Here is a 55,065-nt window from a genome sequence, read left to right as displayed (position 1 = left end):
CTGCCAGTGGGCCACACCTCTGATGAGGTTGAAGACCGCGAGGTTGAGCACGAATCCCGAGAGCCCCACCAGGCCGAACTTCGCGATCTCGCGGTACAGGTTCCCCAGCCGCGAGGGCAGCGCGTGCCGTCCGCTCATGGTGAAGTCAGCTCCGTCGGTTGCGCATCCGCAGTCGCAGCGGCACGAGCGCCGACTCGATCTGCGTGGCGAGGTTCATCTTGGACACGCCCTCGATGCGCTCCTCGAAACGGATCGGGATCTCGACGGCGCTGTGACCGGCACGGACGGCCTTGAACTTCAGCTCCACCTGGAAGCTGTAACCGGCGCTGTCCAGGGTGGCCAGGTCGACGTCCTGGAGGGTCTGCGCGGACCACAGGTTGAAGCCGGCGGTGATGTCCCGGATCTTGGTGCCGAGCACGGTCCGGGCGTACCGGTTGGCGAAGCGGGACAGCAGCACCCGGTGCTTGCCCCACTCCTCGTCCAGCGCACCGCCCTCGACGTACCGGCTGCCGATCACCAGGCCGACCCCGGAGGCCACGGCCGTGCCGAGCATCCGCGGCACCGCCTCCACCGGGTGGCTGCCGTCGGCGTCCATCTGGACCACGTACGCGGCGCCCTCGGCGAGCGCGGCGCTCATGCCCGCGACGTACGCGCGCCCCAGCCCGTCCTTCTCGGTGCGGTGCAGCACGCTCATCCGCCACCGGCCGTCCCAGTTGTACTTCTCGGCCAGCTCCTCGGCGATCCGCCCGGTGCCGTCCGGGCTGGAGTCGTCCACGATCTTCAGGTGCAGCCCCTCGATCGGCAGCCCCAGCACCGCCTCGGCCATCCGCGGCAGGTTCGCCGCCTCGTTGTAGGTGGGCATCACCACGGTGACGCGGGCACCCCCCAGGTCGTACGTCATGTCGTTTCCCCTCCGTGGAAATCCCCTGGTTTGTTGCGCTTGCCCCCACCCGGGTGCCGTTGCCGGCAGCCGGACGTCCGGAGGGGGTCCGGCGGACCCCCTCCCGACCAGTCCTCGAGCGGCTCAGGCGTGCACCTTGCGCCGGGACGCGTCGTCCTTGCCCCCGGTGTCGCCCGCGGCCTTCTTCACGGGCTCCAGCAGCACCAGCTGGAGGCTGGTCAGCTTCCGGGTCCTGACCACGCGGAACCCGCTCTCGACCGCGGCCGCTGTCTGCTTCGGCATCCCGCTGAGCGGCTGTCCGTCGTACGTGGTCGACACCAGCCACAGCCGCTTGGCCTTCGCCAGACACGGCGCCGGCACCGGGCACTCGGCCGCCCCGAAGGAGCCCAGCTCCTGCGGGGTCCAGTACATGAGCACGTCACGCGGCCGACCGGGGTCGTCGCGCAACTCGTATGCCATGGCCCGGCGTTCCGCCATCACCCCGCTGAAGGCGATCCCGTCGCCCTTGCGCTGCTCGGCCCTGATGATGCGGGCGGCGCCCCGGAAGTCCGGCTCCCCCTGCGCGTTCTGTCGGGTCTCCCGGATGCCCGGCAGCGCCTGCCACAGGAGCCCGGCGACGGCCCCCGCGGCCAGCACCCAGCCGAACCCCCGCCGCACCGCCGCCCCCGTCCCGGCCTTCGCGCCCGCGACCGGACCGGCCAGCCGGGTCACGGCGACCGCCGCGAGGAGCACCCAGGCCGGCAGGGTGAACAGCAGGTAGCGCGGCAGGAAGAGGTGGAGCTTCGAGGCCGTCACATAAGTCGCCAACGGCGGGAGCACGACCCACACGGCCAACGGAAGCGCCCTCCTCCCGGCGAAGAACAGGCCCACCAGCCCGAGCGCCACCACCGGCACCGCCACCGCCCAGGATCCGAACAGGTTCTTCGGAAACTCCAGCAGGTCCTTCCGGACGGGGTTGTTCCAGGCGATCTGCCCGCTCTGCCCCGAGCCCTGGAGGGCCGCCGGGAAGACGAAGCACAGGCCGAGGGTGCCTGCCGCCGCGTACGCCCAGCCCGCGATCTTGTCCCCCGAGCGCCGTGCGATCAGGATCATCGTCAGGTGCGCCCCGAGCACCGCCATGGAGGCCAGGTGGCTCCAGCCGATCAGCGGCACGGACAGTGTGTAGCCCACCCACACCTTGAAGGACGGCTGGTCCAGGGCCCGGGCCAGCAGAAGCGTCGACAGCAGCACGGCGGCCACGGCGAAGGCGTAGGGGCGGATCTCCTGCCCGTAGCGCGTCACCGTGGGCACGACCGCGAACGCCAGTCCCGCCAGCACGCCCGTCTGCGTGGTGAACAGTCGCCGTCCGAGCAGTGCGAGCAGCCCGGCCGAGCATGCCATCGCGACGGCCTCCGGCAGGCGCATGGCGGTCGGCGAGTCGCCGGCGACGGCGATCCACGCGTGCATCAGCACGTAGTACGGCGTGAAGACCACGTCGATCGTGCGGATCAGATGGCTCAGCTCCTGGAAGGAGAGCGTGGCCGCCCACCATGTGGCGTGCTCGTCGCGCCACAGTTGCCGCACCCCGATTCCGCGGAGGATCACGGCCAGCGCGGCGGCGGTGGGGACGAGGAACACCAGGGCGGCCGTGAGGCGGCCGCCGCCGGGGCCGTCGGTCCGTTCGGTCTCCCGACGGGCCTTACGGCCGCCGGGGACGGGTTCCTCGTGCCCGGCGGGGGCGTAGTCGGTCGTCGTATCGCTGCTCATCGCTTGACCCAGACCCGGTAGGCGCTCTCGCCGCTGCTCGTCGTGTACGGGAACACGGCGGTCAGGCGGTAGTGCGTATTGCCCTTCAGCCCCGCCTGAACCGCCCGGTACGTATCGGGGGTCACGTTGCCGTGCATCACGATCACGTCGAACCAGCCGTCGCGCACCGCCTGCCGGTAGGCGTCGGGGCCGGTGTACTGCTTGCCGGTCTTGTCCCGGTAGTCCATGAAGTAGGTGTTCTGCCACTGCTTCCAGCCGGTGACGTCCCGCAGGTAGTACGCGGGCACCTCCTGCTCCTCGGCCAGATAGCGGCCCTTGTGGTCGACCATCGTGCGCAGGTACGCGGTCATCTGCGAGGAGTCCGGGAAGCTGTACGACTGCTGGGCCTGCACCATGCCGAACACCAGCGTGAGGACGTACAGCATGATCCCGAGCTGCGGGTGCCGGAAATGCGGGCCTATCAGGCGGGCCATGCCCAGTCCCGCCATGGGGGCGGCGAAGAGCAGGCCGAAGCCGACGTGCTTGAAGAGGGACACCTGGGTGTGCAGGTGGATCTGGTAGGCCGGGGCCAGCAGCGCCGTCCCGGTGAGCAGCGCCCCGAGTGCGGCGCGGCGCCAGCGTCCCGGGGTGACTCCCTCGATCCAGGGCATCTCGCCCATGCGGCCGCGCAGCGCGTAGGCGATCGAGCCGCCCAGCGCCGCGAGAAAGACCAGGCCGCCCCACTCCGCGCTGTGCTGCAGCAGCGTGAATGCGGAGTCCGAGCCGTGCGCGCGATTGGTGGTGGTGGAGGTGATGCCGCCGAGCGGCCCGGACAGGGCGTATCCGGCGCCGAGGAGGGCCGCGATGCCGACGCCCAGCACCACACCGCGGCCGGCCGCCTTCACACTGCGGTGCCGGTGGGCGGTGACGATCGCCAGCGCCACCAACGTGGGCAGGTACAGGCCGGAGGCGTACTTCACGGCGAAGGCCAGCGCCGCCGGGGGCGCGGCCAGCAGGACGGCCACGGCGGGCATCCGGTCGGTGCGCACAACGGCGTACATCGCCAGCGCAAGCAGGAAGATCGCGGCGGCGTCGTAGGTGGCGAAGTTGCCGAGCACCGTCGTGGACTGCACCACGGAGAACAACGCGGCGGCACCGAGCGCCGCCCGGAGGTTGAACAGCCGCCGCGTCAGGGCGTACAGCAGCGCGGTGGCGCCCAGCATGAAGCCGAGGCTCACCATCCGGACGCCGGTCAGCCCGAACGTGGAGTCCACGGCCGCCGCCAGCACGGGGTACAGCTTGGGGTGGCCCGAGAAGTAGCTCGCGAAGTCCGCCGGCAGCTTGGTGCCGTGCAACAGGTTGTCGAGTTCGTAGTGGCCGGACGCGATGTACAGGGCCTCGTCCTGGAACGCGGTCCCCTTCAGCCTGAGCGACAGCCCGGCCTGCACCAGGAGCAGGAAGAGCAGAGCCACGCGGCCGAGCAACTTGCTGCGCCGGGTGTCCACGTCCCAGGCTGACTCCTGGACGTCGGGCAGGGTGTAGCCCGGCGCCCGCTCGGCCTCGCCGACGATCACCGCCGGCTGCACGGCCGGCTCGGGTTCGGGCTCCGCGTAGGGGTCGTAGGCGTCGTAGTACGGCGGATAGGCGTCGGCGGTCTGCGCGGTCCCCGGGTGCGCCGCCTGCTGCTGGGACCACTCGTACGTATGGGGCGCACCGGACTGCTGTGCGAACTCCCGCTGATAGGGGGCGTATCCGTCAGCCTCGTGCCCATGGGCCTCCGGCCCGTAGGTCTGTCCGCCGTATTCCTGTCCCTGGTAGGCGCCGAGGTGCCCGTACGCCTGCTCCTCCGCCCACGGGCCAGGCGGCTGTCTGCTGCTCATGACTTCGTCACGTCGAATCCGAAACGGTTACTGGCCGCCTGCCGACGGAACGTTCGCTCCGACAGAGGTCCGCTGCTGATGCGCCAGTCCGTTTCCTTGTTGAAGTTGAACCAGACGAAGCCGATCACGTCGTCGTGCGCGGCCGTGCCCTGGAAGAGATCGGTGATGTCGGCGGGTTTGCGGTCCCCCGCCTCGGCGGCCGTCTCCGCGATGATCACCGGTTTCTTGGTGAAGGCCCGGACCTGGTCGAAGGTCGGCCCGTAGAGCGTGCGGAAGGTGGACGGTCCGGTCTTGGCGTAGTAGCCGATGACGCCGACCCAGTCGACGTAGTTCTCACCCGGCCAGTACGGCTTCAGCTTCACCTTGGGCATCGGGTTGACCACGTTCGGGCTCCACACCCAGATGACCTGGGTGGCACCCACCTCGTCGAAGACGTCGTGGACGTGCCGGAAGGCCGAGGTGAACTCCGCCGCGGTGGCCTTCTTCGTTCCCCACGGGTACCAGAAGCCGTTCATCTCGTGCGCGAAGCTGATCGCCACCGGCAGGTTGAGGTCCTTGACGGCGCTCGCGTACTCACGGATGTATGCGTCGTCCTTGCCGGACGCGATCGCCTTCAGCGACGACTTGAAGGGTTCCCAGGCGATGAAGGCCAGCGCCCCGTAGTCCCAGGAGCTACGCACCAGGCGCGCTTCGTACTGATCGCCCCATGCGGAGTAGAACTCGATCAGATTGGGCTGCTTGCCGGCCGCCTTCGCGAAGTCCGTGATGTTCTTCATGCTGGCAGGGGCCCCTTCGGCGGCCACGCCGAGGTACTTCTTCGCCGGCGCGAGCAGCGGCCGTACGTCGTACGGCGGCTCGGGCTTCACGGTCCCCGACCCGGACGGCTCGCTGCCGGCCGGGTCCTTGCCCTGGGCTTGCTCGTACTGCTGCCGACCCGTGTCGGAGAAGGTGCTGCAGCCCGCAAGGAGCGCGCAGGCGATGAGCAGGGCGGCCAGCGCGCGGATCTGTCGGCTCACGCGGTGCGCTCCCGGGGCTGGACGAGCACGCGTGCGACGACGACGGCGTAGAAGAGGCCGGCGGACAGCATCAGCGCGAAGTCCGGCGGATATTCGGTGAGCATGCGCCAGCCGGCCACGATCACCCACAGCACGGCGGTGCCGCCGGTCCATCCGATCATGCCGACCCAGTACCTGCGCATGCCGTTCTTCTTGGCGCCCTGCGAGCCCGTCGGCTTCCAGCCCATCGGGCGGCCGCGCAGCACGTCCCACACGGCGAAGACGTGCGACCAGCCGTACATCAGGCGCACCGCCCAGGCCTCGAGGCGGTACGGCGCCCGGTGCCACAAGGGCAGCAGCAGCGTCACATAGGCCACGCTGGGCAGCACCCACAGGGCGGCCTCCGCGCGCAGCAGGTCGGGACGCAGGATCATCAGCGAGAGCGGGATGATCGGCGTGATGAAGGTCGCAAGAGCCGTCTGGATGTAGTACAGGAAGCCGGAGATGTAACACAGGCGTGTCGTGAACTTCAGGTCCAGCTCCCAGAACCGCTTGCCGGTGATCAGCTCCAGCGAGCCCATGCACCAGCGGTACTGCTGGTTGTGGAAGGCACCCGCCGTGTCCGGGCAGACGCCCACCGACAGCGCGACCGGCACGTAGCGCAGCTTCCAGCCCAGCGCCCGCAGGTCGAAACCGGTGTACATGTCCTCGGAGTGCTCGATCAGCGTGATACCGCCGATCTGGGCCAGGGCGGCGCGCCGGTACACCGCGCACGAGCCGACGCAGATCGATCCGTCCTTGTCCTCACGCGAGGTCTGCACCGAGCGGTAGAACTGCTCCTGGACGGCGCCGGCCCCCCGCTCGATCCAGTTCTGCCGGTCGGTGATCCGGAAGAACTGCGGCGACTGCACGATGCCGATCTTGTCGTCGGCGTCCATGTACGGCAGCAGCTCGTCGAGCAGGTCGGCGCGCGGAGCGAAGTCCGCGTCGAGGATGAGGATGTGGTCGCCGCCCGTGATCCCGAAGGCGTGGTGCAGGTTGCCGGCCTTCTTGAACCAGCCGCGGTTGGGCCGCACCACGTAGTGGAAGCCGAAGTCGTGCGCCATCGCGCCCACCTCGGCGTCGTCACCGTCGTCGAGGACGTAGACGCTGACGACGCCCTTGTAGGTGCCGGCCAGCCGGTTCACATTGACCCAGGTGTTGTGCAGCACCTCCAACGGCTCGCCGCACACCGGCAGGAAGACGTCGACGCTGGGGTACACGGTGGGCCGCCAGTCGCGCACCAACTGCTTGTGCGCCTTGATGTCGAAGTCCTTGCTGAGCCCGTCGAGGTACAGCGAGATCAGGTAGTCGGCGACGACGAAGGCGAGCAGCGGCATCGTCAGCCAGAACCACGGGCTCGATGCCGTGAACAGGGCCTGGCTCACCGCGAGGCACGCGAAGCTGATCAGCGAACCGATCGTCAGCATCCACAGATGCCTGCGGGTGTACGAATACTTCTCTGTTTCGTCCGGCGGCTGCGGCAGGAGCCCGTGGCTCTCGGCCACCCTCCTGCGCCTGCGACGCTGAGACGTGCGCGCGTCAGCGCGCACTGCACTACTCATGAAAGAAACCCCCAGGGCCGCACCGGCCCGGTACCCCACCCATACTCGGCGTCCCCATTCGAATCATTGGCCGAGTGGCGCAAGAGTAACCGAGTAGTAAGACATATGTAAGGGGCAGCAAAGTTACTTCCGCCCAGTGAGTGCCGACATGGGCGATATGCCTGTTGAAACTCTGCGTTACTAGCAGGTTTCGCAGCCGGTCCGGAGGGGCAACGTCCGCCTGTTTCGCGCTTCCCTGTTCCGCGCCGCCAGCAACTCGTCGGCCGGGTAGCCGACCTCCTCCAGCGTCAGCCCGTGCGGTCGTACGACATGCACCGCCGAGTCGCGTACACCGGCGGCCAGCACCTTGGCGGGCCAGTCGGGCGGCCGGTGGCCGTCGCCGACGAAGAGCAGGGCGCCGATGAGCGAGCGCACCATGTTGTGGCAGAACGCGTCGGCCCGGACGGTGGCGGCGATGATGCCGTCCGCGCCCCGCTCCAGGCTCAGCTCCTGCAGCGTACGGATGGTCGTCGCGCCCTCCCGCCGCTTGCAGTACGCGGCGAAGTCGTGCTCCCCGAGCAGCCCGCGGGCCGCCTCGTTCATGGCGTCGACGTCCAGGGGCCAGTCGTGCCACAGGACGTGGTGGCGCAGCAGCGGATCGACGCCGCCGGGATTGTCGGTGACCCGGTAGGCGTAACGCCGCCAGATCGCGGAGAAGCGGGCGTTGAAGCCACTCGGGGCCTCGCGCAGGGCCCACACCCTGACGTCCTTGGGCAGCCGGCCGGCGAGCCGCTTGAGCAGCTTCCCGCGGTGCTCGCCCCACACCTGGAGCGGCAGATCGACATGGGCGACCTGCCCCCGGGCGTGCACCCCGGCGTCGGTCCGTCCGGCGACGGTCAGCTCGTACGTCTCCGGGGAGCGGGTGACGGTGCGCAGGGCGTCCTCGATCTCCCCCTGCACGGTCCGCCTGCCGCCGGCCTGCTTGGCCCATCCGTGGAACTCGGTGCCGTCATAGGACAGGTCGAGGCGGACGCGGACGTAACCGGGCTGTACTTCGTCGCTCACGTGGGAATCCTCTCAGGTACGCGAAAGCGGGTCCGCCCGGCAAGGGCGGACCCGCTCAGCGCGCGCTGGAACCTCAGGCGTCCTTGGACTCCTCGGCAGCGGCCTCCTCGGCCGGCGCCTCGGTGGCCTCGTCGGCCTCGGTCTCCTCGGCCTTGGCCTCGGACTCCTTGACGGCACGCTTGGTCGCCGCCTCGGCCTCGCCGACCGCCTTCTGCTGCACCGTCAGCGCCTCGACCAGCTCGATGACGGCCATGGGCGCGTTGTCGCCACGGCGGTTACCGATCTTGGTGATGCGGGTGTAACCACCCGGACGGTTCTCGTAGCGCGGGCCGATCTCGGTGAAGAGCGTGTGGACGATGCTCTTGTCCGTGATGACCTGGAGCACCTGACGGCGGTTGTGAAGGTCGCCCTTCTTCGCCTTGGTGATCAGACGCTCGGCGTACGGGCGCAGGCGGCGGGCCTTCGCCTCGGTGGTGGTGATACGACCGTGCTCGAACAGCGACTTCGCGAGGTTCGCGAGGATGTGCTTCTCGTGCGCGGCACTGCCGCCCAGACGGGCACCCTTGGTGGGCTTCGGCATCGTGTTTCTCCTAGGTGTCTGCCCCGGCCGTGTCAGGTACCGGGGTCAGTATCCGAGCAGGCGGTCGCCTGTCGGAGACCCGCGCCCCAGAGGGGCGCGGGGAACTGCGCGACCAGCCACAACGGTCCCGCAGTCAAAATCCGGCGTCCTCGCGGAACGCCTAGTACTGCTCGGTCTCGACGAAACCGGCGTCCGCGTCGTCGTCCGCACCAAAGGCGTCCGCGGCCGCGGTCGGGTCGAATCCGGGCGGGCTGTCCTTGAGCGCCAGGCCCATGCCGGCCAGCTTCGCCTTGACCTCGTCGATCGACTTCGCACCGAAGTTACGAATGTCGAGGAGGTCCGCCTCGGAGCGCGCGACAAGCTCACCCACGGAGTGGATGCCCTCACGCTTGAGGCAGTTGTACGACCGAACGGTGAGCTCCAGCTCCTCGATCGGCAGCGCCAGGTCGGCCGCAAGGGCGGCGTCCGTCGGGGACGGACCCATGTCGATGCCCTCGGCGTCGATGTTCAGCTCGCGGGCGAGCCCGAACAGCTCGACCAGCGTCTTACCGGCGGAGGCCATGGCGTCACGCGGACGCATCGCCTGCTTGGTCTCGACGTCGACGATCAGCTTGTCGAAGTCGGTGCGCTGCTCGACACGCGTGGCCTCGACCTTGTACGTGACCTTCAGCACCGGCGAGTAGATGGAGTCGACCGGGATACGGCCGATCTCCTGGCCCACCTGCTTGTTCTGCACGGCGGAGACGTAACCGCGGCCGCGCTCGACCGTCAGCTCCATCTCCAGCTTGCCCTTGCCGTTGAGCGTGGCGAGGACCAGGTCGGGGTTGTGCACCTCGACACCGGCCGGGGGCGCGATGTCTGCGGCGGTGACCAGACCCGGGCCCTGCTTGCGCAGGTACATCACGACCGGCTCGTCGTGCTCCGAGGAGACGACCAGCTGCTTGATGTTGAGGATCAGGTCGGTGACGTCCTCCTTGACGCCCGGCACGGTGGTGAACTCGTGCAGGACGCCGTCGATGCGGATGCTGGTGACAGCAGCGCCGGGGATCGACGACAGCAGCGTACGGCGGAGGGAGTTGCCGAGGGTGTAGCCGAAGCCCGGCTCCAGCGGCTCGATCACGAACCGGGAGCGGAACTCGTCGACGACCTCTTCGGTCAACGAGGGACGCTGAGCGATCAGCATGTGTGGATCAGATCCTTCAGTCGGGGGCGCCCGCTATATGACGCCCGACCACACCGCACCCGGAGGGGTGCGGGTACTGCAAGGGTACGGGCGGTACGACCCGAACCGGGACCGTACCGCCCGAATCCTTGAAGCCGGACCCTGCCTCAGACGCGGCGGCGCTTCGGCGGGCGGCAGCCGTTGTGCGGGGTCGGGGTGACGTCCTGGATGGAGCCGACCTCGAGGCCCGTGGCCTGCAGGGAGCGGATCGCGGTCTCACGACCGGAGCCCGGGCCCTTGACGAACACGTCGACCTTGCGCATGCCGTGCTCCTGGGCGCGGCGGGCGGCCGACTCGGCGGCCATCTGCGCGGCGAACGGCGTGGACTTCCGGGAGCCCTTGAAGCCGACGTGGCCGGCGGAGGCCCAGGAGATCACGTTGCCGGACGGGTCGGTGATCGAAACGATGGTGTTGTTGAACGTGCTCTTGATGTGCGCGTGGCCGTGAGCGACGTTCTTCTTTTCCTTGCGGCGCACCTTCTTGGCAGCGCCCTGACGTCCCTTGGGGGGCATCCTTTAACTCCTACGGGAGGTGGTCGGTCCTACAGCGAAGACCGTGGACAGGTGTCCGCTGCGGACTACTTCTTGCCCGGCTTCTTCTTGCCGGCGATGGCGCGACGCGGGCCCTTGCGGGTACGGGCGTTGGTGCTGGTGCGCTGACCGCGGACGGGCAGACCACGGCGGTGACGCAGACCCTGGTAGGTGCCGATCTCGACCTTGCGGCGGATGTCGGCCTGGATCTCGCGACGGAGGTCACCCTCGGTCTTGATGTTGTTGTCGACGTACTCGCGGATCGCGACCAGCTGCTCTTCGGTCAGGTCGCGAACACGGGTGTTCGGGTCGACGCCGGTCGCAGCCAGCGTCTCCTTCGAGAGCGTCCGGCCGATGCCGAACACGTAGGTGAGGGCGATCTCCACGCGCTTTTCGCGCGGGATGTCGACACCGGAAACGCGTGCCATTCAATGGCTCCTGGTGATCTTCGGAGGTCTTCCACAGGACCGGTTCCCAGCCGCCGTATCAGGTACGAACTGGGTCCCCGGCCTCCGAACCGGGGGTGTCAAACCGCCTCAAGCGGCTTGGGCCCTGCGTATGAACAAATTCAGCTCGCGTCGCGCGAAACTCTGCGATAGCGGTGCAGAGGGTGCGGTCGGTCGTGCGTCAGCCCTGGCGCTGCTTGTGGCGCGGGTTCTCGCAGATGACCATGACCCGGCCGTGACGGCGGATCACCCTGCACTTGTCGCAGATCTTCTTGACGCTCGGCTTGACCTTCATGGGATGTGAGGTTCTCCGGGTCAGTTGCCGGCGGCCCCGCTCACGCGGGACGTGGGCAAGATCTACTTGTAGCGGTAGACGATCCGGCCACGCGTCAGGTCGTACGGAGACAGCTCCACCACGACCCGGTCGTCAGGGAGGATGCGGATGTAGTGCATACGCATCTTGCCGCTGATGTGTGCCAGGACCTGGTGGCCGTTCTGGAGCTCGACCTTGAACATGGCGTTCGGAAGAGACTCGACGACAGTGCCCTCGATCTCGATGGCACCTTGCTTCTTGGCCACGCTTCGCCCTTCGAATCGACTACCTTGATCGACTCCTGGTGCGCCTTACGCGTGCATGCGGACATGCGGGTGCACAAGAGCCGACGAGTCAGTCTACGTCAGCGCACCCGGAAAGACGAATCGCGAAAGTCTGCCCCATCGGGGTGATCGCTATGCACGGGGGGACCGTTCCTTGACCGGCGTCAGGCGAGCGGATCCGGCGCCGCCGTGACCCCGTGCTCGGCGAGCTTCGCCCTGCCCCCGTCGGGAGCCGTCAGCACCAGGGGGCCCTCCTCCGTGAGGGCGACCGAGTGCTCCCAGTGGGACGACCACGTGCCGTCCGTCGTGATGACCGTCCAGTCGTCCGACAGGACCTCGGTCTTCGGGGTGCCGAGCGACACCATCGGCTCGATCGCCAGGCAGAAACCGGGGACCAGCTTCGGGCCCTTGCCACGGCGCCGGTCGACATAGTTCAGCAGGTGCGGGTCCATGTGCATCTCGGTGCCGATGCCGTGACCGCCGTAGTCCTCGATGATCCCGTACCGTCCGCCGCCCGGCTTCGGCTGCCGGCGGATGTACGTCTCGATGGCCCGGGAGACGTCGACGAGGCGGTTGCCCTGCTTCACCGCAGCGATGCCGGCCCACATGGACTCCTCGGTCACCCGGGACAGCTCGATGAGCTCCGGGGCGTGGCCGGACCCCACGAACGCGGTGAACGCGGCGTCGCCGTGCCAGCCGTCCACGATCGCGCCGGCATCGATGGAGATGATGTCGCCGTCCTTGAGGACCACCTCGTCGGAGGGGATGCCGTGGACGACGACGTCGTTCACCGAGGTGCAGATGGTCGCCGGGAAGCCGCCGTACCCCAGGAAGTTCGACTTCGCCCCGTGCTCGGCCAGCACCTTGCGGGCGACCTCGTCCAGGTCCTTCGTCGTGGCGCCCGGCACGGCCGCCTCGCGCGTGGCCGCGTGCACGGCGGCGACGACCAGCCCCGCCTCACGCATCTTGGCGATCTGCTCGCGGGTCTTGATCTGCACCATGGGGGCTGCGGCCTTTCTGGACCGGGGAGAGACGGACACCAACAAAGATACGGGGCCGCACGTCCAGCCCGTCCGGCGGTTCAGGACGGGCTGGACGTGCGGCACCCGCGTCCGGGGGCGCGCCCCGGAAGCAGCGGCACCCCACACGACGGCCGCGGCCCCCGTCAGGGGACCGCGGCCGTGAAGCGCCGGGCGGGAGCGACTACCTGTCGCCCACCTTCTGCTGGAGCGCCTCCATCGCGCGTGCCGTGACCTCTTCCACCTTGCCGAGGGCCGAGATCGTGACCACCAGGCCCTGAGCCTTGTAGTAGTCGATGATCGGCTCGGTCTGTGTGTGGTAGACCTCGAGCCGCTTGCGGACCGTCTCCTCGGAGTCGTCGTCCCGCTGGTACAGCTCCCCGCCGCAGACGTCGCACACGCCTTCCTGCTTCGGCGTCTTGTACGACACGTGGAACACGTGCGACGAGTCGTTGCGGCACACGCGGCGGCCCGCGATGCGCTTGACGACCTCGTCCTCCGGGACCTCCAGGTCGAGCACCCCGTCCAGCTTCATGCCCTCGGCATCGAGCATGTCGTCGAGCGCCTCGGCCTGCGAGACGTTGCGCGGGAAGCCGTCCAGGAGGAAGCCGCCCTGGGCGTCCTGCTGCTCCATGCGGTCCTTGGCCATCGCGATGGTGACCTCGTCGGGCACCAGGTTGCCCGCGTCCATGTAGGACTTCGCGAGTTTCCCGAGCTCCGTCTGCCGGCTGATGTTGGCGCGGAACAGGTCGCCCGTGGAGATGTGCGGGATCGACAGGTTCTTGGCGAGGAACGCGGCCTGCGTCCCCTTGCCGGCACCGGGCGGCCCGACGAGCACGATTCGCATCAGCGGAGGAACCCTTCGTAATTGCGCTGCTGGAGCTGGCTCTCGATCTGCTTCACCGTCTCGAGGCCGACACCCACAATGATCAGGATGCTGGTGCCACCGAACGGGAAGTTCTGGCTCGCCCCGAAGCCCACCAACGCCATTGTCGGCACGAGAGCGATCAGACCCAGGTACAGCGAACCCGGCCAGGTGATCCGGTTGAGTACGTACGACAGGTACTCAGCGGTGGGCCGACCGGCCCGGATGCCCGGGATGAAGCCACCATACTTCTTCATGTTGTCCGCGACTTCCTCGGGGTTGAACGAGATCGCCACGTAGAAGAACGCGAAGAACACGATCAGCAGGAAGTAAAGGGTGATGTAGATCGGGTGGTCACCCTTGGTCAGGTTCTGCTGGATCCAGGACTTCCACCCGGAGTTGCCCCCGGCGAACTGCGCGATCAGCGCCGGGATGTAGAGCAGCGACGACGCGAAGATGACGGGAATCACACCCGCCTGGTTGACCTTGAGCGGGATGTACGTGGACGTGCCGCCGTAGGAGCGGCGGCCGATCATCCGCTTGGCGTACTGCACGGGGATGCGCCGCTGGGCCTGCTCGACGAAGACCACCAGGCCGACCATGACCAGGCCGACCAGGATGACCGTGCCGAACTCGATCCAGCCGCCGGCCAGGGTGCCCTGCTTCTTGATCGCCCACAGCGCGGACGGGAAGGTCGCGGCGATCGAGATGAACATGAGGATGGACATGCCGTTGCCGATACCGCGGTCGGTGATCAGCTCGCCGAGCCACATGACGACGGCGGTACCGGCGGTCATGCAGATGACCATCGTGATGGTGGTGAAGATCGACTGGTCGGGCACGATCGAGGACGCCACCGGGCAACCCGAGAACAGGGCGCCGCTGCGGGCGGTGGCCACCAGACCGGTGCCCTGGAGGATCGCCAGCGCCACCGTCAGGTAACGGGTGTACTGAGTGATCTTCGTCGTTCCCGCCTGGCCCTCCTTCTTCAGGGCCTCGAGGCGCGGGATGACCACGGTCAGTAGCTGGAGAATGATGCTCGCCGTGATGTACGGCATGATGCCCAGCGCAAAAACCGTGATCTGCAGCAGCGCGCCGCCGCTGAACATGTTGACCAGACCGAACAGGCCCTGCTGTCCCTTGGCCACGTCGATACAGGTCTGAACGCTCTTGTAGTCGACGCCGGGGATCGGGATGTGCGTACCGACCCGGTAGAGCACGATGATCCCGAGCGTGAAGAGCAGCTTCTTGCGCAGGTCGGGCGTCCTGAACGCCCGGGCGAACGCGGTGAGCACGGTGCCTCCTGCGACCCCCGCGCAACTGCGTCAAGGGTGACGGTCTGAGTTTCCGACTGAACAAGGACAACAACGACATACGTAACGGTCGACTGCCGCCCCGGGTGCCCGAACCGCGACACCCGGTGAAACTGGGCAGTGCAGGCCACCATACCGGCGAGACTGCCTCCCTTGGAACGACCGACCGGGGATACCCCTGTGTGAGGTATCCCCGGTCGGGATCGTTCAGGTCATCGAGACGCCCGAAAGTTTCAGACGAGCTCGGTGACGGTACCGCCGGCGGCGGTGATCTTCTCCTTGGCGGAGCCGGAGACGGCGTCGACCGTCACCTGCAGCGCCACGGAGATCTCGCCCTGGCCGAGCACCTTGACGAGCGCGTTCTTGCGAACGGCGCCCTTGGCCACCAGACCCTCGACGGTGACCTCGCCACCCTCGGGGTAGAGCGCGGCCAGCTTGTCGAGGTTCACGACCTGGTACTCGGTCTTGAACGGGTTCTTGAAGCCCTTCAGCTTCGGGAGGCGCATGTGCAGCGGCATCTGGCCACCCTCGAAGCGCTCCGGAACCTGGTAACGGGCCTTCGTGCCCTTGGTACCACGACCGGCCGTCTTACCCTTCGACGCCTCACCACGACCGACACGGGTCTTGGCGGTCTTGGCGCCCGGGGCGGGACGGAGGTTGTGGACCTTGAGCGGGTTCTGCTCCGCCATGATCAGTCGACCTCCTCGACCGTCACGAGGTGGCGGACGGTGTGCACCATGCCGCGGAACTCGGGGCGGTCCTCCTTGACGACCACGTCACCCAGGCGCTTGAGGCCCAGGGAACGCAGGGTGTCGCGGTGGTTCTGCTTGCTGCCGATGTAGGACTTGACCTGCGTGATCTTGAGCTGCGCCATGATTACGCACCCGCCCCGGCACGCGCACGCAGCAGGGCCGCGGGGGCGACGTCCTCGAGCGGCAGACCGCGGCGGGCCGCGATCTCCTCGGGACGCTGCAGGCCCTTCAGGGCCGCCACGGTCGCGTGCACGATGTTGATCGCGTTGTCGGAGCCGAGCGACTTCGACAGCACGTCGTGGATACCGGCGCACTCGAGCACGGCACGCACCGGACCACCGGCGATAACACCGGTACCGGGCGAGGCGGGCTTGAGCAGCACGACGCCGGCAGCCTTCTCACCCTGGATCGGGTGCGGGATGGTGCCCTGGATCCGGGGGACCTTGAAGAAGTGCTTCTTGGCCTCCTCAACGCCCTTGGCGATGGCGGCCGGCACCTCCTTGGCCTTGCCGTATCCGACACCCACGGTGCCGTCACCGTCGCCCACCACGACCAGCGCGGTGAAGCTGAAGCGACGACCACCCTTCACAACCTTGGCGACGCGGTTGATCGCGACGACGCGCTCAACGTACGCGGTCTTCTCGGCGGCAGCTGCGCCGCCGTCACGGCCCTTCCGGTCCCGCCGCTCGCCGCCACCGGCACCGCCACCGCGGCGCTGGGGTCCAGCCATTGGAATTACCTCTCTCTGTCTCCGCTAGCTACGGCAGGCTCAGAACTTGAGCCCGGCTTCGCGGGCGGCGTCCGCCAGAGCGGCGATGCGCCCGGCGTACTGGTTGCCACCACGGTCGAACACGACGGCCTCGACACCGGCGGCCTTGGCACGCTCGGCGACCAGGGCGCCGACCTGCTTGGCCTGCGCGGACTTGTCGCCCTCGCCACCGCGGATCGACGTGTCCAGCGTGGACGCCGAAGCCAGGGTGTGGCCCTTGAGGTCGTCGATCACCTGCGCCACGATGTGGCGGTTCGAGCGGGTCACGACCAGACGGGGACGCTCCGCCGTACCGGAGATCCGCTTGCGGATCCGGATGTGACGGCGCTTGATCGCAGCGCGCTTGTAGGCGTCGCCCTTGAGGATCTTCTGCCCGTATGCCATGGCTTACTTACCCGCCTTTCCGACCTTGCGGCGGATGACTTCGCCCTCGTACTTGACGCCCTTGGCCTTGTACGGGTCGGGCTTGCGCAGCTTGCGGATGTTGGCCGCAACCTCGCCGACCTTCTGCTTGTCGATGCCCTCGACCGAGAAGCGGGTCGGGGTCTCCACCTTGAAGGTGATGCCCTCGGGCGCCTCGACGGTGATCGGGTGGCTGTAGCCGAGCGCGAACTCGAGGTTCGAGCCCTTGGCCGTCACGCGGTAACCGACACCGCTGATCTCGAGCTTCTTCACGTAACCCTGGGTCACGCCGGTGATCATGTTCGCCACCAGCGTGCGGGACAGGCCGTGGAGGGCCTTGTTCTGACGCTCGTCGTTGGGGCGGGTCACCTGCAGGGTGCCGTCCTCGCCCTTGGCGATGTCGATCGGCGCTGCAACGGTGTGGGTCAGTTCGCCCTTGGGGCCCTTGACCGAGACCGTACGGCCGTCGATGGTGACGTCCACGCCGGCGGGAACCGCGATGGGGAGCTTGCCGATGCGCGACATAGCTGTTTCCTCCGTTCCCTTCTGCTACCAGACGTAGGCGAGGACTTCCCCACCCACGCCCTTCTTGCCGGCCTGCTTGTCGGTGAGGAGCCCGTGAGACGTGGAGATGATCGCCACGCCGAGGCCGCCGAGCACCTTCGGCAGGTTGGTGGACTTCGCGTACACCCGGAGACCGGGCTTGGAGATCCGCTTGATGCCCGCGATGGAGCGCTCACGGTTGGGGCCGAACTTCAGCTCCAGGACGAGGTTCTTGCCGACCTCGGCGTCCTCGACGCGCCAGCCCGTGATGAAGCCCTCCTGCTGGAGGATCTCCGCGATGTGCGACTTGATCTTTGAGTGCGGCATCGTCACGGTGTCGTGGTACGCCGCGTTCGCGTTCCGCAGACGCGTGAGCATGTCTGCGATCGGATCAGTCATGGTCATGAATTGGCCTTCGGCCTCTCTCGCCGGGGTTTCCTGGTGCGCCATCCCTCTCCCCGATCCGAGACGGGACGGGTGCGGCGCGGTGGACCTACGGCGTAGTAAGTCGTAAGGGCGGCGACAGACGCCCAACCCCACAAGCCTAAGGCATGCGGGCTGGGCGTCCTGCCGCCCCAGTTGCTTACCGAGAGCCCTGGGGAATCCCCAAGTGGGGGATTACCAGGAGCTCTTGGTCACGCCCGGCAGCTCGCCACGGTGAGCCATCTCACGAAGGCACACGCGGCACAGGCCGAACTTGCGGTACACGGAGTGCGGACGGCCGCAGCGCTGGCAGCGGGTGTACGCGCGCACACCGAACTTGGGCTTGCGAGCAGCCTTCGCGATGAGAGCCTTCTTCGCCATCTCGCTCACGCCTCCTTGAACGGGAAGCCGAGGTGACGGAGAAGGGCACGGCCCTCTTCGTCGTTGGTCGCCGTGGTGACCACGGTGATGTCCATACCCCGGACGCGGTCGATCTTGTCCTGGTCGATCTCGTGGAACATGACCTGCTCCGTGAGACCGAAGGTGTAGTTGCCACGGCCGTCGAACTGCTTGGGGGACAGGCCGCGGAAGTCGCGGATGCGCGGCAGCGCGAGCGACAGGGTGCGGTCCAGGAACTCCCACATGCGGTCGCCACGGAGCGTGACGTGGGCACCGATCGGCTGGCCCTCACGCAGCTTGAACTGCGCGATGGACTTGCGGGCCTTGGTGACGGCCGGCTTCTGACCGGTGATCGTGGTGAGGTCGCGGATGGCGCCCTCGATCAGCTTGGAGTCGCGGGCGGCGTCGCCCACACCCATGTTGACCACGATCTTGACGAGGCCCGGAACCTGCATGACGTTCTCGTACTTGAACTGGTCACGCAGCTTCTGGATGATCTCGTCGCGGTACTTCTGCTTCAGACGCGGAGTCACGGTGGTGGTCGTCATCAGATGTCCTCACCCGTCCGCTTGGCAACGCGGATCTTGTTGCCGTTCTCGTCGAAGCGGTAGCCGACGCGGGTCACGACCTTGTTGCCGTCCTTCTCCACGACCAACTGAACGTTGGACACGTGGATGGGGGCCTCGGTCGTGATGATGCCGCCGGCCTGCGAGCCGCGAGCGGTCGGACCAGCCTTGGTGTGCTTCTTGACCCGGTTGACACCCTCGACCAGGACGCGGTCCTCGCGCGGGAAAGCGGCAATGACCTTGCCCTGCTTGCCCTTGTCCTTGCCGGTGATGACCTGGACCAGGTCGCCCTTCTTGATCTTCATGCTTACAGCACCTCCGGAGCCAGCGAGATGATCTTCATGAACTTCTTCTCGCGCAGCTCACGCCCGACCGGGCCGAAGATGCGGGTGCCGCGAGGGTCGCCGTCGTTCTTCAGAATGACGGCGGCGTTCTCGTCGAAGCGGATGTACGAGCCGTCCGGACGGCGGCGCTCCTTGACGGTGCGAACGATGACCGCCTTGACGACGTCACCCTTCTTCACGTTGCCACCGGGGATCGCGTCCTTGACGGTGGCGACGATGACGTCGCCGATGCCCGCGTAGCGGCGACCGGAACCACCGAGCACACGGATGCAAAGGATCTCCTTCGCACCAGTGTTGTCGGCGACACGCAGTCGCGACTCCTGCTGGATCACGTCTATCTCCTGATCGTCTGCCGGTTCCCTCCGGCGGTTGAGCCGGAGAGCCTGGCGGAACTGTCCTGCGGGTAGCTCCCGCAGGAATTACTTAAGCCTCTTGCAAGCGAAACCCTCGCCGGGGGCCGCATCGCGGCCACGGCCCGGGGTCTGGGGCGCAGCCCCAGCGGGGGCCGGGGGCGCGGGGCCCCCGGCGGGGGTCAGCGGGGGCGGAGCCCCCGCTTATTACTTCGCCTTCTCGAGGATCTCGACGACGCGCCAGCGCTTCGACGCGGACAGCGGCCGGGTCTCCATCAGGAGGACGCGGTCGCCGACACCCGCGGCGTTCTGCTCGTCGTGCGCCTTGAGCTTGTTCGTACGGCGGATGACCTTGCCGTACAGCGCGTGCTTGACGCGGTCCTCGACGGCGACGACGACGGTCTTGTCCATCTTGTCGCTGACGACGAGACCCTCACGGGTCTTGCGGAAGCCGCGCGCCTCAGTGTTCTCAGTCACGTTGTTCTCGCTCATCAGGCGTTCTCCACCGTTTCGATGCCCAGCTCACGCTCGCGCATCAGGGTGTAGATCCGCGCGATGTCCTTGCGGACCGCCTTCAGACGGCCGTGGTTCTCGAGCTGGCCCGTCGCCGCCTGGAAGCGGAGGTTGAACAGCTCTTCCTTGGCCTCGCGGAGCTTGCCCAGAAGCTCCTCGTTGCCCAGCTCGCGCAGCTCGGACGCCTTGGTACCGGCCGACATCACGCTTCACCTGCCTCGCGCTTGACGATCCGGCACTTCATCGGCAGCTTGTGGGCCGCACGAGTGAGGGCCTCACGCGCAATCTTCTCGTTGGGGTACGACAGCTCGAACATCACGCGTCCGGGCTTGACGTTGGCGATCCACCACTCCGGAGAACCCTTACCGGAACCCATGCGGGTCTCGGCGGGCTTCTTGGTGAGCGGACGGTCCGGGTAGATGTTGATCCAGACCTTGCCACCACGCTTGATGTGACGCGTCATGGCGATACGAGCGGCCTCGATCTGACGGTTCGTCACGTACGCCGGGGTGAGTGCCTGGATGCCGTACTCGCCGAACGCAACCGTCGTGCCACCCTTGGCAGCGCCGCTGCGTCCCGGGTGGTGCTGCTTGCGGTGCTTGACCCTACGGGGGATCAGCATGTCGGTCAGGCCTCCGTTCCGGTGCTCTCAGCCGGAGCGGCGGGGGCCTCGGCCTTGGGGGCCTCGGCGCCGGCAGCCTGCTGCGGCTTGCGACCGCGCCGCTCGCCACCACGGCCACCACGGGCCGGGCGGTCGGCACCGCCACCGCGAGCCGGGCGGTTACCCGCACGGGCGGCAGCGTTCTCGGCGCGGACCTCGGCGATGTTCTTGACGTCGCCCTTGTAGATCCAGACCTTCACACCGATGCGGCCGAAGGTCGTCTTGGCCTCGAAGAAGCCGTAGTCCACGTTCGCACGGAGCGTGTGCAGGGGCACACGGCCCTCGCGGTAGAACTCCGAGCGGGACATCTCGGCGCCGCCGAGGCGGCCACCGCACTGGATCTTGATGCCCTTGGCGCCCGCCTTCATCGCCGACTGCATGCTCTTGCGCATGGCGCGGCGGAAGGAGACACGGGAGGACAGCTGCTCGGCAACGGCCTGGGCCACGAGCTGAGCGTCGGTCTCGGGGTTCTTGACCTCGAGGATGTTCAGCTGGACCTGCTTGCCCGTGAGCTTCTCGAGGTCGCCGCGAATGCGGTCGGCCTCGGCGCCACGGCGGCCGATGACGATGCCCGGACGCGCGGTGTGGATGTCCACGCGGACGCGGTCACGGGTGCGCTCGATCTCCACCTTGGAGATGCCGGCGCGCTCCATGCCGGACGTCATCATCCGACGGATGGCGACGTCTTCCTTGACGTAGTCCTTGTAGAGCTTGTCGGCGTACCAACGCGACTTGAAGTCGGTCGTGACGCCGAGCCGGAACCCATGCGGGTTTACCTTCTGGCCCATTACCGGGTTCCTTCCTTGCTGCTGACGACCACGGTGATGTGGCTGGTCCGCTTGCGGATCCGGTAGGCACGGCCCTGGGCGCGCGGACGGAACCGCTTCAGGGTCGGGCCCTCGTCGACGTAGGCCTCGGAGATGTAGAGGCTGTCGACATCGGTGTGGTCGTAGTTGTGCGCGGCGTTGGCGATGGCGCTGTCCAGCACCTTGCCGACCGGCACGGAGGCTGCCTGCGGAGCGAATCGCAGGACGGCCTGGGCCTCCGTGGCGTTCATGCCACGGATGAGGTCCACCACGCGGCGGGCCTTCATGGGCGTGACGCGGATGTACCGCGCCTGGGCCCTGGCTTCCATGGTTGTCCCTTCAGTTACTTACGTGTCTGAATGCGATCCGCTTAGCGGCGCTTCGACTTCCGGTCTTCCTTGACGTGGCCCCGGAAGGTGCGGGTCGGCGAGAACTCGCCGAGCTTGTGGCCGACCATCGACTCGGTGACGAACACCGGGATGTGGGTCTTGCCGTTGTGCACCGCGATCGTGTGGCCCAGCATGGCCGGGACGATCATCGAGCGACGGGACCAGGTCTTGATGACGTTCTTGGTGCCGGCTTCGTTCTGCGAGTCCACCTTCTTGATCAGGTGGTCGTCGACGAAGGGCCCCTTCTTCAAGCTACGAGGCATCTCAACCCGTCCTTAGCGCTTCTTGTTCGTCTTGCGGCGGCGGACGATGTACTTGTTGCTCGCCTTCTTGGGAGAACGCGTACGACCTTCCTTCTGGCCCCACGGGGACACGGGGTGACGGCCACCGGAGGTACGGCCCTCACCACCACCGTGCGGGTGGTCGACCGGGTTCATGACCACACCACGCACGGTCGGGCGAACGCCCAGCCACCGCTTGCGGCCGGCCTTGCCCCAGTTGATGTTGCTCTGCTCGGCGTTGCCGACCTCGCCGACGGTGGCGCGGCAGCGGACGTCGACCAGGCGGATCTCACCGGACGGCATGCGCAGGTGGGCGTAGGCGCCCTCCTTCGCGAGCAGCTGCACGGAGGCACCGGCGGAGCGGGCGAACTTGGCGCCGCCACCGGGACGGAGCTCGATCGCGTGGATCGTGGTACCGACCGGGATGTTGCGGAGGGCCAGGTTGTTGCCCGGCTTGATGTCGGCCCCGGGACCGTTCTCCACGGTGTCGCCCTGCCGCAGGTTGCGCGGGGCGAGGATGTAGCGCTTCTCGCCGTCGGCGTAGTGCAGCAGCGCGATGCGCGCGGTGCGGTTGGGGTCGTACTCGATGTGCGCGACCTTCGCCGGCACGCCGTCCTTGTCGTGACGACGGAAGTCGATCACGCGGTAGGCGCGCTTGTGGCCACCGCCCTGGTGGCGGACGGTCACACGACCGGAATTGTTACGGCCGCCCTTGCTGTGCAGGGGACGGACCAGCGACTTCTCCGGCGTGGACCGCGTGACCTCGACGAAGTCGGCGACGCTGGCGCCACGACGGCCCGGCGTAGTCGGCTTGTACTTGCGGATTCCCATTTCTCAGTCCTCGTCCGATATCGGACGATCCTGACCGCTTACGCGGTCGGACCGCCGAAGATGTCGATACGGTCGCCCTCGGCGAGGGTCACGATCGCGCGCTTGGTGGCCGCACGCTGGCCGAAGCCGGTGCGGGTCCGCTTGCGCTTGCCCTGGCGGTTGATCGTGTTGACCCCGGTGACCTTGACCGAGAAGACCGCCTGGACGGCCTGCTTGATCTGGGTCTTGTTGGCGCTCGGGTCCACGATGAACGTGTACTTGTTCTCGTCGAGGAGCGCGTAGCTCTTCTCGGAGACGACCGGCTTGATCAGGACGTCACGGGGGTCCGTGTACGACTTGCTCAGCGGGGTCTCGACGGTGTTCTTGCCCTCGGCGGCGTGACGACGCGCCTTGGCGACGCGCGCGGCCTTGGCGGCCTTGGCGGCCTTCGAGGCAATGGCGGGGTGACGGATAGCCATCAGACCTCGCTCCCTTCGGTGTCGGTGGCCTTCGGGCCGGACACGAAGGACTCGAAAGCGGCCTGGGTGAAGACCACGTCGTCGGAGACGATCACGTCGTACGTGTTCAGCTGGCCCGGCTCCAGGATGTGGACCTGGGGCAGGTTGCGAGCGGACAGCCACGCGGCCTCGTCGGCGCGCTCGACGACCAGGAGCAGGTTCTTGCGCTCCGAGATCTTGCCGAACAGCGTCTTGGCGGCCTTCGTGGAGGGGGTCTCGCCCTCGATCACGCCCGTGACGACGTGGATGCGGTTGTGGCGGGCCCGGTCGGTGAGGGCGTGGCGCAGGGCCGCGGCCTTCATCTTCTTCGGGGTCCGCTGCGAGTAGTCACGCGGCACGGGACCGTGCACGACGCCACCGCCGGCGAACTGCGGCGCGCGGGTCGAGCCCTGACGGGCGCGGCCGGTGCCCTTCTGGCGGTACGGCTTCCTGCCACCACCACGGACTTCGGCGCGGGTCTTGGTCTTGTGCGTGCCCTGGCGGGCAGCCGCGTTCTGCGCGACGACGACCTGGTGGATCAGCGGGATGCTGACCTTCTCCACGCCGAAGATCTCCGCGGGGAGTTCGACGCTACCGGTCTTCTCGCCGGCAGGCGAAAGGATGTCAACAGTGCTCATCGGTTACCTCAGGCCCCCTTGGCCGCGGTGCGGACCAGGACGAGGCCGCCGTTCGGACCGGGAACCGCGCCCTTGATGAGCAGCAGACCCTTCTCCGCGTCAACGGCGTGGACGGTCAGGTTCTGGGTGGTGACGCGCTCGTTGCCCATGCGGCCCGCCATGCGGACGCCCTTGAACACACGGCCCGGGGTGGCGCAGCCACCGATGGAACCGGGCGAGCGGTGCTTGCGCTGAACGCCGTGACCGGCGCCGAGGCCCTTGAAGTTGTGACGCTTCATGACACCGGCGAAGCCCTTGCCCTTGCTCTGGCCGGTGACGTCGACCTTCACACCGGCTTCGAACACCTCAGCGGTGATCTCCTGGCCGAGCGTGTACTCGGAGGCGTCCGCGGTGCGGATCTCGACCAGGTGACGACGGGGGGTGACGTCGGCCTTGGCGAAGTGGCCCTTGAGGGGCTTGTTCACCTTGCGCGGGTCGATCTCGCCGAAGGCGATCTGGACCGACTCGTAGCCGTCGACGTCGTTCGTACGGACCTGGGTGACGACGTTGGGGCCGGCCTTGACGACGGTGACCGGAACAACACGGTTGTTCTCGTCCCACACCTGCGTCATACCGAGCTTCTCGCCCAGGATGCCCTTGATCTGCTTAGCCATCTCTTCAGATCACCGGCCTCAGAGCTTGATCTCGATGTCGACACCGGCCGGGAGGTCGAGTCGCATCAGAGAGTCAACGGTCTTGGGGGTCGGGTCGAGGATGTCGATCAGGCGCTTGTGCGTGCGCATCTCGAAGTGCTCGCGCGAGTCCTTGTACTTGTGCGGCGACTTGATGACGCAGTACACGTTCTTCTCAGTGGGCAGCGGCACCGGGCCCGCGACCGACGCACCAGTGCGGGTCACCGTCTCGACGATCTTCTTCGCCGAGGAGTCGATGACCTCGTGGTCGTAGGCCTTGAGCCGGATGCGGATCTTCTGTCCCGCCATGGCTACTCAGTGGTCCTGTCTCTCTTACGCTCTGGAACCCGGCATTCCATACCCTGCCTTCCGACCCACGCGGTCGGGCGTGTCGCACCCCCGCTGACACAGATGTCCCTTGTTCGAACATCCCTGCGGGATTGCGCACGGCCCTGCGAACCGCGCCGACGGGGACCGAAAGGCCCACCGGGTGCCTGGTCGGCGCCGCGCCCACGCTTCCCGGAAGATTCCCGTACGTCCGCCCCAGCGCTGCCGTGAGGCAGTTAGGGCGACGAGTACTGTGGGACTCGCTTCCGGTCCTCCCGGCGGGAGGCGCGCAGCATCAACGCTCGACCGAGCAACTCCGACAGTTTGCCATAGGGGGCGGGGGGCTGGCCAATCGGGGCCGGAGAGATTACCCCGGGCGTGACGCGAGTCAAACACGGGACCCCCGGGAGAGGGGCGTGGCGCCTCACGGACCGTCGGTTCGAGGAGGAATGCGCTTCCCGCCCTCGATCTTGTAGACCAGGTCCTCGCCGTACCCGACGGCCTTCCCGAACTCCCCGGCCCGCATCCCCACCGCCTCGCGCCGAAGCTTCAGCTGCCTCCCCACGGTGGCGATCACCGCCAGGCCCCACTCGTCGTCCGGGTCCACCTCCCACCCGGGCTCGTCGGCCTCCCCCTTGAGCCGACCGGCGTCACCGTCCACGAGCATCCCGCGCCCCACCCTCTCCCGACAGTCCGGACACCACCGGACAACCTCCGGACAGTCACCGTACGCAACGGCGTCGTCACTGTTCACAGTAGGCAGGCGCGGCCACTCTGAGTGATGTGAATCAGGAAACCGCCGAACCCGCCGCCCAACTCGACTGCGCCATCCGCAACTTCAGCGTGCTGCTTTCCTCGACCCCGCGCGGCGCCCGCCTCGCCCGGCTCTTGGCGACCGAGCAACTGCGCACCTGGGGTGTGCCGTTGGAGGCGCCGGGCCATGTCGTCGCCGAGCTGGCGTCCAACGCGGTCACCCACGGCCGCGTCCCGGGACGGGACTTCCGCCTCACGCTCTACGTGGTCGGCGACACGCTTCGCATCGAAGTGACCGACACCCGCTGTGAACGGCTCCCCCAGCTCCGACAGCCGGCCTCCAGCTCCGAGTCCGGCCGGGGCCTGGTCCTCGTGGACGCACTCGCGGACCGCTGGGGCGTGCGGGAGGACCGCTTCCCGCGCAAGACCGTATGGGCGGAACTGCGCTGCTCGGAGCCGGAACCCGCTCCCACGGGCTTCGGACGCGAAGACGATCTCCACTCAAGGAACCCGGGGGAGAAATGACCCCACCAAGCCCCACCCGTCCGCCCCGGGTCCGGGCTCACTCGGGCGGGTGAACATCCCCGGCTCGGCTGGATTTCGCGGCCCCCGACTCCCCTACTCTCAGCGCAAACAACCGCACACATGCATCGGCCCCCGGCCGGGAGTAGCGATCCCGATCGAGGGCCTGACCACCGAGGAAGAAAGAGCTTCCCGATGGGTACCCAGAACCCTAGCGTGCCCCCGCACGCCCAGTCAGCCGTTGCCGCGAGCGAACCCCACTCCCGGGCGAATCCACGCACGCGTGCCCGCCGCAGCACCTACGGCGTCATCCACGAGAACACCCGCCACACCGCCCGCTTCACGGTGATCGGCAACCACCTCGCCCAGCACCCGGAGCTGTCGCTGGTCGCGATCGCGCTGGCCGTGCACATCCAGTCCCTGCCGAGCAACGCCCCCGTGGACATCAGGACGCTCGCCGAACGCTTCCCGGAGGGACGCAACCGCATCGCCGCGGGGCTGCGCGAGCTGGAGGCCCAGGGCTACCTGCGCCGCGTACGCGAACGCACCTCCACCGGCCGGATCATCACCCGCACGATCAGTTGCAACCAGCCGAAGGCACCGCGCCACCGCAAGCCTGCCCAGTCGCCCGTTCCGGTCGCCTCCACAGGGGTGGTGGACCCACCGAACTGCAACACTCCCGGGAAGTGTGTCGCACCCGCGGACTCGGCCCCCCAGGAGCACACCTCCCACAGAAAGCCCCGCGAACCCCGCAAGAAGCACCCCCTGCCGACCGTCCCCCACCCGGCGTACCCCTCCCCCACCCTCCTCCAGACGGCCACCGACCTCCTCGCCACCCTGCACCAGCAGGACCCCCGCCTGCTGCTCAGCGCCTGCGACACGGCCCACCTCGCCCCCGGCGTCGCCGCCTGGCTGCAACGCGACGTGTCCCCCACCGCCGTACGCCATGCCCTGACCACCGACCTCCCACCCGAGGCCCTGCGCCGCCCGGCCGCCCTCCTGGCCCACCGCCTCACCGCCCGGCTGCCACCCCCGCCCCCGTTCCGCGCACCGACCGAGCCCCCACCCGTCCGGCACCCCCTGCGCAACTGCGACGGCTGCGACCGCGCCTTCCACGCACCCGAGCCCGGAGCACGCTGCCGCGACTGCCGCACGGCAGCAGCCGACCGGACCGGCGCTTCGTCCGTCCCCGGCCCTTCGTACGCCGACTGGTGAGCGGCCAGGGCGGCCGTGGCTCCAGGTCAACTCCCCGCCAACCTCTCCCCCAGCCAGTCGAACACCACCTCGCAGTGCTGCCGCGGAGCCATCGGTGAGCAGTGGAGTTGGGCGCCCGTCGCCGCAGTGAGCTTGACGTAGTCCTTGGGCGCCCTCAGCTTGTCGTACATCTGTGCCGCCTGGCCGGGGTAGAACTGCTCGTCCTGGTAGTCGAGGACCAGGGTGGGGGCCTTGATGCGGCCCACGACGTCTGTGATCGTCAGCGACCGGATGAGGCTCGCCGGGGTGTGGAAGTCCGTGAACATCCTGCCCCTGCGGGCCGCGAGCATCGCCGGGGCCGAGAACGGCTCGAAGCGTTTCTTCAACGTCGCCGCGTCGGCCGGGGACAGCTCCGGTACGACCTCCTTGTTCCAGACGGCGTTGGTCTCCGTCTTGTTCGGGGTGAGGATCTTCCGCAGCTCCGGAGGAAAGCCGAGCCACGGCTCCAGGCAGCCGGGCATCGCCACCAGGGCCGCGATCCGCTGCTCGAAGGCCGCCGCGCGGGGAGCCAGGCAGCCGCCCATGCTCAGCCCCGTGAGGGCGATCCTGCGGGCGTCCACGTCGGAGCGGGCGACCAGCCAGTCGACGAGCGTCCGGATTACGTTCTCCCAGCGTGGGGTGAACACGACCCGATCGATGAAGATCAGCCGGCCCTGGCCCGGTCCTTCGTACACCAGCGCGTTCCAGCCCCGGTCCAGGGCGGCGGACACGCCGTACGTCCACATGTCGACGTTCTGTCCGTCGCTGCCGTTGGTGAGGATCACGGTGGGGCGGGGCCGTCCCGATGCGTCCGGGCGGAAGAGCCACACGGGCAGCGGGGTCCTCCCGTACGGGACGTTCGCCGTCACCGGTGCCGGGTCGCACAGTCCGCAGAAGGTGTCCCAGGCGCCGCGCCCGGCCCGGTACAGCGCCTCCTCGCCGCCGGGATCCTCGGAACCGAGGACGAAGAAGAGCGCCTGGGCGTAGTACTGCGAGGCCCGCAGGGCGCGGAAGAGCCGGGTCTCCCGGTCGGGTCTGCTGCCCTCGGGCGCCTTCAGCAGCCGGTCGCCCAGGTTTCTGAAGGTCTGGACGTACGTCTGTGCGGAGAGGCCGGCCCTGTTGATCGCGTTCACGGCGGTGAGCACCTCGCCCACTTCGCTGCTGCGCTGACCGGCCGCGCCGAGCGCCAGGAGCCCGCTGAAGTTGAACTCCGGGTTGTCGAAGAGCGTCATCGCGCCGGGGGCCGGGACGTCGACCGTCGCGGAGGCCGACGCTGCGGCCACCGGCCCGCGCCCCGGCCAGGTGTCCGTGGCCGTGCATCCGGCCGCCAGCAGGGCTCCGGCCGCACCGGCGAGCCCGGCCAGGGTGCTGCGCCTGCTGGGTCCGGTCCCCGGGGCAGCCGTTGGGTTCTCCATGCCGCAGGAAGGTAGGACCGCGCCCGTCCCGCCCCTCCGTACGACACCTGCCGTTCCCCCGAACAGCCTCGGGGATCAGCTCGGCCAGGGCACCCGTCCAGCACTCGCTCGTGACAACGCGAAGAGGCCCGCACGACCGAAGTCGTGCGGGCCTCTTCAGGTCAACTGACCCAGCGGGTCAGACCATCGAGCAAGCGGAACTTACTTGACGATCTTGGTGACCTGGCCGGCGCCCACGGTCCGACCACCCTCACGGATGGCGAACTTGAGGCCCTCCTCCATGGCGACGGGCTGGATGAGCTCCACCTTCATCTCGGTGTTGTCACCCGGCATGACCATCTCGGTGCCCTCGGGGAGGGTCACCACGCCGGTCACGTCCGTCGTACGGAAGTAGAACTGCGGGCGGTAGTTGTTGAAGAACGGCGTGTGGCGGCCACCCTCGTCCTTGGACAGGATGTAGGCCTGCGCCTCGAACTCGGTGTGCGGGGTGACCGAGCCCGGCTTGATGATGACCTGGCCGCGCTCGACGTCCTCGCGCTTGATGCCGCGGAGCAGCAGACCGACGTTCTCACCGGCCTGGCCCTCGTCGAGCAGCTTGCGGAACATCTCGATGCCGGTGACCGTGGTGGAGGTCTTCTCCGGCTTGATGCCGATGATGTCCACGGTCTCGTTGACCTTCAGGACACCGCGCTCGATACGGCCGGTGACGACCGTACCGCGACCGGTGATCGTGAAGACGTCCTCGATCGGCATCAGGAACGGCTTGTCGACGTCACGCTCGGGCTCCGGGATGGAGGTGTCGACGGCGTTCATGAGGTCGAGGACCGACTGGGTCCACTTCGGGTCGCCCTCGAGCGCCTTCAGAGCGGAGACCTGGACGACCGGAACGTCGTCGCCCGGGAACTCGTACTCGGTGAGGAGCTCACGAACCTCGAGCTCGACGAGCTCCAGGATCTCCTCGTCGTCCACCATGTCGGCCTTGTTCAGGGCGACAACGATGTACGGCACGCCGACCTGGCGGGCCAGGAGCACGTGCTCCTTGGTCTGCGGCATCGGGCCGTCGGTGGCGGCGACCACCAGGATGGCGCCGTCCATCTGCGCCGCACCGGTGATCATGTTCTTGATGTAGTCCGCGTGACCCGGGCAGTCGACGTGGGCGTAGTGACGCGACTCGGTCTGGTACTCGACGTGCGCGATGGAGATGGTGATACCGCGCTGGCGCTCCTCGGGCGCCTTGTCGATGTTGTCGAACGGGGTGGCCTCGTTCAGGTCCGGGTACGCGTCGTGCAGCACCTTGGTAATGGCGGCCGTGAGGGTCGTCTTACCGTGGTCGATGTGACCGATGGTGCCGATGTTGACGTGCGGCTTAGTCCGCTCGAACTTCGCCTTCGCCACTGGGGTCCTCCTGTGGAGTGGTTCTGTACGCCTTACTCATCGGCGCCAGGTGATCTTTGCTGGGGTGCCGGCCGCCGGGGTCGCTCCCACCCGGGTGAAACGGGGGTTTGAAACTCCGGCGGTCGGTGTCAAGCCTAAAGCGTGTGAACGGGGTGCGTTACTCGCCCTTGGCCTTCGCGATGATCTCCTCGGCGACGTTCCGCGGAACCTCGGCGTAGGAGTCGAACTGCATCGAGTAGCTCGCGCGACCCGACGTCTTGCTGCGGAGGTCGCCGACGTAGCCGAACATCTCCGACAGCGGAACCAGGCCCTTCACGACACGGGCGCCGGCACGCTCCTCCATGGCCTGGATCTGGCCACGGCGGGAGTTGATGTCACCGATGACCTCGCCCATGTAGTCCTCGGGCGTGGTGACCTCGACGGCCATCATCGGCTCGAGCAGCACGGGGCTGGCCTTGCGCGCGGCCTCCTTGAAGGCCTGCGAACCGGCGATCTTGAAGGCGAGCTCTGAGGAGTCGACCTCGTGGTAGGCACCGTCGTGGAGGATGACGCGCACGCCGGTCATCTCGTAACCGGCGAGGATGCCGAACTGCATGGCCTCCTGCGCACCGGCGTCCACCGAAGGGATGTACTCCTTCGGGATACGGCCACCGGTCACCTTGTTCACGAACTCGTACGAGGTGTCGCCACCCTCGAGCGGCTCGATGCCGATCTGCACCTTCGCGAACTGACCGGTACCACCGGTCTGCTTCTTGTGGGTGTAGTCGACGCGCTCGACGGCCTTGCGGATCGTCTCGCGGTACGCCACCTGCGGCTTGCCGACGTTGGCCTCGACCTTGAATTCACGGCGCATACGGTCGACCAGCACCTCGAGGTGCAGCTCGCCCATACCACCGATGATGGTCTGGCCGGTCTCCTCGTCCGAGTGGACCTGGAAGGACGGGTCCTCCTCGGCCAGGCGCTGGATCGCGACGCCGAGCTTCTCCTGGTCGCCCTTCGACTTGGGCTCGATGGCGACCTGGATGACCGGCGCCGGGAAGTCCATGGACTCCAGGATGACCGGGTTCTTGTCGTCGGACAGCGTCTCACCGGTGGTGGTCTGCTTCAGGCCCATGACGGCGACGATGTCACCGGCGCCCACCGACTCGATCTCCTCACGCTTGTTGGCGTGCATGCGGTAGATCTTGCCGATGCGCTCCTTCTTGCCCTTGACGGAGTTCAGCACGGCGGTGCCGGACTCCAGGCGGCCGGAGTACACGCGGACGAAGGTGAGCTTGCCGAGGTGCGGGTCGCTCATGATCTTGAACGCCAGCGCGGACAGCGGCTCCTCGTCGGACGGCTTGCGCTTGACGACCTCCTCCGGGTTGTTGACCGCGTGGCCCTCGATGGCCTCGATGTCGACCGGGGACGGCAGGTAGCGCACGACCGCGTCGAGCAGGGGCTGGACGCCCTTGTTCTTGAACGCGGTGCCGCAGAACACCGGGGTGACGGTGGTGCCGGTGCCCTTGCCGGACGCGATGGTGATACGACGGATCGCCGCGTACAGCTGCTCCTCGGTGGGCTCCTCGCCCTCGAGGTACAGCTCCATCAGCTCCTCGTCGTTCTCCGCGACGGCCTCGAGCAGCTTGCCGCGCCACTCCTCGGCGGCCTCGGTGTGCGTGGCCGGGATGTCGACGACGTCGTACATCTCGCCCTTGGTCGCCTCCGCGGACCAGACCAGGGCCTTCATGCGGACCAGGTCCACAACGCCCTTGAAGTCGGCCTCGGCACCGATCGGCAGCTGCATGACCAGCGGCTGCGCACCCAGGCGGTCGGAGATCATGTCGACGCAGCGGTGGAACTCGGCACCGGTGCGGTCGAGCTTGTTGACGAAGCAGATGCGGGGAACGCCGTAGCGGTCCGCCTGACGCCACACCGTCTCGGACTGCGGCTCAACGCCGGCAACGCCGTCGAACACCGTCACGGCACCGTCGAGCACGCGCAGGGAGCGCTCCACCTCGACCGTGAAGTCGACGTGGCCCGGGGTGTCGATGATGTTGATGGTGTGGTCGACGTTCTCCAGCGGCCAGTGACAGGTGGTGGCAGCAGAGGTGATCGTGATGCCACGCTCCTGCTCCTGCTCCATCCAGTCCATGGTGGCAGCGCCGTCGTGGACCTCACCGATCTTGTACGAAACGCCGGTGTAGAACAGGATCCGCTCGGTGGTGGTCGTCTTGCCCGCGTCGATGTGGGCCATGATGCCGATGTTGCGCACCCTGGCCAGGTCAAGCGAAGTGGTAGCCATAAGGCTTCAGTCTTCTCTCGGTTCTCGATGGGGTAGCGACTACCAGCGGTAGTGCGCGAAGGCCTTGTTGGACTCGGCCATCTTGTGCGTGTCCTCGCGCTTCTTGACGGCCGCACCGAGGCCGTTCGAAGCGTCGAGAAGCTCGTTGAGCAGACGCTCGGTCATGGTCTTCTCGCGACGGGCGCGGGAGTAACCGACCAGCCAGCGCAGCGCCAGGGTGTTGGCTCGGCCGGGCTTGACCTCGACCGGGACCTGGTAGGTGGCGCCACCGACACGGCGGGACTTGACCTCGAGGGTCGGCTTGATGTTCTCCAGAGCGCGCTTGAGCGTGATGACCGGGTCGTTGCCGGTCTTGTCGCGCAGGCCCTCCATGGCGCCGTAGACGATGCGCTCGGCGGTGGAGCGCTTGCCGTTCAGCAGCACCTTGTTGATCAGGGAGGTCACCAGAGGAGAGCCGTAGACCGGGTCGATGATGACCGGACGCTTCGGGGCGGGGCCCTTACGAGGCATTCTTACTTCTCCTTCTTGGCGCCGTAACGGCTGCGGGCCTGCTTGCGGTTCTTGACACCCTGGGTGTCGAGGGAGCCACGGATGATCTTGTAGCGAACACCCGGCAGGTCCTTCACACGGCCGCCGCGCACGAGCACGATGGAGTGCTCCTGCAGGTTGTGTCCCTCACCCGGAATGTAGGCCGTGACCTCGATCCCGCTGGTCAGACGCACACGCGCGACCTTACGCAGGGCCGAGTTCGGCTTCTTCGGGGTGGTCGTGAACACACGCGTGCAGACGCCGCGACGCTGAGGAGAACCCTCGAGTGCGGGCGTCTTGTTCTTCTCGACCTTGTCCTGCCGGCCCTTGCGGACCAGCTGCTGGATCGTAGGCACTACTTCTCCGGTTTCTGTGTGCCGATGGGTACAGCTAACCTGGAACGTCGCCGACCCACGCGGTCGGGTGTGTCGAATCCCGCAGATTCCCGCCGCTAGGCGAAAAGGGCGCAGATTACGGTGGCCGGTCACGGCTCCCGGTGCGGTGTGAAGGCACGCACGAGAGCCAGGGCACACCCCAGGCACAAGGTCTGAGCGTACCTACCGCATTCGCTGCGGTCAAAACAAATGGGCCCCACCGGCAGCGCCGTGCGGAGCATGTCAAGACTCCGACCCCTCCGTGATCTTCGAATCGGCGGTCGCTGCCCGTTTTGAACACCATCGTGCCCTGCCCACCCATCGTGCCCTGCCCACGGCTGCGGTACACGCCCTGCCCCTGCTGCCAGGTCTGCCACGACGGACACCGCGACTGCGACACGGGCACCTCCCCGGAACTCCGGAGTCCCTCCATCATCCTCCCGATGCGCCGCACCCGTCGGCGCCACCGCCCGCGCCTGCCGCCGGTTTACCGATCCGGTGTTCATGGCCGGGACATGTTCAGTACGTTGAGCGGTCGCGGTACGGATCAGCCGGGACGGGGGAGTTCATGACCACGGCAGGCTTACCGGGAGAGACCGGACTCGACGACCGGGTGCCCTTCCTGGCGCGCCTGGAGAAGCAGGACCGTGAGACGCTCCTCGGTCTGGGCCGCGAGCTGGGCTTCCGGCCACGGGATGTCCTGCTCCACCAGCACGAGCCGTCCTCGTACGTCGTCTTCGTCACGCACGGCTGGACGAAGGTGACCGCGGCCGCCGCGAACGGGTACGAGGCGCTGCTCGCACTGCGTGGGCCCGGCGACATCGTCGGCGAGTCCGCCGCGCTGACGGGGCGGCCGCGCTCCGCGACCGTCACCGCGCTGGAGCCGGTACGCGCGGTGGCGGTCGACCGGAACCGCTTCACCGAGTTCCTGTCCCGGTCCCCCGCCGTCTCGTACGCGCTGCTCGGGCTCACCTCCGACCGGATGCGCGCGGCCGACCAGCGACGCCTGGAGTTCGCCTCGCTGAGCGTGCGGGAACGGCTCGCGGCCCTCCTGCTCGAACTCGCCCACACCAACGCGCGCTACACGGAGGCCGGCGTCGAGCTCCTGGTCCCCCTGAGCAAGCAGGAGCTCGCCGGATCCGTCGGAGCGTCGCGGGAGATGGTCCAGCGGCTGCTGAAGGAGCTGCGGGAGAAGGGCGTGGTGCTGACGGGCCGGCGGACTCTGCGGATCGTCCGGATGGACGTGCTGCGGCGCATCGCACGCACGGAGTTCTGAACCGCGTCGGCGGGTTCCGGGGAAGCGTGTGGCTCGCTGATACGCCCCCGCGACGCGGGGTGTCGCCGGCACGGCACCACATCGGTGCCGAAGGCCCCACTGTGCACACGGTCACAGTTCGAGTGCGTCATCCGCCCTCTTCCCGGAGCCGCCCAGAGCGCCACTCTTCTCACCCAGGCGTCAGCTCCCACCGAAAGGCGACCATGACGGACCCCGTGAGCCGGACGATCCTCCTGCTCGACATCGAGAAGTACAGCGACCGGGACGACGTCGAGCAGGCGTACCTGCGGCGGATGCTCTACGACATCACCGACCGTGCCCTCGAGAGTGCCGGCATCGACGAGACGGTGCGGCTGCGGGCCGACCGGGGCGACTCGGTCATGGAGCTGATCGACGCCAACGCCTCGGTGACCGCGCTGCTGAGGGCGCTGCTCACCGAGGTCCCCGCCCAGCTCCGGACGGTCAACCGCATGGCGTCCAGCTCCGCGCAGATCCGGCTGCGGGGCGTGGTCGCCTCCGGATACGTCGCTGTGGACGGACACGACGGGTGGGTCGGCTCCGACCTCAACCACGCCTGCCGCCTCCTCGACGCCGAGCTGCTGCGCGCGGCCCTGCGGGAACGTGCCGACGACTTCGTGCTGTGCGTCTCCGAGGCGGTGCACGCCGGCATCGTGCGGCACAGTCACCCCGGCATCCCGGCGGAGGACTTCCACCCGGTGACGGTGGACAGCAAGAACGGACCGCTGCGGGCCTGGCTGCACGGGCCGCTGCCCGGCAGAACCGGGTCCGCCGGACACGACAGCCACGGTGACACGGGGGCGGGGGGAGCTCCGGTGCCGGGTGTCTCGGGGGACCGCCCGGCACCGGAGCGGCGATCCGCCGCGGCGCCGGAGGGCGACGCCCGGCAGCAGCCAACCGCGTCCGCGCCTCCCGCAGGAGGTGTCGTCTTCAACTTCACCGGGGGCGCCCCGAGTTTCGGCGGCAGCCTCGTCGGCGGGGACCAGCACGGCGTGTCCGGCGGGCACGTGGCCGGAGACGTCCACCTCGGCGGATCGAGCGGCTCGGCGACCGGCAACCACCCCGACACCCGGTCGGGAGGTGAGCCGGCATGACGGTGGCCCCGTCCCAGGAGCCCGACTCGGACGCCGTACCGCAGCAGGACCCGCACCCGACCGCAGCCGATGCCGATGACGGGCCTGAGGAAAGGACGCAGGAGGCGCGGGCCGCGCAGCGGGAGCTGTTCGCGCACGCCCCGGGGTTCATCCTCGGTTCGGCCGCGTCCTTCGGCGGCGGCCTCGTCGGCGGCGCCCAGCACGGGGTGTCCGGCGGGCACGTGGCCGGAGACGTCTTCCTCGGCGGGAAGACGGAGATCCACCACCACGCGCCGGCGGCGGACGCCGCCGTCTCCGGGGAGATCCCCCGCGAACGGCTCGACGCGCTGGCCGCGGTGTTCGTCGAGAGCCCCGCCTTCCCGGCCGCCCTGGAAAGGCTCCACCGGGAACGCGTCCTGGTGCTGTCGGGCGCCCACGGGAGCGGGCGCTACGCGGCCGCCTGCATGCTGCTGCACCGGCTGGGCGTGCCCGCAGTGCACGCCCTGTCCGCGGAGACGACCCCGGCGACCCTGGCCGGCCGGCTCACGCACCCCGGCGGACACGTCCTGCGCGATCTGCCCCTGACCCGCAACCGGCCGCTGCGGGACACCCATCTGTACGCGGCCCGCGACCAGCTCAAGCAGGCCGACGGCTATCTGGTGGTCACCGTCGAGAACTCGCCTTTCCTGCTGGGCCCCACCCCGGCACGGTGGGAACCCCCTGATGCGGCGGCCGTGCTCCGGGCCCACGTGGCCCGCCTGCGCGGGGCGGACGTCGAGGACCTGCTGTCCCTCAGCCCCGTGCGGGACTTCCTCTCCCGTCACTCCAAAGGGCGGCACCACCCTGCCGAGGCCGCCGAGTACGCCAGGGCACTCGCCTCGTACGACGGCAGCGCCGAGGCGGCCGCCCGGCTGGCGGACTTCGGTCAGGCGGCGGTGGCGAAGCAGTGCCGGGACCGGCTGAGCGACGCCGGTACCGATCTGCGGGACAAGGCGTTCCTGATCGCGCTCGCCGTCTTCGACCGGGCCCCTTACGTCCTGGCCGCCGAACTCGCGGACCGCCTCTTCGCGCACTTCCAGCGGCTCCAACACCCCGAAGAGCCGCCGGAGATCCCGGTGTTCGGCCTGGCCGCCGAGACCCGGCTGGAGCGGGTCGGTGCCGAGGGTGAGATGCGGAACGAGACGACCGAGTGGGGGGAGGTGCCGCAGTTCACGGCGTACTTCCCGAGAGAGGACACCCCGCGCGCGCTGCTGGCCGAGGTGTGGACCGGGCACCCCTCGGCCCGGCCCGCGCTGGTCGCCTGGCTAAAGGAACTGGCCCGCGACGCGCGTCCCGTCGTTCGGACCCGGGCCGCCGCGGCCGCCGCACTGCTCGCGTGCGCCGATCTGCCCTCGGCGATCGCACTGCTCATCGACGGCTGGGCCGTCTCCCGTTTCTTCGGGGCCCGGGTGACCGCGGCGAACGCGCTCACCCTCGCGCAACTGCTGGACGCGCCCGTCGTGCTGCGGCTGCTCACCCAGTGGTGCACGGACGCGCACTGGGCCCGCCGGTGGACCGCGATCCGCGCCTTCGGGTTGCTCGCGCCGCTCCGCCCGGACCTGGCGGCCCCGGCACTCGGCGCGCTCGCCGCCCGAGCCCGCGCCGACGACAGCAGCCCCACCGAGAGCAGCAACCTGATCGAGTCGACGGCCCTGCTGCTCTCCGTGGGCGAACGCCGCGGCGAGATGCTCTCCGAACTCGTGGGGCTGCTCCACCACGACACCCCGGCGGTGCGGGCTCTCGCGCTGAACGCGTTCGTGCGGGCCTGCGACAACGCCGAGGAGAACGCGCTCGTGGAGTGGTACGCCCACGCCGGCATGTACCAGGCGGACTCGGCCCGCGACCTCGCCACCCTGTGGCGCACCGCCCTCGGGGACCGCGCCCACACCCGGCAGGCCCTGAGCGCGCTGCGCACCTGGGTGCACGCGGCCCAGTACCGCGCCGACGCGGCACGCGCCCTGGAGCTGCTGCTGCCCGCGCTGGTCGTCACCGCGGCCGACCGCGACCGGCTCAGCCACGAACTGCGCACGTTGCGCGGCGAGGACGGCGGTCCACGCCCGCCCGTGGCGGACCGGCTGCTCGCGGTGCTGCACCCTGCCGCCGCCACCCCCTGACGCACGAGGACCCACAGCAATCACGAGGAGTTGCCCCATGGCGGACTTCCGCCGTCAGCCGGAGTGGCAGCAGGAAGCCGACCGGCACAGCACGTTGAAGGACCCGGTGCTCACCGTCCGGCCGATCTCCCGTTTCGACTACACCGGCCGACGCCCGGTCATGGCGATCGACCACGCGCTGGTCTTCGCCACCAAGGACGGCGCGTACGACACGTACGTCCCGCCGCACCGGCCGAGCCGCACGGACGCGGCGACCCGTCGCTACGCCTCGGTGTACGAGGTGGACATGGGCAGCCACCCGGTGCAGCTGGAGCTCGAACTGCCCAGCGACGACGACGCCTTCTCCTTCGGTGTGACCGCCGACCTGACCTGGCGGGTCGGGGATCCGGAGGCGTTCGTGCGCAGCGGCGAGCGCGACGTTCCCGAACGGCTGAAGCGTGAACTGCAGCAGCTTGCCCGGCCGGTCAGCCGCCGCTACTCCATCGAGGACAGCGCAACCGCCGAGGCGGCCGTCCAGAAGGCGGTCGAGGCGAGCGGTTTCGCGGCGGGCACCGGGCTCACGGTCAGCTGCGTGGTGCGGCTGCGCCCGGACGAGGAGGCGATGGCACACCGGCGCCGGCAGCGGACCCTGCGCTACGAGTCCGAGATGCTCGACCCGGAGCACGAGCTCGAGCTGCGCAAGGCCCGGCAGCAGTACGAGCTGGAGCGCCTGCGTCAGCAGCAGCAACAGGAACTCGTGGCCGCGAAGATCAACTTCTACCGGTACCACCTGCAGCACGGCGGCGTGGGCGCCTGGGCGCTCCATTTGGCCGAGCACCCCGAGGACACCCAACTGGTCATCAACAGCATCCAGCAGGACCAACTGTCCTTCATCCAGAGCCAGCTGCAGCTCATCGGCGGCGACGAGCTGGAGGACTACCAGAAGGCCGAAACTCTCAAGCAGGTCCGCCACGCGGTCGACGATCTGGCCCGCCGCCGGGGGACCGCGCCCCACGGCCAGTCGGCGCTGCCGGCCGGGGCAACACCGGCGCCGGGCGGGTACGACGGGCAGGGCGCCCAGGGTCCGTACGACACGCCGGTGCCGGAAGCGAGCGGGCAGCGGCAGCCGTACGGCGATCAGCCACCGGTACCGGCCGCGCCTGCGGCACCGCACCCTCAGGGCGACCCCGCGCCTGCGGCACCGCACCCTCAGGGCGACCTCGCGCCCGCCGTACCCCCGCTGCCGTACGCCGCCGTCGGCCCCTCTCCGGTCACACCCCCGTCGCCCCACGCCACCACGGCTGCGGCACCCGCCACGCCCGCGGGGTACGCGCCGGCGGCTCAGCCGGACCTGACTCCGTCGCCCGCTGAGCCGGCGAGGCCCACCGTGCCTCCCCAGCACACGAGGGATGCGGGGTCCGCATGACGACTCCGGACGCGACTGCCCACCGGACATCGGCTCAGGCCCCGCCGCGTTCCGGTACCCAGGTCGCCGAACGGCTGCTCTCCGAGATGCGCGGGGAGATCGCGCGGGCCGACAGCAAGGCGGCCGTTCTGGTGGCGGCGCTGGGCATGACCGCGGGCGTGTTCAGCGGACTCGTGGCCGGGCAGAACTGGACCCCAGGGTCCCTTTCGGCGGCGGGGACCACCGTGTGGTGGGCCGGAACGTTCGCGCTGGCGCTGTCCTTGCTCGCGCTGCTGCTCGCCGTGCTACCCCGCTACAGCAGCGGCGGTTGGGCCCCGGGTCAGCCCCTGTGCTATTTCGGCGACGTCCGGCAGGCGGCGCGCGAGGGCCTGCTGTCCGCCGCACTCGCCGACACCGAAGGCGACCCCGTCGCCGGACTCACGACGGCTCTCACCGAGACCAGCCGTATCGCCGCTCGCAAACACCAGTGGATCCGCGCCGGCCTGATCGCCTTCTGCGCAGCCACGGTGCTGCTGCCCGCCGCACTCCTCATCGGCTGACGTCCCCACCCCGAAGGAACTCCCGCCATGCCCCAGCCACCGGACCGCCCGTCCCCGTCGGCCCCCCACTCCGAACGCCCGGACATCACCCCATCGCCCCCGCACCCGAAGGCACCACCGCCGTACCCGGAAGCCCCACCCGCCTACCCGGGCGCCCCTCTTCGGGACTCGAGCGTCCGGGGCGGACCACTGCCGCAGTACCCGGCCGACGTACCGCCGCCCCAGTACCCGGGCGCCATCGCTCCCCAGCACCCGGGAGCGGCCGAGGCCCCGCCCTACCCGGAAGCGGCCGCGCCGGCCCCGCATCCCTTGGTCCCACGCCGCGCGGAGACAGCCGAGGCCCTCCCCCACCCCGAAGCCCCTCCGTACCCGGACAGTGCTCCGCCCGAGTACCCGGAGGTACCCCCGGACCCGCCACCGCCCGCCGCCGCCCCGCTCGCTCCCCCAACTCCCGAAGCCGCTCCCACTGCCCCCGCTCCCACCAGCCCTTCCGCTCCCGACGACCTCGACTACCGCCACCAGGGCGCACGCATCCACATCTCCGCCCACCAGCGAGGTGCGGACGCCACGGCCTGGGGCCGACTGATCATGTACATCCCCGGCTTCGTGGCGAGCCTCGCCGTTGTCGCCACCATCTCCGTGGCCCTGGCCGGAAACATCGTCGGCGGGCTCATCGTGGCCGCCTGGCTGTTCTCGGGCGGACTCGCCTTCCATCGGCCCACCGAGCGGCTCTTCGCCCGCCGCGTCCTGAAGCTCCGGCGCCCCGAGCCGGACGAACGAGCCCGACTGGAGCCGGTCTGGCACGAGGTCACCGCCCGCGCGGGCATCGAGGCCCGCACGTACGAACTGATGGTGGAGAACAGCGACGACCTGAACGCGGCGGCGGTCGCGGGCCACATCGTCGGCGTCACGACGTACGCGCTGGGCGAGGTCCCCAGCAGCCACCTGGCCGCCGTACTCGCGCACGAACTCGGCCACCACACCGGCGGTCACTCCTGGGCCGGCCTGCTCGGCTACTGGTACTCGCTGCCCGGCCGGATCGCCTGGAACGTGGCGAGCTTCCTCGCCATCATCGCGGTCTATGTCGCAGGCCGGATCAACATGCTGGTGGCCACCGCCCTGTTTCTCGTCCTGGCGGGCTTCGCGCTCATGCTTTGGCTCGCCTACTGGCCCATCGCTCTCTCCCTGTTCGTCGCCCCGTACTTCCTCGCCTACACCGCGCGCAAGAGCGAACTGCGCGCCGACGAACAGGCGGTCGCGCTCGGCTTCGCACAGGAGATGACGGAGGTGCTGCAGCACCTGCAGGCGCAGGAGGCGGCACGGCGCGCCCGTGCCGCCGCGGCCGGAGAACAGCCGGCCGACCCCGGGGCGCTGACCCGCCTGCTCTCCAGCCATCCCGGCCACCAGGAGAGGCTGCGCGCCCTGGAGCCACACCTCGCGATCAACCGCTGAGCAGCTCCGGCAACGCCGAAGGGCGGCCACCCCACTCGGGGTAGCCGCCCTTCGGTTCATACTGCTCGCTTACTGGTTGTACGGACCGTAGTCGTAGTCCTCCAGCGGCACGGCCTGGCCGGAGCCCGTGCCGAACGGCGAGTAGTCGATGTCGTCGTAGCCCACGGCCGAGTACATCGCGGCCTTGGCCTCCTCGGTCGGCTCGACCCGGATGTTGCGGTAGCGGGCGAGGCCCGTACCGGCCGGGATGAGCTTACCGATGATGACGTTCTCCTTGAGACCGATCAGGGAGTCGGACTTGGCGTTGATCGCCGCGTCCGTGAGGACCCTGGTCGTCTCCTGGAAGGACGCCGCCGACAGCCAGGACTCGGTCGCCAGCGAGGCCTTGGTGATACCCATGAGCTGCGGACGACCGGAGGCCGGGTGACCGCCCTCCTGGACCACACGACGATTCTCCTGCTCGAACTTCGAGCGCTCGACCAGCTCGCCGGGCAGCAGCTCGGCGTCGCCGGACTCGATGATCGTCACACGGCGGAGCATCTGCCGGATGATGATCTCGATGTGCTTGTCGTGGATCGACACACCCTGCGAGTTGTACACCTTCTGGACCTCGCCGACCAGGTGGACCTGGACGGCACGCTGGCCCAGGATGCGCAGCACGTCGTGCGGGTTGGTGGCACCCACGGTGAGCTTCTGGCCCACCTCGACGTGCTCGCCCTCGCTCACCAGGAGTCGGGCGCGCTTCGAGATCGGGTACGCCGTCTCGTCGCTGCCGTCGTCCGGCGTGATGACGATCTTCTTCGTCTTCTCCGTCTCTTCGATGCGAACGCGGCCGCTCGCCTCGGAGATCGGGGCGACACCCTTCGGGGTACGGGCCTCGAAGAGCTCGACGACACGCGGCAGACCCTGGGTGATGTCGTCACCGGCCACACCACCGGTGTGGAAGGTACGCATCGTCAGCTGGGTGCCGGGCTCACCGATGGACTGGGCGGCGATGATGCCGACCGCCTCACCGATGTCGACCAGCTTGCCGGTGGCCAGCGAACGGCCGTAGCACATGGCGCAGGTGCCGACCGCGGACTCGCAGGTCAGGACCGAACGGGTCTTGACCTCCTCGACGCCGCGCGAGACGAGCTCCTCGATGAGCACGTCGCCCAGGTCGGTGCCGGCCGGGGCCAGGACCTGACCGTCGACGACGATGTCCTCGGCGAGGCAGCGCGCGTACACGGACGTCTCCACGTTCTCCGCCTTGCGCAGGACGCCGTCGGCGCCGCGCTCCGCGATGTGGAGCTTGAGGCCGCGCTCGGTGCCGCAGTCCTCCTCGCGGATGATGACGTCCTGCGACACGTCCACCAGACGACGGGTCAGGTAACCCGAGTCGGCGGTACGCAGAGCGGTGTCCGCGAGACCCTTACGGGCACCGTGCGTGGAGATGAAGTACTCCAGCACGGACAGACCCTCACGGAACGACGCCTTGATGGGCCGCGGGATGGTCTCGTTCTTCGCGTTCGACACCAGACCACGCATACCGGCAATCTGACGCATCTGCATCATGTTGCCTCGTGCACCCGAGTTCACCATCATGAAGATCGGGTTGGTCTTCGGGAAGTTCTCGTTCATGGCCTCGGCGACCTCGTTGGTCGCCTTGGTCCAGATCGCGATCAGTTCCTGGGTGCGCTCGTCCTTGGTGATCAGACCACGCTCGTACTGCTTCTGGACCTTCTCGTCCTGCGCCTCGTAGCCCTTGACGATCTCCTTCTTCGCCTCGGGAACGACGACGTCGGAGATGGCGACGGTGACACCGGAACGGGTGGCCCAGTAGAAGCCGGCCGTCTTCAGGTTGTCGAGCGTGGCCGCCACGACGACCTTCGGGTACCGCTCGGCGAGGTCGTTGACGATCTCGGAGAGCTGCTTCTTGCCGACCTCGTAGTCGACGAACGGGTAGTCCTCGGGCAGCAGCTCGTTGAAGAGCGCACGGCCCAGCGTGGTCTTCAGCGTGAAGCTGTCACCCTGCTGCCACTCCGGCTCGCCCTCCTCACGGACCGGCGGGGTCCAGCCGCGCGGCGGGATGGTGCCCACCGGGAAGCGGATGTCCACGCGCGCCTGCAGCGAGAGCTCGCCGGCGTCGAACGCCATGATCGCCTCGGCCACGGACGCGAACGAGCGGCCCTCGCCCTTCACGTCGCGCATCTCGCCGTCGGTGGTGAGGAAGAACAGACCGAGGACCATGTCCTGGGTCGGCATCGTCACCGGACGGCCGTCGGCCGGCTTGAGGATGTTGTTCGAGGACAGCATCAGAATGCGGGCCTCGGCCTGCGCCTCCGCGGACAGCGGCAGGTGCACGGCCATCTGGTCACCGTCGAAGTCCGCGTTGAACGCGGTGCAGACGAGCGGGTGGATCTGGATGGCCTTGCCCTCGACCAGCTGCGGCTCGAAGGCCTGGATGCCGAGGCGGTGCAGGGTGGGCGCACGGTTCAGCAGCACCGGGTGCTCGGCGATGACCTCTTCGAGGACGTCGTACACCACGGTGCGGCCGCGCTCGACCATGCGCTTGGCCGACTTGATGTTCTGCGCGTGGTTCAGGTCGACCAGGCGCTTCATCACGAACGGCTTGAACAGCTCCAGCGCCATCGCCTTCGGCAGACCGCACTGGTGCAGCTTGAGCTGCGGGCCGACGACGATCACGGAACGCGCCGAGTAGTCGACACGCTTACCGAGCAGGTTCTGACGGAAGCGGCCCTGCTTGCCCTTCAGCATGTCGCTGAGGGACTTCAGCGGGCGGTTACCCGGACCGGTCACCGGGCGGCCGCGACGACCGTTGTCGAAGAGGGCGTCAACAGCCTCCTGAAGCATGCGCTTCTCGTTGTTGACGATGATCTCCGGAGCGCCCAGGTCGAGCAGGCGCTTCAGACGGTTGTTGCGGTTGATGACACGGCGGTACAGGTCGTTCAGGTCGGAGGTCGCGAAGCGGCCACCGTCCAGCTGCACCATCGGACGCAGGTCCGGCGGGATGACCGGGACGCAGTCCAGGACCATGCCCTTGGGGCTGTTGGACGTCTGCAGGAACGCGGAGACGACCTTCAGACGCTTCAGGGCACGGGTCTTCTTCTGGCCCTTGCCGGTACGGATGATCTCGCGGAGCTTCTCGGCCTCCTCGTCGAGGTCGAAGGACTCCAGGCGCTTCTGCAGCGCCGCGGCACCCATCGAACCGTCGAAGTACGTGCCGAAGCGGTCACGCAGCTCGCGGTAGAGCAGCTCGTCGCCCTCGAGGTCCTGGACCTTGAGGTTCTTGAACCGGGTCCACACCTCGTCGAGGCGGTCGATCTCGCGCTGCGCACGGTCGCGCAGCTGCTTCATCTCGCGCTCGGCACCCTCACGCACCTTGCGGCGCACGTCGGCCTTGGCGCCCTCGGCCTCCAGCTCGGCGAGGTCCGCCTCGAGCTTCTTGGCGCGGGCCTCCAGGTCGGCGTCACGGCGCTGCTCGATCTGCTGGCGCTCGACGGAGACGTGGGCCTCCAGCGAGGGCAGGTCGCGCTGACGGCGCTCCTCGTCGACGTACGTGATCATGTACGCCGCGAAGTAGATGACCTTCTCCAGGTCCTTCGGCGCCAGGTCGAGCAGGTAGCCCAGACGCGACGGGACGCCCTTGAAGTACCAGATGTGCGTGACGGGCGCGGCGAGCTCGATGTGGCCCATCCGCTCACGACGCACCTTGGCGCGCGTGACCTCGACGCCACAGCGCTCGCAGATGATGCCCTTGAAGCGGACGCGCTTGTACTTGCCGCAGTAGCACTCCCAGTCCCGGGTGGGGCCGAAGATCTTCTCGCAGAAGAGGCCGTCCTTCTCGGGCTTGAGGGTGCGGTAGTTGATGGTCTCGGGCTTCTTGACCTCGCCGTGGCTCCACTGACGGATGTCGTCAGCGGTGGCCAGGCCGATCCGGAGCTCGTCGAAGAAGTTGACGTCGAGCACTATGCGTCAATCCCTCTCAGGGTCGTAAGTCTTTGGTCTGAAACGGGGGCCTGGGGGTCGGCGGGGACTGGACCAGTGGGTCCGGTCCCCGGCCGGACTCCCGTCAGACCTCTTCGACGCTGCTCGGCTCGCGCCGGGACAGGTCGATGCCGAGCTCCTCCGCAGCGCGGAAGACGTCCTCGTCGGTGTCGCGCATCTCGATGGACATACCGTCGCTGGACAGCACCTCCACGTTGAGGCACAGGGACTGCATTTCCTTGATGAGCACCTTGAAGGACTCGGGAATGCCGGGCTCAGGGATGTTCTCGCCCTTGACGATGGCCTCGTAGACCTTCACGCGGCCGGTGACGTCGTCGGACTTGATGGTCAGCAGCTCCTGGAGGGCGTACGCGGCGCCGTAGGCCTCGAGGGCCCACACCTCCATCTCGCCGAAGCGCTGGCCACCGAACTGGGCCTTACCACCCAGCGGCTGCTGGGTGATCATCGAGTACGGACCGGTCGAGCGGGCGTGCAGCTTGTCGTCGACCAGGTGGTGCAGCTTCAGGATGTACATGTACCCGACCGAGATCGGGTCCGGGAACGGCTCACCGGAGCGGCCGTCGAACAGCCTGGCCTTGCCGGACGGGAGGACCATGCGGTCGCCGTCGCGGTTCGGCAGCGTGTGCTGCAGCAGACCGGCCAGCTCGTCCTCGCGGGCACCGTCGAACACCGGGGTGGCGACGTTGGTGCGCGGTTCGACCTGGTCGGCGCCGATCGCCTGCAGGCGCTGCGCCCACTCGTCCGCCAGGCCGGAGACGTCCCAGCCCTGGCTGGCGAGCCAGCCGAGGTGGATCTCCAGGACCTGTCCCGGGTTCATTCGGGACGGCACACCCAGCGGGTTGAGGATGATGTCGACCGGGGTGCCGTCCTCCAGGAACGGCATGTCCTCGATCGGCAGGATCTTGGAGATGACGCCCTTGTTGCCGTGACGGCCGGCGAGCTTGTCACCGTCGGTGATCTTGCGCTTCTGAGCCACGTAGACGCGGACCAGCTGGTTCACGCCCGGCGGCAGCTCGTCGCCCTCCTCGCGGTCGAAGACGCGCACGCCGATGACCTTGCCGGTCTCGCCGTGCGGCACCTTCAGCGAGGTGTCACGGACCTCACGGGCCTTCTCACCGAAGATCGCGCGCAGCAGGCGCTCCTCGGGGGTCAGCTCGGTCTCACCCTTCGGGGTCACCTTGCCGACGAGGATGTCGCCCGCGATGACCTCGGCACCGATGCGGATGATGCCGCGCTCGTCGAGGTCGGCGAGGACCTCCTCGGAGACGTTCGGGATGTCCCGGGTGATCTCCTCGGGGCCGAGCTTGGTGTCACGGGCGTCGACCTCGTGCTCCTCGATGTGGATCGAGGAGAGGACGTCGTCCTGGACCAGGCGCTGGCTGAGGATGATCGCGTCCTCGTAGTTGTGGCCTTCCCAGGGCATGAAGGCGACCAGCAGGTTCTTGCCGAGCGCCATCTCGCCGTTCTGGGTGGCCGGACCGTCGGCGAGGACCTGGCCCTCGATGACGTGGTCGCCCTCGTTGACGATGACCTTCTGGTTGACCGAGGTGCCCTGGTTGGAGCGGGCGAACTTGGCCAGACGGTACGTGATGTACGTGCCGTCGTCGTTGGCGGTGGTGATGTAGTCCGCGGAGACCTCCTGGACCACACCGGCCTTCTCGGCCTTGACGACGTCTCCGGCGTCGACGGCGGAGCGGTACTCCATGCCGGTGCCGACGAGCGGGGACTCGGACTTAATCAGCGGCACGGCCTGACGCATCATGTTCGCGCCCATGAGGGCACGGTTGGCGTCGTCGTGCTCGAGGAAGGGGATCATGGCGGTCGCGACCGACACCATCTGGCGCGGCGAGACGTCCATGTAGTCCACGTCCTCGGGGGCGACGTAGTCGACCTCACCGCCACGGCGGCGGACCAGGACGCGGGCCTCGGCGAACCGGAGGTCGTCGGTCAGCGGCGCGTTGGCCTGGGCGATGACGAACCGGTCCTCTTCGTCGGCCGTGAGGTAGTGGACCTCTTCGGTGACGACACCGGTCTCGTCGACCTTGCGGTACGGGGTCTCGACGAAGCCGAACGCGTTCACGCGACCGTAGGTGGCGAGCGAGCCGATCAGACCGATGTTCGGGCCTTCGGGCGTCTCGATCGGGCACATGCGGCCGTAGTGCGACGGGTGCACGTCACGGACCTCGAAGCCGGCCCGCTCACGGGACAGACCACCCGGGCCCAGCGCGGACAGACGCCGCTTGTGCGTCAGCCCGGAGAGCGGGTTGTTCTGGTCCATGAACTGGGACAGCTGGCTGGTGCCGAAGAACTCCTTGATGGAGGCGACGACCGGCCGGATGTTGATCAGGGTCTGCGGCGTGATCGCCTCGACGTCCTGCGTGGTCATGCGCTCGCGCACGACGCGCTCCATACGGGCCAGACCCGTGCGGACCTGGTTCTGGATGAGCTCGCCGACGCTGCGCAGGCGGCGGTTGCCGAAGTGGTCGATGTCGTCGGTCTCGACGACGACCTTCTGGCCGTTGTCACCGACCGTCTCGGTCTCACCGGCGTGCAGCTTCACCAGGTACTTGATCGTCGCGATGATGTCCTCGACGGTCAGGATGCCCGCGTCCAGCGGGGTGTCCGTACCCAGCTTCTTGTTGACCTTGTAGCGGCCGACCTTCGCGAGGTCGTAGCGCTTGGGGTTGAAGTAGAGGTTCTCGAGCAGCGTCTGCGCGGCCTCACGCGTCGGGGGCTCGCCCGGGCGCAGCTTGCGGTAGATGTCGAGCAGCGCGTCGTCCTGGCCCTGGGTGTGGTCCTTCTCCAGGGTGGCGCGCATGGACTCGTACTCGCCGAACTCCTCGAGGATCTGCTCGGTGGTCCAGCCGAGCGCCTTCAGGAGGACGGTGACGGACTGCTTGCGCTTGCGGTCGATGCGGACACCGACCATGTCGCGCTTGTCGATCTCCATCTCCAGCCAGGCACCCCGGGACGGGATGATCTTGGCGGAGAAGATGTCCTTGTCGGACGTCTTGTCGATGGTGGAGTCGAAGTAGACACCGGGGGAACGGACCAGCTGCGACACCACGACACGCTCGGTGCCGTTGATGACGAAAGTGCCCTTGTTCGTCATGAGCGGGAAGTCGCCCATGAAGACGGTCTGGGACTTGATCTCACCGGTCTCGTTGTTGGTGAACTCGGCCGTGACGAAGAGGGGCGCGGCGTAGGTGAAGTCGCGCTCCTTGCACTCGTCGATCGAGTTCTTCGGCGGCTCGAAGCGGTGGTCCCGGAACGTCAGCGACATCGACCCGGAGAAGTCCTCGATCGGGGAGATCTCCTCGAAGATCTCCTCGAGGCCGGACTTGGTGGGGACGTCCTGACCGTTCTCCAGAGCCTCCTCGACGCGAGCCTTCCATGCGTCGTTACCGAGCAGCCAGTCGAAGCTCTCGGTTTGCAGCGCGAGAAGGTTCGGAACCTCGAGGGGCTCCTTGATCTTTGCAAAGGAGATGCGCAGCGGGGCGGTGCTGGCGCCGTTGTTCGTATTCGCGGTCGAGGCGTTGCGCGAGGCGGCCAAGAGGGGGTCCTTCCGAGGGCTCGGACTCACTACGCGCGTCCCGGTCCACGCCGGGCACAGAGATGGGAAGCCTCAGGTCAGAGACTCTTTATGCTCGGTGCTCAAGCATGGGGCGTGCTCCTGGTGACGGGCAGGAGGCAGCTAACAGGCAGCGCAAAGGGTCAGTGTAGCCACAAGGCACACTGATGTCCAGTGCGGGTTTTCAGGCCTCCACTGGAGGCCCTCGTTGTCCCTCAACACCTGCGGCACGCCACGCCTTCGATGCACATCGATACTGCCCTCTTCGTCGTCGATCCATGCCTCGGATCCGGATCGTAGTGACGACGCGTCCTGAGAATTGCGCGCTGCGTGCGGTTCGTCAAGGCCCCCCTTGCCCAAACCGGGTGCTGCCATCGTCACGTTCGACCTGTCACCGGGGCCCTCGGGAGGCACGACCGAAGATCACCATACCCCCCACGGCGACGCACGCAAGGCAGCCGCCACCGGACCCCCCGGAACGCCGGAGAGCGACCACCCGGATGGATGATCGCACCTCGGCGCGTTCGCGTTACAGCCTTGAGGGTGAGGCGTGCGCGGGATCGAGGACGGGGGGTTACGGCGTCCGGGTGAATGCTGTTCGGAAAGCTCGGCGAGGGGCGCCGCGCATCCGGGCGACGCATCCGGGCGACCCCCGGCCCCGGCTACGGGCCCGGCAGAGGCCTGAGGCGCCCGGGACCGGGGCCCGGGGCCCAGAGCCGGGGCCTGTGGCCGGGGCCGGGCTCTGGGCCGGGGCGTGGCCGGCGGCGCCCCCGGAGCCGGGCGGTGGCCGCCCCCCGCTTCCGGACCACCGGCCCGGCCGGGCAGCGGCAGCGGCAGTCGTCATCGTCGGCGGGCTTCCCCGGCCAAAAGGGTGCCGGCACATGCGAAAGGGGGCCGTACGGAGCGTCGCTCCGTACGGCCCCCTCGGGTCCTGTGCGGACCCGGAGTCCTGGTGGACCCGCGGGAGGTCTTACTTGACCTCGACCGAGGCGCCGGCGCCCTCGAGGGACTCCTTGGCCTTGTCCGCGGCCTCCTTGTTGACCTTCTCGAGAACCGGCTTCGGCGCACCGTCGACCAGGTCCTTGGCCTCCTTCAGGCCCAGGGAGGTCAGCTCGCGCACGACCTTGATGACCTGGATCTTCTTGTCGCCGGCACCGGTGAGGATGACGTCGAACTCGTCCTTCTCCTCCTCGGCCTCGGCGGCCGGGGCACCCGGGCCCGCAACGCCGGCAACCGCGACCGGGGCGGCGGCGGTGACGTCGAACTTCTCCTCGAAGGCCTTCACGAACTCGGAGAGCTCGATGAGGGTCATCTCCTCGAACTGCGCGAGCAGGTCTTCCTGGCTGAGCTTCGCCATGATGGGCGATCCTTCCACTAATTCGGCTGGTGCCGGATGTACATGAGTGGCGGGCGTACGTTGGCCCGCTGCGACCCCCGCCGCGTCAGGCGGCCGGGATCAGAAAGCGAGCCGAATTACTCGGCACCGCCCTGCTCGGCCTGCTTGGCACGGAGCGCGTCCACGGTGCGGACGAGCTTCGACGGGAGCGCCTGGAAGAGCGCGGCAGCCTGGGACTGCTTGCCCTTCATGGCGCCCGCCAGCTTGGCGAGCAGAACCTCGCGGGACTCGAGGTCCGCAAGCTTCTTGATCTCGTCGGCGGACAGCGCCTTGCCGTCAAGGACACCGCCCTTGATGACGAGGTTGGGGTTGTCCTTGGCGAAGTCACGGAGACCCTTCGCCGACTCCACCGGGTCACCGGTGACGAAGGCGACGGCCGTCGGACCAGCGAAGAGCTGGTCGTCCAGCGTGATCCCGGCCTCGTTGGCCGCAATCTTGGTCAGCGTGTTCTTCACCACGGCGTACTGGGCGTTCTCACCGAGCGACCGGCGCAACGTCTTGAGCTGCGCCACGGTGAGACCGCGGTACTCGGTCAGCACGGCGGCGTTGGAGCTGCGGAACTTGTCCGTCAGCTCCGCAACCGCGGCAGCCTTGTCGGGCCTCGCCATAGAGCCTCGGCCTCCTTCCGGGTGATTCGGACCGCGCGGACCCGAAGGAGGACTGGGGAAAACGAAACGCCCCGGCGCAGGCGCACGGGGCGGACTCGACCGGCCGCACGCACGTCACCACGTACGCACCCCGGGAGCTCTTCCACTGTCACCTGCGCGGGTCGTCCGCAGTTCAGCGGATCCTTCGGCCACCGCGCCCTCATGGGAGCGCACGGCAACGACCAGCGGTCTTTGGCTTCTGTAGGAGAGTACGGGAACGGATCGCCGTCAAGCAAATCCGCTCCCCGGGGCAGCATCAGGCCGCCCCGCCACAGGACCGCTACGAGTCCCGCGCCCCCAGCAGGTCCTTGAAATCGGCCGTGTCGGACCCCGGCGGCCGCGGTGCCGTCACCTTCACGCCGTAGTCCCGGTAGTACGCCGTCGACGACATCCGCCCCGTCGACAGCTCTCCCCGCTCGGTCTTCTTGGCCAGCAGGTCGTGGTCGTCGACCCAGAGGTCGACCGTCTCCTCGGTGACGCCGGCCTGCTCCAGTTGCTCCTTGAGGCCGCCCGTGAGGGACGCCGGGGTGACCGTGCCCGAGTAGTGCGTGGTGCGGCGCCCGCGCACCGTCTCCTCGCCGACCCTGCGCACGTCCCCGGAGGCCAGCAGCAGCCTGACCGGCTGCAGCGGCGCGGTGTTGCGCAACTGGCCCGTCAGATAGGCCCCCGAGCCGCCCGGCAGGGACGCCAGGTCGTCGTAGGCGTACCTGATCCAGTGCCGCCCCTGCAGGCGCCGCGCGAACGCGTCGCCCACCTTCGCGTAGTAGGCGTCGGGCAGCAGCCGGGCCTCCATCGACGTACTGCCCAGCGCGCGCATCGTCTCGGCGAGCTGCCCGCCCGTGTAGGTGATCCGGAGCGTGCCCACCGACTCGCCGGCCCAGCCGAGCAGGCCGCCCGTCTCCAGGGCGAGCATCCCGCCCATGGACGTCGTGGACTCGACCCGCGCGGAGCCGGCGTTCTCGGTGGCCTTCTCGACCGCTCGCAGGGCCGCCAGTGACCGTGGGTCGACGTGGGCGGCCCGGCCGCCGGACGGCCCCGCGGAGCTCCGGGAGGAGTCACCGTCACCGAAGTGGCTGCACGCCGTCAGGGCGACCAGGGCGAGGACCACCGCGACCGGGAGGATCCCGCGCCTGAAGATGCCGTCCTTCATACGTTCCCCCCTGGTGCGCTCCGTGATCTTCACGCTAACTCCGGCCCAGGGGGTTCGGCACGCACCTCCGGCGAAACGGCATGTGCCCCATCTCTCAGACGCCGACGGGCCCCGCACCTTCAAGGTGCGGGGCCCGTGACCGACTGGGTGAGCCTTGGGCTCAAACCGCGGCCGGGTCCTCCTCGACGAGGAGGTTGCGGGTGCGGTTCGGGTCGACCGGGATGCCGGGGCCCATCGTGGTGCTGACCGCGGCCTTCTTGATGTAGCGACCCTTGGCGGCGGACGGCTTCAGACGGAGGATCTCGTCGAGCGCCGCGCCGTAGTTCTCCACCAGCTTGGTGTCGTCGAAGGACGTCTTGCCGATGATGAAGTGCAGGTTCGAGTGCTTGTCGACGCGGAACTCGATCTTGCCGCCCTTGATGTCGTTGACGGCCTTCACGACGTCCGGGGTCACGGTGCCGGTCTTGGGGTTCGGCATCAGACCACGGGGACCGAGCACGCGGCCGAGGCGGCCGACCTTGCCCATGAGGTCCGGGGTGGCGACGACGGCGTCGAAGTCCAGACGGCCCTTCGACACCTCGTCGATCAGCTCGTCGGCGCCGACGATGTCGGCGCCCGCGGCACGAGCGGCCTCGGCACGGTCACCGGTCGCGAAGACCAGGACCCGGGCGGTCTTACCGGTGCCGTGCGGGAGGTTCACGGTGCCACGGACCATCTGGTCGGCCTTGCGCGGGTCGACGCCCAGACGCAGGGCGACCTCGACGGTGCCGTCGAACTTGGTCGTGGAGGTCTCCTTGGCGAGACGGACGGCCTCGAGCGGGGCGTACAGCTTCTCCCGGTCGATCTTGGCGTCCGCAGCGCGGAGAGCCTTGCTGCGCTTGCTCACAACTGCTCCTGTGGGTTCTGAAGGAGTCGTGGTACGGGCCGAGCAGGCCCTGCCACGTGCGGCCGTAGCCGCATGGTTCTACGAAGGTGGGGTTCAGCCCTCGACCGTGACGCCCATGGAGCGCGCGGTGCCGGCGATGATCTTCGCGGCCGCGTCCAGGTCGTTCGCGTTGAGGTCGGGCATCTTGGTCTGGGCGATCTCGCGGACCTGCGCCTGGGTGATCTTGGCGACCTTGGTCTTGTGCGGCTCGCCAGAGCCCTTCTCGATGCCCGCGGCCTTGAGGATCATCTTGGCGGCCGGCGGAGTCTTGGTCACGAAGGTGAAGGAACGGTCCTCGTAGACCGTGATCTCCACCGGGATGACCCAGCCACGCTGCGACTCGGTCGCGGCGTTGTAGGCCTTGCAGAACTCCATGATGTTGACGCCGTGCTGACCCAGCGCCGGACCGACCGGCGGAGCCGGGTTGGCGGCACCGGCCTGGATCTGGAGCTTGATGAGCCCCGTGACCTTCTTCTTCTTGGGAGGCATAGCTCTCTCCGGGTCCTTAGTGAGAGTTTTCCGCCGCCATCCTTGGGCGTGATCGCCCGGATCACCTTGGGCTCGATCGCCCGGATCATCCGGATGGAGGCATACCGCACAACGATAACGGGTACCGGTGCGCGGTCAAAAACCGACAGGTCAGACGGCCCCGCAGCGGGAGCCGGTCTGACCTGGCCGGTGGCTGGTGCGCCAGAGGAACCAGACGGAACTAGTTCTTCTGGATCTGGTCGAAGGAGAGCTCGACCGGCGTCTCGCGGCCGAAGATCTCCACCAGGCCCTTGACCTTCTTCGAGTCGGGGTTGATCTCGTTGATGGTCGCCTGCAGCGTGGCGAACGGGCCGTCGGTGACGGTGACCGAGTCGCCGACCTCGAAGTCCAGCACCTGGACCTCGACCTTGCGCTGCGGGGCCGGCTTGCCCTCGGCCTCGGCGGCCTCGCGGGCGGCCTTGGCCTCGGCCTCCGGGGCGAGCATCTTGACGACCTCGTCGAGGGACAGCGGGTAGGGGTCGTAGGCGTTGCCGACGAAGCCCGTGACACCGGGCGTGTTGCGGACGACGCCCCAGGACTCGTTCGTCAGGTCCATACGGACGAGCACATAACCGGGCAGCTTGTTCTGCTTGACGGTCTTCCGCTCGCCGTTCTTGATCTGGACGATCTCTTCCTCGGGGACCTCGGCCTGGTAGATGTACTCCTCGACGTTCAGCGTGACGGCACGCTGCTCCAGGTTCGCCTTCACCCGCTTCTCGTAGCCGGCGTAGGTGTGGATCACGTACCACTCGCCGGGCAGCGAGCGCAGCTCCTCGCGCAGCTTCTCGACCGGGTCGAGCTCGAGCTCGGGCTCCGGCTCTCCCTCGGCCTCGGCGTCCTCGGACGCGGCCTCGTCCTCGCCCTCCACGTGCAGGGCGGTCTCCTCGGCCGGCTCGCCCGCGGCGGCTTCGGCAGCCTCGGCCTCGTCGACCTCGTCCGCGCCCTCGACGATGTCGAGCTCGTCATCCACGGACTCGACGGCCTCCCCGCGAGGCTCCATGGCGTCGTTCAGGTTCGGGTCAGACACGGTGGCTGCTTCTTCCTGGATACATAGGGGTGGAACATGCGAAAGGGACGCCGGGCACGACGGCGTCCTTCGCTCTCGGCTCAGCCGAAGACGTACTTGGCGGCGTGGTTGAGCCCATAGTCAATCAGGGTCACCAGGGCGATCATGATCGCGACGAAGAAGATCACCACGGTGGTGTACGACGTCAGCTGGTTACGGGTCGGCCAGACGACCTTGCGGAGTTCCGCGACGATCTGGCGGTAGAAGAGGGCAAGGCGCTTCAGCGGGCCCTTCTTGGCTCGCTTGCCACCCTTACGGGCCTTCTTCTTCGACTCCTGCACCTCATCCTGGGCGTCAGGCATGTCGATGGAGCCCACGGCGTCCGTCACTCGTCCTCACCTGATTCCCGGGTCGTGGCCGTGCCGCGCCCGGTGGAGCCGCACGGCGAGTGCAATACGTACGTACTGTGCGCACACTTCCTGGTGAAGGAGTGTGTAGCAGGGCCGGAGGGACTTGAACCCCCAACCGCTGGTTTTGGAGACCAGTGCTCTA

59 protein-coding genes, 1 tRNA gene and 1 pseudogene (2 of these 61 only partly in view) are annotated in these 55,065 nt (G+C 68.4%); 8 read left to right on the top strand and 53 right to left on the bottom strand.

Annotated features, from left to right (window positions below; all coding sequences use genetic code 11):
• The 38 genes and pseudogenes from ACZ7L1_RS23005 to ACZ7L1_RS22820 form a co-directional block, all read right to left on the bottom strand.
• Positions 1-138, bottom strand: the 5' end (the start) of a protein-coding gene (locus ACZ7L1_RS23005; protein ID WP_471439696.1) for a GtrA family protein. The gene continues 420 nt to the left of window position 1, outside the view; the window shows 138 of its 558 coding nt (coding positions 1-138); the start codon lies at positions 136-138; its stop codon lies off the left edge, out of view.
• Between the two features lie 7 nt (positions 139-145).
• Positions 146-901, bottom strand: a complete 756-nt coding sequence (locus ACZ7L1_RS23000) for a polyprenol monophosphomannose synthase (protein ID WP_471439694.1) — start codon at positions 899-901, stop codon at positions 146-148.
• Positions 902-1,024: 123 nt separating this feature from the next.
• On the bottom strand, positions 1,025-2,647 hold the full coding sequence (locus ACZ7L1_RS22995; RefSeq protein WP_471439692.1) for a glycosyltransferase family 39 protein: 1,623 nt from the start codon (positions 2,645-2,647) through the stop codon (positions 1,025-1,027).
• Positions 2,644-4,506: a glycosyltransferase family 39 protein gene (locus tag ACZ7L1_RS22990; protein ID WP_471439690.1), complete on the bottom strand. Its 1,863-nt coding sequence runs from the start codon at positions 4,504-4,506 to the stop codon at positions 2,644-2,646. Before ACZ7L1_RS22990 ends, ACZ7L1_RS22995 begins: the two co-directional genes overlap by 4 nt.
• Positions 4,503-5,522 carry a glycoside hydrolase family 26 protein gene (locus ACZ7L1_RS22985; protein WP_471439688.1) on the bottom strand — a complete coding sequence of 340 codons (1,020 nt, stop codon included), beginning with the start codon at positions 5,520-5,522 and terminating at the stop codon, positions 4,503-4,505. Before ACZ7L1_RS22985 ends, ACZ7L1_RS22990 begins: the two co-directional genes overlap by 4 nt.
• A complete protein-coding gene (locus ACZ7L1_RS22980; protein WP_471439686.1) occupies positions 5,519-7,048 on the bottom strand; it encodes a glycosyltransferase family 2 protein in 1,530 nt (509 codons plus the stop codon). Before ACZ7L1_RS22980 ends, ACZ7L1_RS22985 begins: the two co-directional genes overlap by 4 nt.
• Before the next feature lie 237 nt (positions 7,049-7,285).
• A complete protein-coding gene (gene truA, locus ACZ7L1_RS22975) occupies positions 7,286-8,149 on the bottom strand; it encodes a tRNA pseudouridine(38-40) synthase TruA (protein ID WP_471439684.1) in 864 nt (287 codons plus the stop codon).
• A 73-nt stretch (positions 8,150-8,222) separates the two neighbouring features.
• Positions 8,223-8,729, bottom strand: coding sequence for a 50S ribosomal protein L17 (gene rplQ, locus ACZ7L1_RS22970; protein WP_471439682.1), 507 nt, complete (start codon positions 8,727-8,729; stop codon positions 8,223-8,225).
• Positions 8,730-8,889: 160 nt separating this feature from the next.
• Complete coding sequence (locus ACZ7L1_RS22965) at positions 8,890-9,912, bottom strand: DNA-directed RNA polymerase subunit alpha (RefSeq protein ID WP_003966937.1); 1,023 nt, start codon at positions 9,910-9,912, stop codon at positions 8,890-8,892.
• Between the two features lie 146 nt (positions 9,913-10,058).
• Positions 10,059-10,463 (bottom strand): 30S ribosomal protein S11, encoded by a 405-nt coding sequence (gene rpsK / locus ACZ7L1_RS22960; protein WP_003956432.1) that lies wholly within the window; start codon positions 10,461-10,463, stop codon positions 10,059-10,061.
• A gap of 65 nt (positions 10,464-10,528) precedes the next feature.
• Positions 10,529-10,909 (bottom strand): 30S ribosomal protein S13, encoded by a 381-nt coding sequence (rpsM, locus tag ACZ7L1_RS22955; RefSeq protein ID WP_067240336.1) that lies wholly within the window; start codon positions 10,907-10,909, stop codon positions 10,529-10,531.
• 199 nt (positions 10,910-11,108) lie between these two features.
• Complete coding sequence (gene rpmJ, locus ACZ7L1_RS22950; RefSeq protein ID WP_003998809.1) at positions 11,109-11,222, bottom strand: 50S ribosomal protein L36; 114 nt, start codon at positions 11,220-11,222, stop codon at positions 11,109-11,111.
• 62 nt (positions 11,223-11,284) lie between these two features.
• Entirely contained in the window at positions 11,285-11,506 is a 222-nt protein-coding gene (infA, locus tag ACZ7L1_RS22945; RefSeq protein ID WP_003948620.1) for a translation initiation factor IF-1, read from the bottom strand.
• A 182-nt stretch (positions 11,507-11,688) separates the two neighbouring features.
• Positions 11,689-12,525, bottom strand: coding sequence for a type I methionyl aminopeptidase (map, locus tag ACZ7L1_RS22940; protein ID WP_471439680.1), 837 nt, complete (start codon positions 12,523-12,525; stop codon positions 11,689-11,691).
• Positions 12,526-12,727: 202 nt separating this feature from the next.
• The gene (locus ACZ7L1_RS22935) at positions 12,728-13,390 is read right to left on the bottom strand and encodes an adenylate kinase (protein ID WP_471439678.1); all 663 of its coding nucleotides are present in this window, start codon (positions 13,388-13,390) and stop codon (positions 12,728-12,730) included.
• On the bottom strand, positions 13,390-14,703 hold the full coding sequence (gene secY, locus ACZ7L1_RS22930) for a preprotein translocase subunit SecY (protein ID WP_200418831.1): 1,314 nt from the start codon (positions 14,701-14,703) through the stop codon (positions 13,390-13,392). The genes ACZ7L1_RS22935 and secY overlap by 1 nt, the downstream gene beginning before the upstream one ends.
• A gap of 251 nt (positions 14,704-14,954) precedes the next feature.
• Positions 14,955-15,410: a 50S ribosomal protein L15 gene (gene rplO, locus ACZ7L1_RS22925; protein WP_388992889.1), complete on the bottom strand. Its 456-nt coding sequence runs from the start codon at positions 15,408-15,410 to the stop codon at positions 14,955-14,957.
• Between the two features lie 2 nt (positions 15,411-15,412).
• Positions 15,413-15,595 carry a 50S ribosomal protein L30 gene (gene rpmD, locus ACZ7L1_RS22920; protein WP_030174559.1) on the bottom strand — a complete coding sequence of 61 codons (183 nt, stop codon included), beginning with the start codon at positions 15,593-15,595 and terminating at the stop codon, positions 15,413-15,415.
• 2 nt (positions 15,596-15,597) lie between these two features.
• The gene (gene rpsE, locus ACZ7L1_RS22915) at positions 15,598-16,203 is read right to left on the bottom strand and encodes a 30S ribosomal protein S5 (protein WP_003992370.1); all 606 of its coding nucleotides are present in this window, start codon (positions 16,201-16,203) and stop codon (positions 15,598-15,600) included.
• Between the two features lie 39 nt (positions 16,204-16,242).
• Complete coding sequence (gene rplR / locus ACZ7L1_RS22910) at positions 16,243-16,626, bottom strand: 50S ribosomal protein L18 (protein ID WP_019980869.1); 384 nt, start codon at positions 16,624-16,626, stop codon at positions 16,243-16,245.
• 3 nt (positions 16,627-16,629) lie between these two features.
• Positions 16,630-17,169 carry a 50S ribosomal protein L6 gene (rplF, locus tag ACZ7L1_RS22905; RefSeq protein ID WP_200418830.1) on the bottom strand — a complete coding sequence of 180 codons (540 nt, stop codon included), beginning with the start codon at positions 17,167-17,169 and terminating at the stop codon, positions 16,630-16,632.
• A 24-nt stretch (positions 17,170-17,193) separates the two neighbouring features.
• Positions 17,194-17,592, bottom strand: a complete 399-nt coding sequence (gene rpsH / locus ACZ7L1_RS22900; RefSeq protein WP_103837545.1) for a 30S ribosomal protein S8 — start codon at positions 17,590-17,592, stop codon at positions 17,194-17,196.
• Positions 17,593-17,805: 213 nt separating this feature from the next.
• Positions 17,806-17,991 (bottom strand): type Z 30S ribosomal protein S14, encoded by a 186-nt coding sequence (locus tag ACZ7L1_RS22895; RefSeq protein ID WP_003956452.1) that lies wholly within the window; start codon positions 17,989-17,991, stop codon positions 17,806-17,808.
• A gap of 5 nt (positions 17,992-17,996) precedes the next feature.
• On the bottom strand, positions 17,997-18,557 hold the full coding sequence (gene rplE, locus ACZ7L1_RS22890; RefSeq protein WP_471439675.1) for a 50S ribosomal protein L5: 561 nt from the start codon (positions 18,555-18,557) through the stop codon (positions 17,997-17,999).
• The gene (gene rplX / locus ACZ7L1_RS22885) at positions 18,557-18,880 is read right to left on the bottom strand and encodes a 50S ribosomal protein L24 (RefSeq protein ID WP_471439673.1); all 324 of its coding nucleotides are present in this window, start codon (positions 18,878-18,880) and stop codon (positions 18,557-18,559) included. The genes rplE and rplX overlap by 1 nt, the downstream gene beginning before the upstream one ends.
• A gap of 2 nt (positions 18,881-18,882) precedes the next feature.
• Positions 18,883-19,251: a 50S ribosomal protein L14 gene (rplN, locus tag ACZ7L1_RS22880; RefSeq protein ID WP_003998823.1), complete on the bottom strand. Its 369-nt coding sequence runs from the start codon at positions 19,249-19,251 to the stop codon at positions 18,883-18,885.
• Between the two features lie 225 nt (positions 19,252-19,476).
• On the bottom strand, positions 19,477-19,761 hold the full coding sequence (rpsQ, locus tag ACZ7L1_RS22875) for a 30S ribosomal protein S17 (RefSeq protein WP_263231444.1): 285 nt from the start codon (positions 19,759-19,761) through the stop codon (positions 19,477-19,479).
• Positions 19,761-19,985 (bottom strand): 50S ribosomal protein L29, encoded by a 225-nt coding sequence (gene rpmC / locus ACZ7L1_RS22870; protein ID WP_018564811.1) that lies wholly within the window; start codon positions 19,983-19,985, stop codon positions 19,761-19,763. Before rpmC ends, rpsQ begins: the two co-directional genes overlap by 1 nt.
• Positions 19,985-20,404 (bottom strand): 50S ribosomal protein L16, encoded by a 420-nt coding sequence (gene rplP, locus ACZ7L1_RS22865; protein WP_007494765.1) that lies wholly within the window; start codon positions 20,402-20,404, stop codon positions 19,985-19,987. Before rplP ends, rpmC begins: the two co-directional genes overlap by 1 nt.
• A gap of 5 nt (positions 20,405-20,409) precedes the next feature.
• Positions 20,410-21,231, bottom strand: coding sequence for a 30S ribosomal protein S3 (gene rpsC, locus ACZ7L1_RS22860; protein WP_235456331.1), 822 nt, complete (start codon positions 21,229-21,231; stop codon positions 20,410-20,412).
• Positions 21,231-21,578 carry a 50S ribosomal protein L22 gene (gene rplV / locus ACZ7L1_RS22855; RefSeq protein WP_184818458.1) on the bottom strand — a complete coding sequence of 116 codons (348 nt, stop codon included), beginning with the start codon at positions 21,576-21,578 and terminating at the stop codon, positions 21,231-21,233. The genes rpsC and rplV overlap by 1 nt, the downstream gene beginning before the upstream one ends.
• Positions 21,579-21,619: 41 nt before the next feature.
• Entirely contained in the window at positions 21,620-21,901 is a 282-nt protein-coding gene (gene rpsS / locus ACZ7L1_RS22850; protein ID WP_041665437.1) for a 30S ribosomal protein S19, read from the bottom strand.
• 12 nt (positions 21,902-21,913) lie between these two features.
• Positions 21,914-22,750, bottom strand: coding sequence for a 50S ribosomal protein L2 (gene rplB, locus ACZ7L1_RS22845; protein ID WP_471439670.1), 837 nt, complete (start codon positions 22,748-22,750; stop codon positions 21,914-21,916).
• Between the two features lie 38 nt (positions 22,751-22,788).
• Complete coding sequence (rplW, locus tag ACZ7L1_RS22840; protein ID WP_103837551.1) at positions 22,789-23,208, bottom strand: 50S ribosomal protein L23; 420 nt, start codon at positions 23,206-23,208, stop codon at positions 22,789-22,791.
• Positions 23,208-23,864 (bottom strand): 50S ribosomal protein L4, encoded by a 657-nt coding sequence (rplD, locus tag ACZ7L1_RS22835; RefSeq protein WP_263231439.1) that lies wholly within the window; start codon positions 23,862-23,864, stop codon positions 23,208-23,210. The genes rplW and rplD overlap by 1 nt, the downstream gene beginning before the upstream one ends.
• An 8-nt stretch (positions 23,865-23,872) precedes the next feature.
• Positions 23,873-24,517: a 50S ribosomal protein L3 gene (rplC, locus tag ACZ7L1_RS22830; protein WP_263231438.1), complete on the bottom strand. Its 645-nt coding sequence runs from the start codon at positions 24,515-24,517 to the stop codon at positions 23,873-23,875.
• Positions 24,518-24,535: 18 nt separating this feature from the next.
• Positions 24,536-24,844 (bottom strand): 30S ribosomal protein S10, encoded by a 309-nt coding sequence (rpsJ, locus tag ACZ7L1_RS22825; RefSeq protein WP_003948644.1) that lies wholly within the window; start codon positions 24,842-24,844, stop codon positions 24,536-24,538.
• A gap of 463 nt (positions 24,845-25,307) precedes the next feature.
• A pseudogene (locus ACZ7L1_RS22820) lies at positions 25,308-25,529 on the bottom strand (helix-turn-helix domain-containing protein); the annotation flags it as partial.
• A gap of 116 nt (positions 25,530-25,645) precedes the next feature.
• Here ACZ7L1_RS22820 and ACZ7L1_RS22815 point away from each other — a divergent pair.
• Entirely contained in the window at positions 25,646-26,140 is a 495-nt protein-coding gene (locus ACZ7L1_RS22815) for an ATP-binding protein (protein WP_471439667.1), read from the top strand.
• 192 nt (positions 26,141-26,332) lie between these two features.
• Positions 26,333-27,352 carry a helix-turn-helix domain-containing protein gene (locus ACZ7L1_RS22810; protein ID WP_471439665.1) on the top strand — a complete coding sequence of 340 codons (1,020 nt, stop codon included), beginning with the start codon at positions 26,333-26,335 and terminating at the stop codon, positions 27,350-27,352.
• A 26-nt stretch (positions 27,353-27,378) separates the two neighbouring features.
• Here ACZ7L1_RS22810 and ACZ7L1_RS22805 read toward each other — a convergent pair whose 3' ends face one another.
• The 5 genes from ACZ7L1_RS22805 to rpsL form a co-directional block, all read right to left on the bottom strand.
• A complete protein-coding gene (locus tag ACZ7L1_RS22805) occupies positions 27,379-28,785 on the bottom strand; it encodes an alpha/beta hydrolase family protein (protein WP_471439663.1) in 1,407 nt (468 codons plus the stop codon).
• Positions 28,786-28,986: 201 nt separating this feature from the next.
• The gene (gene tuf, locus ACZ7L1_RS22800; RefSeq protein WP_103841183.1) at positions 28,987-30,180 is read right to left on the bottom strand and encodes an elongation factor Tu; all 1,194 of its coding nucleotides are present in this window, start codon (positions 30,178-30,180) and stop codon (positions 28,987-28,989) included.
• A 157-nt stretch (positions 30,181-30,337) separates the two neighbouring features.
• Complete coding sequence (fusA, locus tag ACZ7L1_RS22795; protein ID WP_471439661.1) at positions 30,338-32,464, bottom strand: elongation factor G; 2,127 nt, start codon at positions 32,462-32,464, stop codon at positions 30,338-30,340.
• A gap of 39 nt (positions 32,465-32,503) precedes the next feature.
• A complete protein-coding gene (gene rpsG, locus ACZ7L1_RS22790; RefSeq protein WP_009330725.1) occupies positions 32,504-32,974 on the bottom strand; it encodes a 30S ribosomal protein S7 in 471 nt (156 codons plus the stop codon).
• A gap of 2 nt (positions 32,975-32,976) precedes the next feature.
• Positions 32,977-33,348 carry a 30S ribosomal protein S12 gene (rpsL, locus tag ACZ7L1_RS22785; protein WP_003948652.1) on the bottom strand — a complete coding sequence of 124 codons (372 nt, stop codon included), beginning with the start codon at positions 33,346-33,348 and terminating at the stop codon, positions 32,977-32,979.
• 586 nt (positions 33,349-33,934) lie between these two features.
• Between rpsL and ACZ7L1_RS22780 the strand changes: the two genes are divergently transcribed.
• The 6 genes from ACZ7L1_RS22780 (at position 33,935) to ACZ7L1_RS22755 (ending at position 41,282) form a co-directional block, all read left to right on the top strand.
• Complete coding sequence (locus ACZ7L1_RS22780; protein ID WP_471439659.1) at positions 33,935-34,642, top strand: Crp/Fnr family transcriptional regulator; 708 nt, start codon at positions 33,935-33,937, stop codon at positions 34,640-34,642.
• A 203-nt stretch (positions 34,643-34,845) separates the two neighbouring features.
• A complete protein-coding gene (locus ACZ7L1_RS22775) occupies positions 34,846-35,754 on the top strand; it encodes a hypothetical protein (RefSeq protein ID WP_471439657.1) in 909 nt (302 codons plus the stop codon).
• Positions 35,751-37,886 (top strand): hypothetical protein, encoded by a 2,136-nt coding sequence (locus ACZ7L1_RS22770; RefSeq protein ID WP_471439655.1) that lies wholly within the window; start codon positions 35,751-35,753, stop codon positions 37,884-37,886. The genes ACZ7L1_RS22775 and ACZ7L1_RS22770 overlap by 4 nt, the downstream gene beginning before the upstream one ends.
• Before the next feature lie 37 nt (positions 37,887-37,923).
• Positions 37,924-39,291, top strand: a complete 1,368-nt coding sequence (locus ACZ7L1_RS22765; RefSeq protein WP_471439653.1) for a PE-PGRS family protein — start codon at positions 37,924-37,926, stop codon at positions 39,289-39,291.
• Positions 39,288-39,830: a Pycsar system effector family protein gene (locus ACZ7L1_RS22760; protein WP_471439652.1), complete on the top strand. Its 543-nt coding sequence runs from the start codon at positions 39,288-39,290 to the stop codon at positions 39,828-39,830. Before ACZ7L1_RS22765 ends, ACZ7L1_RS22760 begins: the two co-directional genes overlap by 4 nt.
• Before the next feature lie 27 nt (positions 39,831-39,857).
• Positions 39,858-41,282: a M48 family metalloprotease gene (locus ACZ7L1_RS22755; RefSeq protein WP_471439650.1), complete on the top strand. Its 1,425-nt coding sequence runs from the start codon at positions 39,858-39,860 to the stop codon at positions 41,280-41,282.
• 69 nt (positions 41,283-41,351) lie between these two features.
• On the opposite strand, the gene ACZ7L1_RS22750 is transcribed toward ACZ7L1_RS22755, so the two are convergent.
• The 10 genes from ACZ7L1_RS22750 to ACZ7L1_RS22705 all read right to left on the bottom strand — a co-directional run.
• The gene (locus ACZ7L1_RS22750) at positions 41,352-45,251 is read right to left on the bottom strand and encodes a DNA-directed RNA polymerase subunit beta' (RefSeq protein ID WP_471439648.1); all 3,900 of its coding nucleotides are present in this window, start codon (positions 45,249-45,251) and stop codon (positions 41,352-41,354) included.
• Positions 45,252-45,354: 103 nt separating this feature from the next.
• The gene (gene rpoB / locus ACZ7L1_RS22745) at positions 45,355-48,843 is read right to left on the bottom strand and encodes a DNA-directed RNA polymerase subunit beta (protein ID WP_471439646.1); all 3,489 of its coding nucleotides are present in this window, start codon (positions 48,841-48,843) and stop codon (positions 45,355-45,357) included.
• A 988-nt stretch (positions 48,844-49,831) separates the two neighbouring features.
• On the bottom strand, positions 49,832-50,218 hold the full coding sequence (rplL, locus tag ACZ7L1_RS22740) for a 50S ribosomal protein L7/L12 (protein ID WP_471439644.1): 387 nt from the start codon (positions 50,216-50,218) through the stop codon (positions 49,832-49,834).
• Positions 50,219-50,334: 116 nt separating this feature from the next.
• Positions 50,335-50,865: a 50S ribosomal protein L10 gene (gene rplJ, locus ACZ7L1_RS22735; RefSeq protein WP_143627918.1), complete on the bottom strand. Its 531-nt coding sequence runs from the start codon at positions 50,863-50,865 to the stop codon at positions 50,335-50,337.
• A 319-nt stretch (positions 50,866-51,184) separates the two neighbouring features.
• Positions 51,185-52,054, bottom strand: a complete 870-nt coding sequence (locus ACZ7L1_RS22730; RefSeq protein WP_471439750.1) for an SCO4651 family lipoprotein — start codon at positions 52,052-52,054, stop codon at positions 51,185-51,187.
• 160 nt (positions 52,055-52,214) lie between these two features.
• Complete coding sequence (gene rplA / locus ACZ7L1_RS22725; RefSeq protein WP_200418807.1) at positions 52,215-52,940, bottom strand: 50S ribosomal protein L1; 726 nt, start codon at positions 52,938-52,940, stop codon at positions 52,215-52,217.
• A 93-nt stretch (positions 52,941-53,033) separates the two neighbouring features.
• Complete coding sequence (gene rplK, locus ACZ7L1_RS22720) at positions 53,034-53,468, bottom strand: 50S ribosomal protein L11 (RefSeq protein ID WP_030601313.1); 435 nt, start codon at positions 53,466-53,468, stop codon at positions 53,034-53,036.
• A 220-nt stretch (positions 53,469-53,688) separates the two neighbouring features.
• Positions 53,689-54,534 (bottom strand): transcription termination/antitermination protein NusG, encoded by an 846-nt coding sequence (gene nusG, locus ACZ7L1_RS22715; protein WP_471439641.1) that lies wholly within the window; start codon positions 54,532-54,534, stop codon positions 53,689-53,691.
• Between the two features lie 80 nt (positions 54,535-54,614).
• Positions 54,615-54,902, bottom strand: a complete 288-nt coding sequence (gene secE, locus ACZ7L1_RS22710) for a preprotein translocase subunit SecE (RefSeq protein ID WP_403613161.1) — start codon at positions 54,900-54,902, stop codon at positions 54,615-54,617.
• Between the two features lie 109 nt (positions 54,903-55,011).
• Positions 55,012-55,065: transfer RNA gene (locus ACZ7L1_RS22705), tRNA-Trp, on the bottom strand (it continues 19 nt past the right edge of the window).

It is taken from the genome of Streptomyces sp. NPDC107546, assembly GCF_055639175.1.
The sequence above is the reverse complement of the archived record's forward strand: the minus strand, read 5'-3'. Positions and strand labels throughout refer to the sequence as shown.

Bases quoted from the DNA above. Each gene is read 5' to 3' on its own strand.
- rpsJ (WP_003948644.1), bottom strand. From the start codon at position 24,844: ATGGCGGGACAGAAGATCCGCATCCGGCTCAAGGCCTACGACCACGAG.
- rpsM (WP_067240336.1), bottom strand. From the start codon at position 10,909: ATGGCACGCGTTTCCGGTGTCGACATCCCGCGCGAAAAGCGCGTGGAG.
- rplK (WP_030601313.1), bottom strand. From the start codon at position 53,468: ATGCCTCCCAAGAAGAAGAAGGTCACGGGGCTCATCAAGCTCCAGATC.
- ACZ7L1_RS22895 (WP_003956452.1), bottom strand. From the start codon at position 17,991: ATGGCGAAGAAGGCTCTCATCGCGAAGGCTGCTCGCAAGCCCAAGTTC.
- rpsQ (WP_263231444.1), bottom strand. From the start codon at position 19,761: ATGAGCGAGAACAACGTGACTGAGAACACTGAGGCGCGCGGCTTCCGC.
- ACZ7L1_RS22965 (WP_003966937.1), bottom strand. From the start codon at position 9,912: ATGCTGATCGCTCAGCGTCCCTCGTTGACCGAAGAGGTCGTCGACGAG.
- map (WP_471439680.1), bottom strand. From the start codon at position 12,525: ATGGTGCAGATCAAGACCCGCGAGCAGATCGCCAAGATGCGTGAGGCG.
- rplO (WP_388992889.1), bottom strand. From the start codon at position 15,410: ATGGCGGAGCAGAACCCGCTCAAGGTCCACAACCTCCGTCCCGCCCCG.
- ACZ7L1_RS22990 (WP_471439690.1), bottom strand. From the start codon at position 4,506: ATGAGCAGCAGACAGCCGCCTGGCCCGTGGGCGGAGGAGCAGGCGTAC.
- ACZ7L1_RS22730 (WP_471439750.1), bottom strand. From the start codon at position 52,054: ATGAAGGACGGCATCTTCAGGCGCGGGATCCTCCCGGTCGCGGTGGTC.
- rplF (WP_200418830.1), bottom strand. From the start codon at position 17,169: ATGTCGCGCATCGGCAAGCTCCCCATCGCGGTTCCCGCCGGCGTGGAC.
- ACZ7L1_RS22780 (WP_471439659.1), top strand. From the start codon at position 33,935: ATGACCACGGCAGGCTTACCGGGAGAGACCGGACTCGACGACCGGGTG.
- ACZ7L1_RS23000 (WP_471439694.1), bottom strand. From the start codon at position 901: ATGACGTACGACCTGGGGGGTGCCCGCGTCACCGTGGTGATGCCCACC.
- rpsG (WP_009330725.1), bottom strand. From the start codon at position 32,974: ATGCCTCGTAAGGGCCCCGCCCCGAAGCGTCCGGTCATCATCGACCCG.
- rplL (WP_471439644.1), bottom strand. From the start codon at position 50,218: ATGGCGAAGCTCAGCCAGGAAGACCTGCTCGCGCAGTTCGAGGAGATG.
- rpmC (WP_018564811.1), bottom strand. From the start codon at position 19,985: ATGTCGGCCGGTACCAAGGCGTCCGAGCTGCGCGAGCTGGGCAACGAG.
- ACZ7L1_RS22770 (WP_471439655.1), top strand. From the start codon at position 35,751: ATGACGGTGGCCCCGTCCCAGGAGCCCGACTCGGACGCCGTACCGCAG.
- rplP (WP_007494765.1), bottom strand. From the start codon at position 20,404: ATGCTGATCCCCCGTAGGGTCAAGCACCGCAAGCAGCACCACCCGGGA.
- rplX (WP_471439673.1), bottom strand. From the start codon at position 18,880: ATGAAGATCAAGAAGGGCGACCTGGTCCAGGTCATCACCGGCAAGGAC.
- ACZ7L1_RS22995 (WP_471439692.1), bottom strand. From the start codon at position 2,647: ATGAGCAGCGATACGACGACCGACTACGCCCCCGCCGGGCACGAGGAA.
- rpsS (WP_041665437.1), bottom strand. From the start codon at position 21,901: ATGCCTCGTAGCTTGAAGAAGGGGCCCTTCGTCGACGACCACCTGATC.
- rplQ (WP_471439682.1), bottom strand. From the start codon at position 8,729: ATGCCGAAGCCCACCAAGGGTGCCCGTCTGGGCGGCAGTGCCGCGCAC.
- ACZ7L1_RS22810 (WP_471439665.1), top strand. From the start codon at position 26,333: ATGGGTACCCAGAACCCTAGCGTGCCCCCGCACGCCCAGTCAGCCGTT.
- rplR (WP_019980869.1), bottom strand. From the start codon at position 16,626: ATGGCATACGGGCAGAAGATCCTCAAGGGCGACGCCTACAAGCGCGCT.
- fusA (WP_471439661.1), bottom strand. From the start codon at position 32,464: ATGGCTACCACTTCGCTTGACCTGGCCAGGGTGCGCAACATCGGCATC.
- ACZ7L1_RS22775 (WP_471439657.1), top strand. From the start codon at position 34,846: ATGACGGACCCCGTGAGCCGGACGATCCTCCTGCTCGACATCGAGAAG.
- rplD (WP_263231439.1), bottom strand. From the start codon at position 23,864: ATGAGCACTGTTGACATCCTTTCGCCTGCCGGCGAGAAGACCGGTAGC.
- ACZ7L1_RS22765 (WP_471439653.1), top strand. From the start codon at position 37,924: ATGGCGGACTTCCGCCGTCAGCCGGAGTGGCAGCAGGAAGCCGACCGG.
- rplB (WP_471439670.1), bottom strand. From the start codon at position 22,750: ATGGGAATCCGCAAGTACAAGCCGACTACGCCGGGCCGTCGTGGCGCC.
- rplC (WP_263231438.1), bottom strand. From the start codon at position 24,517: ATGGCTAAGCAGATCAAGGGCATCCTGGGCGAGAAGCTCGGTATGACG.
- rplE (WP_471439675.1), bottom strand. From the start codon at position 18,557: ATGACGACCACCACCGTGACTCCGCGTCTGAAGCAGAAGTACCGCGAC.
- rpmD (WP_030174559.1), bottom strand. From the start codon at position 15,595: ATGGCGCAGCTCAAGATCACGCAGGTCAAGTCCTACATCGGCAGCAAG.
- ACZ7L1_RS22755 (WP_471439650.1), top strand. From the start codon at position 39,858: ATGCCCCAGCCACCGGACCGCCCGTCCCCGTCGGCCCCCCACTCCGAA.
- rplJ (WP_143627918.1), bottom strand. From the start codon at position 50,865: ATGGCGAGGCCCGACAAGGCTGCCGCGGTTGCGGAGCTGACGGACAAG.
- rplW (WP_103837551.1), bottom strand. From the start codon at position 23,208: ATGGCTATCCGTCACCCCGCCATTGCCTCGAAGGCCGCCAAGGCCGCC.
- ACZ7L1_RS22935 (WP_471439678.1), bottom strand. From the start codon at position 13,390: ATGCGAATCGTGCTCGTCGGGCCGCCCGGTGCCGGCAAGGGGACGCAG.
- rpsH (WP_103837545.1), bottom strand. From the start codon at position 17,592: ATGACCATGACTGATCCGATCGCAGACATGCTCACGCGTCTGCGGAAC.
- rpsE (WP_003992370.1), bottom strand. From the start codon at position 16,203: ATGGCTGGACCCCAGCGCCGCGGTGGCGGTGCCGGTGGCGGCGAGCGG.
- rplV (WP_184818458.1), bottom strand. From the start codon at position 21,578: ATGGAAGCCAGGGCCCAGGCGCGGTACATCCGCGTCACGCCCATGAAG.
- ACZ7L1_RS22760 (WP_471439652.1), top strand. From the start codon at position 39,288: ATGACGACTCCGGACGCGACTGCCCACCGGACATCGGCTCAGGCCCCG.
- rpsK (WP_003956432.1), bottom strand. From the start codon at position 10,463: ATGCCCCCCAAGGGACGTCAGGGCGCTGCCAAGAAGGTGCGCCGCAAG.
- rpsC (WP_235456331.1), bottom strand. From the start codon at position 21,231: ATGGGCCAGAAGGTAAACCCGCATGGGTTCCGGCTCGGCGTCACGACC.
- rpmJ (WP_003998809.1), bottom strand. From the start codon at position 11,222: ATGAAGGTCAAGCCGAGCGTCAAGAAGATCTGCGACAAGTGCAGGGTG.
- ACZ7L1_RS22805 (WP_471439663.1), bottom strand. From the start codon at position 28,785: ATGGAGAACCCAACGGCTGCCCCGGGGACCGGACCCAGCAGGCGCAGC.